Raw genomic sequence first — 42,369 nt, 5'->3', positions numbered from 1 at the left:
AACGGCTACCAGACTGATTATTGTCGGTATTCCTTGAAATGGAAAAGTTATTGGACTCATTCAATACTTTATTTTAGAAGCTGTCGAACTTTCACGTTACAGCCGCATTTTCAGACCGCGCCACCAATTTACTCCAACGTTTTACAACTATGAAAATAGGGCTTTAATACCTTCAACCTTTCGCCCGAAACTAAAAACTGCAAACCGTGATGAACTTGCGGCAAACACGTCACGCCCTATTTTGATAGTTGGTGTTGGCAAACGTTTTTTATTCTTTCAGGTCAGACGCTTTCATGAATTGTCGAGGTGCAATGGAATTGACTTTGTCAGCATTTGCTGCGCTTAAAACAATGAACGCGTAGAAATCCGACCCTGTGTCAAAGAAAAGTAATCCGTGACCTGAATTTCGTACATCCATGTCTACGGCTTTGAACAGTTTGATAATGAAAGTTCCGTCATGTTGGACTGAGTCCTTGTATTCTTCTCGTAATCCATTCGTAATAGACCAATCGATTTTCGTTTGTGGCAGACGCTTTTCAATGAAGTCCTCCACCTCCTTTTCACCTTCTTCTCCTCGCCAGTCAATGGATTTAAGCAATTCTTTGTATTCACCATAGAGGAAAAGAAGATTGAACTCATCTTTCAACTCATTAAATCCATAGTATTCAAGGAGCTTTTTGTTCCGCCTCAGAAAGCGTTTTTGATCGGAACGGAAGTTTTCAAATAATTCTTCTATTTCTTTTTCGTCTTCAGTGTACATCAGTTTCCCAATTTGTAGATAATCTACGTTACCCAATGTAGAAGCGTCATTGAAACTGGGACTGACGAGCAGAGCAAGGCAAGAAACTAAACCAACTACAATCGTTTTCATTCCGATTAAGGTATCGGGGGATTTGTCATTGTGAGCGTAAGGCGGATAAAAGGCGTTTGGCAGTCAGAACAGATTCTTAACCACTGATTTGAACTTAGGCAGTTTAAATAGGTCGTTTGAAAGTTGTTCTTCTTTGATGTCCACAGCAGTGGTTACCATATTCGAGAAGGGTGACTTCACAACAAACTTCAGAGGTAAGGCTCCAGTTTCTTTGAGATAATCTTCCCACAAACCGTATTTATGTCCCTTAAACAACTTCGGGTCCATTTTGTACTTGTCCGAATAGTAGTAGGTAGTCTCGGCAAGTGTCGATTTAACCACAATAGCATTGCATTCCACGCCAAGTATTGTTTCTTTTTCATCGAGTTTCCTGGCTTCAACCAACTCGTCCATGTACTTTGACCCGTCTGACCAAGCTGCGGAATCTTTTGCCGCATTGTAACTGTACAGACGATTGGTTTTTGGGTCATATAACTGAACCAACCCTGTTTCTTTAATTTCCGATTTATAGAGGTTGTCTTTGTAGTTGTATACCTGAGTAAACTTCGAAACACCTCCAATGCTTGCAAAAAAGAGACTATCAGGAATCTTGTCAGGCATTGGGTTCTTGATTTCCATTTCATAGGTTACTGTCCCTTCAAATGATTGACCAAATGCAGTGATGATAAGGGCAGTGAGAAGCGTAGTTAAGATTGTGTGTTTCATGTGTTTGGTTTTTAAAATGTTTGCCAACGTTTTACAACTATGAAAATAGGGCTTTAATCCTGTCGTCCTTTCGCCCGAAAGCGAAAACTGCAAACCGTGATGAACTTGCGGCAAACACGTCACGCCCTATTTTGATGGTTGGTGTTGTGTGTAGTTTTTTATCATTTCAAAATTCAACGACATCAAAAAGGCCGCTTCGTCATACTCCCATTTATAGCAAACACCCCCTTTCGGACATTTAATTACAAAGTCTTCAGAATTAATCTCTTTCGTATTGTCATAAGGAACGCAAACCAATCTTGTCTTCTTTGATAGAAACCTTTTTTTAGCAACGGTCACAAAACCGCTGGAACCGACATATACCAAATGAATTTGACCAAGGCTTATGGTATCAACATCCTGCTTTAGATTATAAATTACATGCTTAGGATAACCTATTGCCCCAACTTCGATTACCGTGCTTTGACCAACATTAAGTGAAAAACTGCCGGTTGTGTTTACCGTACAACCAATGCCTGTTTTTGGAATAAATACATTTCCATAGTTTATTGGTTCCAATGTCTTACTGTCAACCAACGTTCCAGTCACAACCGTCTGGGCAAATATCGTCAGACAAGTGAGTGTCAGAAAAATTGTCAGCGCTGTCCTCATTTAAAATTACACACAACGGTTACTGCTATGAAAAATAGGGCTTTAACTGCTTCGTCCTTTCAGCCGAAACCGAACTGGGTAGGAACCACCAAGGCTTGCGTACCTGTCGTCACGCCCTATTTTGATAGCAGATGTTGGCGGTAGTTGTTTTAATTTTTTTGTCAAACGTTGATATATCAAAATAAACTGAGGGTCATTTTTAGACTTGTCGAGATTGACTTGGAAGAACAGTATTTAAAATCTACTGCATTACCAGAGTCATGAAACACTCAAAACATAAACCAACTACTTATTAATATTATCCTGGTTTGATAGAGTCAAATACTCTTCTTTAGATATAATCTCGTAAATCACAGAGCATTGTTTTTTAGCAATACTTATACCTAAACTCTTATAAGCTTCCTTAAACACAATTAAATCAACGTCACTATGTTGAATTGATATTTTTTTTACGACTTCAACGTATATTACTTTCTCATACCTAGTGCCCTCCATATACGTGACTCTAAGGAAAGTCCCTACTGGTATATTCGAAGAAGCTGCGCTAAAACCTCCAAATTGCGAATATCCAGTATCGGAAGTGTCCGCAGTAATATTAGCTAACGCTCCTTCAAAATTATTATTGATAGCATAATAAGTTATCGAAGTCTCCATTCCATTAGCTTCAAGTCTATCAGATATACTATCTCTGACTCTCTTATTTTCAGCTAGTCTAATTGCAAATTCTTCTGACCTTATTTTACTCTTTTCATCATTCTCTTTTAATGTTGCTATTTCAGTTAAAGCATCAGATTCACTTACTACACCACAGTACAGGTATTCATTGAAAGTACTATTGTTAGCGTCTTTTAATAAAGAGAAATAATCAAGTGTAACGGTTACATTACCAAAAGTTCCTGATTGAATAGAGCCTCTTACTATGAACAATGCGGTCATTCCAGTTTTAGGATTTGATAATCTTAAGTAAGCCCCTTTCTTTGCTAAAGACGTGTAACATTCAGGTAGGTAATTACTTTCCAGAGGTTCTAGGTAGTGCGGATTTGATGTGCTGGTAACTCCAACTGGAATAACTCCTTCTTGCGATAGTGCAATTACAGATAGTAAAAGCATTGAAAGCATTAAATAAAACTGTTTTTTCATGTGTGATTTTGTTTTTAATTGCTACCAACGTTTCGCTGCAATAAAGTAAGGGCTTAAATTTCTTCGTGGTGTTGACTTGCTTGTCGTCCGTAAGTTTCAACGTAGAAACTGCTTAGTTTTCAATTTAGAGCCGCACTTTCAAACGGCTTCAACAATTACCGCCAACTAGGGGATATCAGTTATACCATTCATAGCCGCCTTTCGAGTTGGTGCTGCTAATTTATTGTTTTTCAGCTCTCTATCATCAAAAATACGGTCTAAAGGGCTCACTATTTTGTTTAAGTCTTTTGTACTGACATGTGCGTATATGGCAGTGGTCTTTAAGTTGGTTTGGCACTTGGCGTGCTATGCGTAATTCTTACTTCTAGCCTTGTGATGTTTATACCCGCCAATACTACAAATCCCAATCCAAACTTCCAACACTCTATCACCTCAATCCTGTGTTTTTTCATCCCTTAGCATGCCACATTTACAAAAAAAAAGAACCCCGCCAGGCCAAGGCCCAACGGGGTTCAGAAGGTAGCTGCCTGCGAAGAAGGCCATTGGCTACGCAATAATAATGGTGAAGAAATCAGACCAGGTGCCATTCTTTTCGGCATCAGTGGTGTTCACCCATCGGCCTTGCACCACAAATGCTTTGCCTAGGTAGTTCTCCATTTTTCGGTCGAAGCTACCACGCGTGGTGAAGAAGGTATCCATCACAAACACATCCTTGTTGCTAGCCGCTGTGTTGGGCGTAGGTGTAGGAATCGGAATGGGTGTTGGTGTCGGTGTTGGTTCCTGCGGGCTATCGGTAGATGCTTCTGGTTTGGCCGCTTGCACCTGTGTTGGCACAGCACTGATGTAGAAGCGCAGCTCGGCACCGTTGGCATTTGGGTGAATCTTAGGGCGTTTGCCCATATCGAGCACCAGTAATTTGATCTTGATAACACCTCTGGCCGCATTGGTAAGCACGATGATCGGTTCACTGTCAATGTCGGGCCGTTCGCTACTTCCAACGCGTGGATTGAGGTTCATGGCAATTTTGGTGGCGTAAGGAATCTGTGAATTGCGCACCAGATGCACCTGCACCAAGCTTCGCAGAAAGGTGGTGAACTCAGCCTTATAGCTTTCGTAGGTAAGTACTTGTTCGGTGGTGCGGGTGCGCTTGTTTTCTACAGTGGCAAAAAGCGCTAGGAACTCTGTGAGCATGGAATCAAACTCTGGTACCACTGAAACGGGCAGGTCCCATTCCACAGCATTGTTGCTTACAAATGAGTAGAGCGAGATGACCCATGATCTGAATGCTCCATTACTTCCGGGTACATAATCCTTTTTCATGACGTTTGTTTTTTAATTGGTTAGATGCGTTTAGCGGTCGCCAAACGCGGGCAATTGGGAAATCTGTTGCATATTCCTTGGAAGTTCCGCTTTCTTCTTTTAGTGTTTTGCTTTCTTCTTTTAGAGTTCTGCTTTCTTCTTTTAGAGTTCTGCTTTCTTCTTTTAGAGTTCTGCTTTCTTCTTTTAGAGTTCTGCTTTCTACTTTTAGAGTTCCGCTGTCTTCCTTTAGAGTTCCGCTGTCTTCTTTTAGTGTTCTGCTTTCTACTTTTAGAGTTCCGCTGTCTTCCTTTAGAGTTCCGCTGTCTTCCTTTAGAGTTCCGCTGTCTTCTTTTAGTGTTCCGCTGTCTTCTTTTAAAGTTCGCGGACTTCCGCTGAATACGGTTTTGATGAGGGTACTGTTCCAGATGTCAAAGAACGTTTGCTGCTAGCGGCATTACAAACATATATAGAGTTAATGTATTGATAATCAAAAAGATAGGACTAGGCTAAAAGGTGTAATCCCTTTGGTCTAATCCTTTGGGCGTAGGCCTAAAGGGGGAGAGTTGAGACTGAGGTTTGAGGTTTGAGCAGAGAGGTTCGAGCAGTGAGCTACGCCAACTACTACTGTCATTCCGACCGCAGTGGAGGAATCTTCTTAAGGGCTCAGGTAATTAGCTCGTTAGCGTATTAGAGGTACGTTTTGATCTATTGATGCGGAGGAGAGTTGAGACTGAGGTTTGAGGTTTGAGCAGAGAGGTTCGAGCAGTGAGCTACGCCAACTACTACTGTCATTCCGACCGCAGTGGAGGATTCTTCGATTTTAGGGATCAGGGGAAAGCTTTGATCTATTGAACCAGGGGAGAGTTGAGACTGAAGTGTACGTTTGAGCTAATACCCAACATCTAACACCTAACACCTAACACCTAATACCTATTACCTAATACCTAATACCTGATACCTATTACCTAAATCCCCGCGCCCCAAGGCATATCAGAGGCAGGATGATCTGGGAAGAGATGCAGTCCTGTGTAGTTTCCTTCACGGTCAAAGCCATTGGCAAGCGAATCGGACATCAGTTTGCGGCTGTCGTCCTCGTTCTTTTTGTAGCCCAGCTTGATGCGGATGGTGCAGAGGTGGGTCTTCACCGTTGACTCGGCAATGTTTAGATAGGCGGCTATTTGTCGTTGTTTAAGTCCGAGTGCATTGAGCGAAATGACCTGCATTTCGCGCAGCGTGAACTCCTTTTTGAGAAATATGTAATGTTGCTTGGTCATGGTAGCAGATGGTTTAGGGCTGGTAGCATGTCTCCTAATCCGTGTTCATGACCTTCGGATGGGAGATATTAACAACATGAAGTTGGAAGTTATTTTTCAATTATCCAACAAAATCACGCCAATAATTCCACTTTCAACACCCTATTTGTGAAGGGCTATTAGATATGTGCTTTGAGCTATGAGATATTAGATTTTAGATATTGGAATGTAGCCTGAAGAATTCGTGTTTCCACAGCATCCTTCATCCGCCTTAGGCGAACGAAACGATTCGTTCTGCACTATCCACCACAATCTAATCTCACATCTCACGTCTCACATCTCATATCTAACTTTGTCAACTCCATCAACTTTGTCAACTTTGTGGTTCATGATAAAGACATCGAAAGCATCCGTATCTGTAGAAACGCTGAAGAAAGCCTACCGCTTGATGTGCACGGCCAAGGCCATGACCATACTCTATGAGGCCAATGCGAGGGTAACAAGCAAGTATGTGCATGCCACATCGCGCGGTCACGAAGCCATTCAGATCGCCCTAGGAATGCAGTTGAAGCCACAGGATTTTGTGGCGCCCTACTACCGCGATGATTCCATCCTGCTGTCCATTGGCATGCAGCCGCACGAATTGATGTTGCAGTTATTGGCCAAGCGCGATGATCCATTCTCAGGCGGAAGGACCTATTACAGTCACCCGAGTTTGAAGCGGGATGACATGCCGAAGATCCCGCATCAGAGTTCGGCCACAGGCATGCAGGCCATTCCTACCACGGGTATCGCCATGGGCGTGCAGTACCGCGAATTGATGAAGCTGGATGCGGAGATGGAGGACAGGCCTGTGGTGGTCTGCTCTATTGGCGATGCGGCCATTACGGAAGGCGAAGTGTCGGAAGCGCTGCAAATGGCGGTGCTCAAGCAATTGCCTATTCTTTACTTGGTTCAGGACAACGAATGGGATATTTCGGCCAGTGCGGACGAGATACGTGCCATGGATGCCAGCCAGTATGCTCAAGGATTCAAAGGACTTGAGGTACAATCGATTAACGGAAGTAACTTCATTGAATCATACACTACGGTTCAAAAGGCCATAGCGACCATCCGAAGGGAGCGAAGACCCATGATGGTACATGCAAAAGTGCCCTTGCTGAACCACCATACTTCGGGTGTTCGCATGGATTTTTATCGTTCGGAAGAGAACCTGGCCGAACACGCCAAGCGCGACCCATATCCGATTCTGAGAAAGCAATTGTTGGATGCCGAAGTTTCGGAAGCGGAACTCTTGACCATTGAATCAGAAACTACGGCTTTTGTGCAAGCAGAATACGATAAGGCACTGACCTTCGAAGACCCGCGTCCAGAAGACCTTTTTACCCACGTGTATGCCCCAACGCCCATCACGGAAGAAACAGGAGAACGTGCGCCAGCAGGCAAGGAAGCAACCGTAATGGTGGATAGCGCCCTTTTCGCCATTCGTGAGTTGATGGAAAAGCACCCAGAATGCTTGCTTTACGGACAGGATGTAGGCAGAAGGCTTGGAGGAGTGTTCCGCGAAGCGGCTACGCTTGCCGAGAAATTCGGAGACCATCGCGTATTCAATACGCCTATTCAAGAAGCGTTCATCATCGGTAGCACCGTGGGTATGAGTGCTGCTGGATTGAAACCTATTGTGGAAGTACAGTTTGCGGATTACATCTGGCCGGGATTGAATCAGCTTTTCACGGAAGTAAGTCGTTCGTGTTATCTCAGCAATGGCAAATGGCCTGTAAGCTGCATTCTCCGCGTTCCAATTGGCGCGTATGGTAGCGGAGGACCCTATCACTCATCAAGTGTGGAGAGCGTGCTCTGCAACATCAAAGGCATCAAGGTGGCGTATCCATCCACAGGTGCCGATCTCAAAGGATTGATGAAAGCTGCTTACTACGACCCGAATCCTGTGGTGATGCTCGAACACAAAGGTCTGTATTGGAGCAAGATCAAAGGAACAGAAGAAGCGCGCACCATCGAGCCAAGCGAAGATTACGTTATACCTTTTGGTAAAGGTAGGGTAGTGCAAGAGGCTGACAGTGAATCGATTGAAAAATCTGAAAGCTGCTGCGTTATCACCTATGGAAGGGGTGTTTATTGGAGTAGGAATGCGGCTAAGGAATTCAAAGGCCGTGTAGAGATCATTGATCTTCGAACCCTTCAACCATTGGATACAGAACTCATTTATGCCACAGTGAAGAAGCATGGAAGATGTCTTGTGTTGACGGAAGAACCTGTTTCCAACTCATTCGCTCAAAGCATTGCTGCGCGCATTTCTGAACATTGTTTCGAATACCTCGATGCGCCTGTTAAGGTCATCGGCTCAGAAGACATGCCAGCCATTCCGCTCAATTCCATCTTGGAAGAAACCATGATTCCTTCTAAAGAGAAGGTGCAAAAAGCGCTTGGGGAGTTGTTGGCTTATTGAGAACAGCCAATTCCACTCTTATCCATTCGTTTTCGGCAAGCCCATTGGTTTTCATCAATGAGCCAATACGTGCATGTGATTGGTACAATTCGTAGTTTTAACAATAGAGTTGCGCTTATGAAAGAGCTACGGTCATTTCTTTTTCTGTTGGTTTTAATTTTATCTGAGAATGTTCAATCTCAGGTGAACGCGTACCATCCTTTTCCCTCCTCCAATGCTATATGGAGGGAAAGTTCAGGTGGATTTCAATGCGGTTGCTGTGAAGATTATCAATATTGGATTACCGGAGATACGGTCTTTAATGGTTTAACATATCGCAGCATCGGTAAAAAGGGAAAAGTTTATTCGGAAGACTCTTGGGGCAATTGTACGGGGAATGTCCACCATAATTTCTTCTATGAACTTTGGGGTTATTATAGGGAAGATAGCTTGAATAAGAAGGTATATTTCAAGCAACATTCGAGCGTTTCAGACACCTTGCTGTACGATTTTGATCTTTCTATTGGCGATACGCTGCCTCCAACTCTGATCAATGATCCTTCAAATGAAACCAATGTTGTTAGCAGCATAGACTCCATTTTAATCGGAAATGATTACCACAAAAGATTCGGAATCTCTCTAGGTTATGATTCGAACTATGTGGATCTGATAGAAGGAATAGGGAATTCATTCGGCCTGATGGGACTTTTAGTACCTCCATTTGAGCGCGGAACTTATTTGTATTGCGTTACAATTGATGGAGAGACTGTTTATCCCGATTCTTCATATGACTGCCCGCTCTTGCTCACTGGAATTGAAGAGGATTACCCAAGTCTTAGAATTCAACCGAAAATTTACCCTAATCCATCTACGGGATACGTGAACATCGAAGCTACTGGCTCGGATCAATGGATGACGGTAAAACTGTATAATACTCTAGGGGTTTTGATCAGAATGGATCAATTCCGCACATCTCAATTATTCCAATACGAGCTTCCAGAAGTAAAAGGGATGTATCTGATGCAACTTATTGACGGTGATGGTTTTGAATTCAATCAGAATATTGTCAGAGATTAATAACCGGATCAACAATCATCCATTGTAATTCCTTGGAAAATTTGAGATTGCCTCAGTCAAGATGAACGGAAGAAGCCTGCCATTCCGCTCAATTCCATCTTGGAAGAAACCATGATTCCTTCCAAAGAGAAGGTGCAAAAAGCGCTTGGGGAGTTGTTGGCTTTTAGGGAGCTGAACTTGGCGTCTGATTAAACCTTGGCCCAACGTTCGCCCACTTTCGGCATGTAATAGAGGCCAAAGGCCCCGATCAGCACCATGGCGAGGGATAACATCTCTGCCTGCGTAATTCCACCCAGCACGTTGTATTCGTTATTGATGCGGATCTGTTCAATCAGTAGGCGTTCAATACCCGATAGTATCAGATAGACCGAAAGCATGATTCCGGGAACAGTCCATCGCTTGCGCATGCTCCACATGAATGCAAACATGAAGATGGACATGATGATCTCGTAGATCGGGGTAGGATAGGCGTAGCCAGTCAAGCTCGTATAGCCTTTATCTGCAAAGTATTGGATCATATCCACATGCAGCACATTATTCGGGTAGTTGTAGGCCCACATCCAATCGGGAAGGAAGCTCAACCAATCAGGCATGGGACTGTCGTTCGGAATTCCCCAATCGCCATCGCCAGAAATATGGCAACCCAAGCGACCGAAGCCATAGCCAATGGCCACAGATGGCATCACTGCATCGAGAAAATGAAGGATGCTCAGTTTGTTTCTTTTCGCATACCACGCAAAAAGACCCATAGACACGATAAGTCCTCCTAAAAAGGAAAAACCACCCATGGAAGTGAGCGCAGCCATCGGATCGGCCATCATCTCATCCCAGTTTTCCAGATTGTGAAACAGTTTTCCACCCGCAATGGCTCCGAAACAGCAGATCATGGCAATATTGCCTACGTGGTCGTAGGGATGTATGATGGTTTCCTTGCTTCCAGATTTCTTGGTTAGCGGCTTTAATTGGCCGATGCGCTCTTTCCGTTGCAGTTCGAGTGTGAGTAGTATACTGCCTACAATGAAGCCAAGACCGACCATCATGCCATACATCTGCATCACGTTAAATGCAGGAACAGAAATCCCGAAGAGGTCTAGAACAAGGTCGTAAAAGGTTGGATACATAGGCTAAGCTACTTAGCGAGTAAGCGAATGAGCCAATTGCAAGGTGCCTTCAAACACGCCTCCGTCATTCAATTTGCTAAGTTCGGTGTCAATGATCTTTCCACTCAGGGCTTCGTCATACGGAATCTGAACCCGTAGGTAATTGTCGGTGTATCCGAACATGAAACCATCCTTTTCCTCGTGTTCAAAAAGCACTGGGCGAACAGTTCCTTCAAAAGGTTGATAGAACGCCCGCTTTTTCTTCTCGCTTAGAATGGTAAGCATCTTATTGCGTTTCCTTCTTTCGGAAATAGGCACAATTTCCTCCTTCACCCGAACAGCTGTGGTATTCGGACGTTCCGAATACGTGAACACGTGCAAGTAGGAGATAGGCAGTTCGTTCAAGAACTGATACGTTTTTAGGAATTCTTCTTCTGTTTCGCCTGGGTGGCCAACAATCACATCAACGCCAATACAAGCATGCTGCATTACTTCTCTAATCGTCTCAATGCGGCTTCTGTACAGGGCAGAATCGTAGCGTCTTCTCATTTTGCTCAATAGCTCATTAGATCCACTTTGCAACGGAATGTGGAAATGCGGCACAAAACGTTCGGAACTGGCGCAGAAACGGATGATCTCGTCACTCAAAAGATTCGGCTCAATGCTCGAAATACGGAAGCGTTCCACATCACCTTCCAACATATCCAATTGTTGAATGAGTTGAAAGAAGTTTTCGTCTGTTCCCGAACCGAAATCACCGATGTTCACACCAGTAAGTACAATCTCTTTCACGCCTGTGGCAATGGCTTCTTTGGCAGAAACAAGGCTGTTAGCGATGTTCTCGCTTCGACTTCTTCCTCGCGCCAGCGGAATGGTGCAGAATGAGCAGAAATAATCGCAACCGTCCTGTAGTTTCAGAAACGTGCGCGTACGATCGTTGGATGAGAATCCCGGAACGAATTCCTTCACATCTTTGATCTCGCAGCTGTGTACGCCTGCTTCTGGACCTTTCTCTAGGTTTTCGAGGTAACCAGCAATGTTGAATTTCTCGTTGGCGCCAAGCACAATATCAACGCCTTCAATGTTGGCAATTTCCTGTGGTTTCAGCTGCGCATAGCAACCGATTACGGCCACAAAACCGTTCGGATTCACCTTCAGCGCCTGCCGAACGATGTTTCTGCATGTGGCATCTGCCTGATCAGTAACCGAACAGGTATTGATGATATACACATCGGCCGATTCCTTGAAATCAACACGCTGATAACCAGCTGCTATGAGCTGCCGCGCAATGGTGCTCGTCTCCGAAAAGTTAAGCTTACAGCCAAGTGTATGAAAAGCTACGGTTCGCATTCTGGGCGGCAAAGATATGTCTTCTGTTATCTTCGAAGGAATCCGAATTGTAAAGTGATTGAACGGGAGTTTTACTTTGTGCAAGTCATGGTGCAGACATCAGCATTTCCACCATTCTCATAGATCGTGCATGATAGACTGAGTTCGCTACCTGCAATAGAACCTGTGCCACTTAGATACAGCGAATTTCCTCCGCCAAGATCGAATGTCTGGGAATTGATAACCACATTATTTCCACTTACAACACCCACAACGTTGGCACCAGTGTTGACGAGATTCTCGAAAACCACGTTGAAAGCAAACTCGCCAGCAGACACGACCATGTCATACGAATCGTTACCGTTGTCGCAGCTTTCATTCACTGAGTAGGCACCTAAGAACTCCTGGCGCTGTTCGGTTTGGCAATTTTCACCTTCGTATCCCGGCATGCATACGCATTGGTCATCAACGCATTCTCCGTTCGGGAGGTCACAGTCAGTTGAGCTGCATCCTGAATCGACACTTGTTTCGCAAGAAGCGAAGACAAAACCAAGCACAAAGGCTGGAAAAAGAATTTTTAGAATGGTAGTTTTCATGGCTTGAATGGTTTGATTGAGCCTTCAAATTACAAATATTTTGAAATTCAACGTTTCCGGCAGGTAATTCAGAAAGGCAATCTAAACCTCGAATTCGGAAACTTCTAGCACATTTCCAGGTTCCATGTCTTTTAGTTGAATGGCTCCGATACGCACGCGTACCAATCGTAGCGTTGGAAATCCCACAACTGCCGTCATTTTCCTCACCTGACGGTATTTGCCTTCTGTTAGTGTAATGGATATCCATGAAGTGGGGCCGTGTCGTTCATCACGGATCCTTTTTGTTCGGGGCGGAAGGGAAGGTGCTTCAGGAAGCAACCGAACTGAGCACGGAAGTGTGGTATACATTCCCGTTTCGGTCCTGATCTGTACACCTTTGCGCAGCTTTTCAATGGCCGATTCATCAATGTTTCCGTCCACCTGTGCGTAATATTCTTTTTCAACCTGCTTGCTTCTGATGTACTCGCTCATTTTGCCATCAGTGGTCAGTAGCAACAGCCCTTCGGAAGGTTCATCTAAGCGGCCAATGGCCATGGTGCCTTCAGGGAAATCAGACAGTTGACCAAGCATCTTTTTGTTTTTCCGCTTGGTTTGCTGCGATACGAACTGCGACAGAAAACAGTCAGGTTTGTAGAGGATAAAATGACGATGATCCATGCGTCAGACCTTGCTGAAGAGATACAGCATTTCGGTGGCAATCTCTTGACAGCGCGCGTCATAGCGCTGCGTTTCCTCTTCTGTTCGGTCGGCTACTTTTGGATCTTCATACGTTATTCTGCTGCGGAAATCCGCTCCAGGAACGAGTGGACAGTTCTCATCAGCATCCGAACAGGTCATGATGGCAATAAAACCTTTCTGCGGATTGGCCGGATCATCGAAGGTTTTTGAATAACAATCGATTGCACCCAAATTGTCTGAGAATCGGACAGCATAGCGCGGATTGGTGCCTACCGTTCCTTTTGTCAACAATCCTGCTCGTTCAATGGCTGCCACTGCGCGTTTGTTGAAAGCTGTTGCTTCCGTCCCGCCAGAGTAGTTGTGCACGTTCCGAATGCCGTAATGCGCTGCTGCCACTGCGGCCCAAACCTGCGCAAACTGGCTTCTGCGCGAATTGTGGGTGCAGATGAACATCAGATTTACCTGTTCGCTTGCGTTCAGCTTGCGGCTCAGTTCAGCGGCCACTTCTTCCAACGCCTTTCTTCGGTCTTTCGGTATGTGTTTGAATTCGTTGATGCAGTCTTTTACATACACATCCACCAATGGAAATAATTCTGCTGATTTCATTTTGTAATTGCTTGCTGCTGGCTTTTCACTTGCTGTGCTTCGTGCTTGATTATTTCTGATGAGTTCCAATTGAACGCTTCGCTCGATCATCTGCATCTGATGTTTAGGAACATAGATGAATATCAAATAGGGAATGGCCAACGCCAATGCCATGATCAACCCGAAGAAAACCACGAGGGCAATCATTCCACTACCAACCATGGCACCCAATTCGGTCAACGAACTCAGGTCGCCAAAGCCAAATTCAGACAAGCTAGAAATGGAGATGCCTAATAACAGGAACAGAAAGAAAACCACAGGCGTAAGGGCAAGAATGGCCATGAAACCCCAATTAACTTTCACCATGTATTTCCACATGAACCATTTTTCGGGAAATGCCGGTTGTTCGCCTTTGACTATGTTTTGGGCATAGATGGATTTTCCAAGACCAATGGCTGGAAAAACCAATAGGAAAGCAATTTCCAAGGGCTTCATCTTTCCCTGATACTTGATCAAATACAAAGTGGTGAGCACCATGCCGACCACCAAGTTGTATCCCAGATAAAAAAGTAGGAATTCGCGCATCCTGCAAATGTAATCAGCAGCGGGTTTCAGCTTGTTCTCAGTGAAGTGATTTCCGATTGATTCCCGCAACCTCTAACGAAAGCCAAATTTCTCATCTATGGTTCCGCTTAAGGTCTCTTATATTTATCGCCTCACAAATTGAATACAGAATATGAGTAAATATAAGATTGCGGTGGTGCAGTTGAACCTGAACAATACGGCCGAGAATAATCTAAAAAAGTGCGAAACTTGGGTTCGAAAGGCAGCTGAGCAAGGTGCCGAGGTAATCTGTTTGCCAGAATTGTATAGCAGTCATTACTTCTGTCAATGCGAGGATACTGCCAATTTTGCCTTGGCAGAACCATTGTACGGTACTTCGTTCAACGCTTTTAGCAAGTTGGCAAAAGAGTTAGGCGCGGTCATCATCGTTCCATTTTTCGAAAGAAGAATGGCGGGCATTTATCACAATAGCGCATACATCATCGATACCGATGGAACAGAGGCTGGCCTGTATCGCAAAATGCATATTCCAGACGACCCACATTTCTACGAGAAATTCTATTTCACACCAGGTGATCTGGGATTCAAGAACATTCCGACCAAAAAAGGAAACATCGGCACGCTCATTTGTTGGGATCAATGGTATCCGGAAGCGGCTAGATTGACTGCCTTGCAAGGCTCGGAAGTGTTGTTTTACCCAACGGCTATTGGTTGGCATCCGCAAGAGAAAGAGGAATATGGAGAGAAGCAATACAACGCTTGGATGAATGTGATGAAAGGGCATGCGGTGGCAAATGGCGTTTTCGTGGCGGCAGCAAACAGAATTGGTTTGGAGCAATATGTTCCTGGTACAGCCGGAATTGAGTTTTGGGGCGCATCGTTCATTGCTGGTCCGCAGGGAGAGATTCTAGCTATGGCTTCGCACGATAAGGAAGAGATTCTAATGGCGGATGTTGACTTGGACCTTCAGGAGAATGTGCGCCAGAACTGGCCATTCTTCCGAGACAGAAGGATTGATGCTTTTGGAGACATCACCAAAAGAGCCATCGATAAATGAGACGATTTCCTGCTGAATGGGAAAAGCAACGTGGCATGCTGCTTTGTTTTCCGCACAATGGCAACGATTGGCCAGGGAAATACGCAGCCGTTCAATGGGCTTTCATTGAATTCATCAAGAAGGTTTCTTCCTACGAAGACGTCATTCTGGTGGTCAACGATGAAACGCTCAAAGAAAAAGTGACAGATATGCTCCAACGAGCGCATGTCGATCTGAAGAAGGTATCTTTCATCCTTCATCGCACTAACCGCAGTTGGATGCGCGATTCAGGACCCATTGTTGTCCAAAATGGGAGCAAGCGGGAAGCGCTCAATTTCCATTTCAATGGTTGGGCCAAGTATTCCAATTATCAGTTGGATAAAGGTGTGCCGCAGAAAGTGGCCGATTTCCTGAAGCTTCCACTTACCTCCGCAGTTTACAAAGGAAAACCAGTGATTTTGGAAGGTGGCGCCATCGATGTGAACGGAAAAGGCACCTTGCTTACTTCAGAAGAGTGTCTGTTGCATCCGAGCATTCAGGTCAGGAATCAAGGATTCACCAAAGCAGATTACGAGGCCGTTTTCAAGGAATATCTGGGAGTTACCAATGTGATCTGGTTAGGAGATGGAATTATTGGCGATGATACCCACGGACACATTGACGACCTGTGTCGCTTTGTGAGTGAAGACACAATTATTACTGTAGTGGAAACGGACAAGAACAGCCCGAATTATAAGGCACTTCAAGACAATTATCAACGTTTGCAAAAAGCAATTCTCGAAAATGGGAAAGCCCCAAAGGTGGTCAGCTTGCCGATGCCGAAACAGATCGTGTTTGAAGAGCTAAGCCTACCTGCAAGTTATGCGAACTTCCTGATATTGAACAAGTGTGTGCTGGTTCCAACCTTTAACGATAGCAACGACCGTGTGGCGCTCAATATCATTGCCGATTGCTTTCCAGACCGCGAGATCATTGGCATTGCAGCTACCGACCTGATTTGGGGTTTCGGAACGTTGCATTGTCTCAGTCAGCAGATTCCTGCGTAAGGGGCTGTGAATTCAAGTTGGTAAATTAGCAGTATGTCTCAACCCATCAGCATTCAGGATTTAGCAAAAGGTGTGCTGGCAGGTGACCGTGTTTCGCTTGCCAAAGCCATTACCTTGGTGGAAAGTACACGGGATGAGCAACTGGAAAAAGCCGCAGAACTTGTCACGCTATGTTCCTCGCACGGCTTGGAAAGTCAGCGTATTGGAATAACAGGAGTTCCTGGAGTTGGGAAAAGCACGTTCATCGATGCTTTCGGTTCTGCATTGACCAAAGCAGGAAGGAAAGTGGCAGTTTTGGCTGTTGATCCTAGCAGTGATATTACCAAAGGCAGCATTCTGGGAGATAAGACACGCATGGAACGGCTTTCTGCCGATCCGAATGCATTCATCCGACCAACACCTTCTAGCGGTTCGCTCGGTGGAGTGGCGCGCAAAACACGCGAAACCATCACGCTTTGCGAAGCTGCCGGTTACGATACGATCTTGGTAGAAACCGTTGGAGTAGGACAGAGCGAAACGGCCGTTCATTCGATGGTTGATATGTTCGTGCTGTTGGTATTGGCAACCGCAGGCGATGAACTGCAAGGCATCAAACGCGGCATCATGGAAATGGCCGATCTGGTCATCATCAATAAGGATGATGGCGAAAATGCCAGTTACACGAAATTGGCGAAGGCCACGTATCATCAAGCCTTGCATTTGTTTCCAGCCAAGGAAAGCGGCTGGACCGTTCCGGTGCTTTCTTGTTCATCGCTGAACGGAAACGGATTGGAGGAAATTCTAAAATCCTGCGATAGTTTCTTCAACCACGTTCGCATAGGTGGTTTTTTGACAGAGAATAGAGCGAATCAGAATGGATTTTGGCTCGAACAGGCCATTTCTGAAGAGTTGAACCATCGGTTTTACTCAAATCCCTCGACATTGGAAAGCTTAGAGCAACTCAAATCTGCTGTGAAAGACGGAAAACTCAGTCCCTTTGCAGCTGCAAAAGAACTACTGAAGCATTGGGGTTATAGCAACTGACGGGCTTCTGCTTTCAATGCATCGATGGCCGAAGCAGTTGGCGAAAAGCCTGCTTTACTGAGAATTTCGAATAGCATGGAGCTGAATTGAACTCCCGTGGCATTGTCGCCCACGTTCTTAGCAGCAAGTTCAATCAATTGGTTTACCGCATTTCTGCTCTCAATCACCTTTTTCCACGCTTCGCTCGAAACATAAAGCTGTTGCGTGAGGTTGTGCTCAAATTCTTCGCGTATCGTCTTCTGCAATTCGCGTTTAAAAACCAAGGTTGTCATGGCTGGATGATGAACCCTTGGAATCATGTTATTCGGTTCAATTCGTTCCAGAAACAAAACAAGTCGCTCGTAGGCTTGCATGCGGGTCGGAATCATCTCCGAACGTGCAGGTAAAACATTGGCTTTCGCCTGAAGAATGGCCAACTCGCGTTGTTCTTCCAAAAATTTCTTGAGAAGAAAGTAAGCGGTCGCAAATACAATTCCAGAGGGAATCGTGTACTTCAGTATTTCTAGGATGACAGCGACAGTTTCGTTCATGACTTGAATTTGGCGTGAAATTACTTTTTCAACGCATTTACCTCACCGCTTAGTATGTTGAATTGTATTAATAACCTGATCTCATCAGTCCTTAAAATCCTCATCACATGCATTAGCTTTGCGAAAAATTTCATCAATGGATAAGTATCTATCACAACGGATCAAGAAACTCAGCGAATCACAAACCATTGCCATGGCGCGTAGAAGTCGCGAATTGCAGGCCGAAGGGATCGATGTGATTTCTCTTAGCTTAGGTGAACCCGATCTGAATGCGCCTGACCACGTGAAAGAAGCGGCCAAAAAAGCCATTGATGATAACTGGAGTCATTATCCGCCAGTTGCAGGTTATCCTGACTTGCGTAAGGCGATCTGTGAGAAATTCAAACGCGAAAATGGATTGGAGTATAAACCAGACCAGATCGTTGTTTCTACTGGTGCTAAGCAGTCGCTTGCCAATGTTATTTTGAGTTTGGTTGATCCAGGAGATGAAGTGGTGATTCTTGCTCCATATTGGGTCAGTTATTTGGAATTGGTGAAGTTGGCAGGAGGAAAGGCCAAGTTCGTAACAGCAGGAATTGAAACGGATTTCAAATCGACTGCTGACGAATTGGAAGAGGCGATCAATGACGACACGAAACTTGTCATTTTCAGTTCGCCAAGCAATCCGACAGGTTCGTTCTACACTAAAGAGGAATTGGCAGGGTTCGCTAAGGTTATTTCGCGAAATCCACGTGTATTTGCCATTGCGGATGAGATCTATGAGCACCTCAATTTCATAGGCAAACACGAAAGTTTGGCGCAATTTCCAGAAGTGTATGATCAGGTTATAACGGTAAATGGTGTTTCTAAAGCCTACGCCATGACCGGATATCGTATCGGTTACATCGGAGCTCCATTGTGGATTGCTAAAGCTTGCGATAAGATGCAAGGACAGATTACTTCTGGTGCGTGCTCCATAGCTCAACGTGCTACTATTGCAGCATTAGAAACACCTCAGGATTGGTTGAAAGACATGTGTGATCTCTTTCAAACAAGACGAGATCTGGTTACAGAGTTATTCTCAAATATTGAAGGTTTTAAAACCAATATGCCTGGCGGTGCCTTCTATCTTTTTCCAGAAGTTTCTGCGCTTTTTGGCCATTCTTTCAACGGTCAAGAAGTAAACGATGGTAATGACCTTTGCATGTATTTCTTGAACGAATGTCATGTGGCGATGGTTCCTGGTGAGGCTTTTGGAGCTCCCAATTACATCCGTTTGTCTTACGCAACTTCAGAAACGAATTTGAAAGAAGCTGCTCGAAGGATCAAGATAGGAGTAGAGAAGCTGTTGCATCATTGAAAAGGTGCGTGCTTGGTTGATTGGAGGCAGCCCAATTCGCTTTGATGCGTTTAAGCTGCAAACCGTCCAACCATGAAACACCTTTTGACTTTTTTCCTTTTCCTCGTTTTTTCTTTCTCCGCATCATCGCAGACTGTCTGTGATTCGCTGGATTTCATTTCAATCAAATACAGTCCATTCACGGATTCCGTGATTGTGGTTCATGTTGAGAACAATAATTCGAATGAGATTTTCGATTATCCGGGTTTTGTGATCATTGACGACAATGGTGATACGCTCGCTAAGGAAACCGTCAATTATTTCGGAATCGGATCAGAGTCGGTGCATTTGTTGGAAGTGAGTAATGGAGTTCATGATCCACTCGATAATTTCTCGGGGCAACTGGAACTCTTCACTGGTTTTTACGACACACAAGTGTGTACGTGGCCGCTTGATCAATCACTTTGTGCTGATTCTCCGTGCGATTCGCTCGTTATTGGCTTTCAGAATTGGGGCGGTGCCTTGGTGTTAGGAGATTTTGCTTGGAGCGTGTCTGACACTTCAGGTTCAATCATAGAATCTGGCGTGCTTACAATGACTACCAACGAGCAATACTGGTTTCACGGGCTGTGTCTTGCTCCTGGAACATATTCATATTCATTGTCTGCATTGGGAGAACCTTCTGGAGGAGGACCAACGTTAACCGTTTCTTCTTCAAGTAGTTTTGCTTCACCAACCATTTCTGCACCTTTAGATTGGTTCAATGATCCTGGAGCTGAGATTGAATTTCCATTCTTTTTGCATTGTGCGGCCGAATCGCCAAATGGCGTCCAAGAGCTACAAACGGAAGCAGTCACATTAATTAGAAACGGAGATCAGCTGTCCGTGACCAGCGCTAATGAAATGGAGTTGATTGTGCTTTACGCGGTAGATGGAAAATTGCTCGGAAGCTTTGCTCCGAACACGAATCGATTTGATTTTCCTTCACAGATGAAACACGGGATGTATTTCGCTCGCATCAAAATGAATGGCGTTTGGATGACGGAGAAGTTCACTTTCTGATTCTCACAGTTCAATAACCGATTGCTCCATTAACAGACATTAACAGATGCTAACATTTGCCAATGGCTTGGCAGGGTAATTTTGATTCATCAAACTAACCGGCACTGGAGGGTAAATAGGTTGATTGGACAGTGCGAGGTGGTACGCAAGTAAAAGGCCCGAAGCAATTCTGCTTCGGGCCTTTTCAATTCAATCAAAAAACGAATCTATTGCTTCACAAAAGAATTGGAGAATAAGCCAGTTTCTGTAGCAACCATCATTTGGTAAACGCCTTTTTCAAGGTCGCTTACATCAACTGTTCTGCTAACCGCAGAAAAATTCTTCACCAGTTGACCGGTTGTACTGAACACAGAAATATTCAGGAGTTTTGAATCTGTGTTTTCAATCGTCAACATGCCAGTAGTTGGATTTGGATAAATGCCGATGGTAGCAATTTCCGTTTCTGCAATTCCAGCAGGAACCAGATTGCTTGGAGAAACCCCAATGAAGAATTTCCAGATCTCAGTGGTGTAATCGATGTCGTTAGTTGGTTTGAACAACCATGTGTGATCTGCTCCATGAACCTTGTAATGCACAACGCGCGAATCATCATTACAGCCAGCGTATTCTACATAATCAACGGTGTATCCATCATTACGAGTATTAGGGAACTGACCTTCTAGCGTTACGTTTCCACATCCATTGTTCGTGGTCCAGAAACTGATCCATTCCAATACACTGGTGCCGAAGGTGTTGTCATTTGTGCCTCCACCATCTGTTCCATAACCAACGGTTGCGTCTGCCGTTCCGTGGAAATGGCAAACACGTACTGGTTGACCAGGATTGCAAGTGAGCGTAGATCCAATCGGTCCAGAAACGGAAGCTGTAGCCGCCACTCGGTTGTTCAGTTCGCAAGCTAAGCGATTGGCCATGAATCCACCCATGCTGAATCCTGTTGCAAAAATTCTTGTCTGATCAATATTGTATTGCGCACTTAGCGTATCCATAAGTGCATTCAAAAAACCAACGTCATCCACCGTGCCATTTAGACTGATGCCGAATGCACCAGCACCAGAATTCCAAGCTGTTGAACCTGTAAAAGCCTGATCAACCAGTGCTTCAGGATATACAACGATGAAATTGGCCGTGTCGGCAACTGACTGAAATCCAACTCCTTGAAAGTTAGTTACGTTATCGCCCAAACCATGCAGTGCAAGAACCAATGGAACCGCTTCGCTGCCATCATAAACAGAAGGTACGTACTGAATGTATTTGCGGCTAACGCCATCATAATTCCAATTGTGGGTGGTTTGCTGCGCGAAGGATGCGGTGCCTAATGTGATACAAACAATGGATAGTAAGGTTCTTTTCATGCTTGAATTTTGAATTTGAGCGAAGTTAATAATTGTGAGAATGTCAATTGGCTGAACATTTATACCTTTTGCCAAACAAGTTCCGATGGGTGACCAAGCCGTAAAGTCCATTTCAGATCTGCGCGAACGCGCCAATTTTCTACGACATATTCTGCACGACATTGATGCATTTGATAAGATGATCGCTGAGCGATTGTTTGAAACAGGCATTCAACGAATAGGAGCAGAGCAGGAATTCTGTATTACCAACCGCAATTGGGAACCAGAAGATGCCTGCGCTGAATTGTTGGAAGCGCTGAGCGATCCACATTTCACTACCGAATTGGCCAAATACAACATGGAGTTGAATTTGGATCCGCAGGAATTGAAGGAAGACTCGTTTGAACGCGTAGAGCATCAATTACGGAAGTTGCTAGGAAGAGCAGAATCAGAGGCTGAGAAGCGGAATATGCACATCATTCTCACAGGCATTCTTCCCACCATTACGCCACGTCACATTGAATTTGAGCACATGACGCCAAATCCTCGATTCGAGGAGTTGAATCGCGTGATGAAAGAGCACAAAGGCGGAGATTTCGAACTCAACATTCAAGGTGTCGATCAGCTCATTGCCAAGCACGATTCCATTGTTTTTGAAGCATGTAACACCAGCTTTCAGACACATTTGCAGATAGAACAGGATGAAGCCGTAGCGCAATACAATTGGGCGCAGGCTATTGCTGGCCCCATATTGGCCGTTTGTGCCAATTCGCCATTGCTTTTAGGGAAAGAACTGTGGGCAGAAACGCGGATTGCGCTCTTTCAGCAAAGCATCGATATTCGAAGTGGTTCTACCCTTATTCGCGAACAGCAGCCGCGTGTAACCTTCGGCACGCGTTGGGTTAGAGAATCCATTTCAGAAATTTTTAAAGAAGACATTGCTCGCTTCACGTTCCTGGTTGCTGGCGATATAGAACACGATTCGCTTGAGGAACTCAAGCAAGGAAGAATTCCTGAGCTGAAAGCACTTCGAATGCATAACGGAACGGTTTATCGCTGGAACAGGCCGTGCTATGGTGTAGCAAAAGGCGTAGCGCATCTGCGCATTGAGAACCGTTATATCCCATCAGGACCAACCATACTGGATGAGATGGCAAACTTTGCTTTTTGGGTCGGGTTGATGAAGGGAATGCCGGAAGAATATTCTCGCATGTGGGAGAAAATGGACTTCAAGCGTGTGAAGGCAAATTTCCTCCGTGCAGCTTTAAGCGGCATGGAAACCAAGATGCAGTGGATGGGAAAAGTGGTGGACACCAAGGAACTTATTCATGATGAACTGCTACCTATTGCCGAAGCAGGACTTAGGAAAGCAGGTATTGATGATGCATCTATCCGGAATTATCTGGGTGTAATTCGTCAGCGTTTGAGTTCGCGCAATGGCGCACAATGGATGAAAGGCGCTTATCGTTCTCTGAAAGATGGACACTTGAAAGATGTTTCGTTGCGAAGAATGACCGCACTGATGCACCGCAATCAGACCAGCGGAAAACCTGTGGGAGAATGGCCATTGGCTTCAAAAGATCAACTTACCGGCAAAGAATTGAAGCTCGAAAAGGTGTACCAAGTGATGAGTACGGATCCGCAGACGGTACACGAACATGATCTAGTTGAATTGGTGGAAAAGATCATGAAATGGCGAGGTTTCCATCATGTTCCTGTAGAAAATGAAGCAGGAAAATGCATTGGTGTTATCACAACCAGAGATCTTGAAAAAGGCCGCGAGAAGTATGGAACTTTCGGAAACATGTTCGCTTCAGAGATCATGCAACGGAACGTGATCACCATCGACCCAAATGCACCCATTCTGGAAGCAAAATCGATCATGATAGAAAAAGGAATCGGTTCACTACCTGTCATTTATCAGGGAAAATTGGTCGGGGTTATCACTAAGTTTGACCTGGTTGAATTGGAAGACGAGTAGGAGTTGAGGAAAGTAAAATTTTACAGCCGTGCCTTGAATGAGCATTTCGAGGTTGAGCGGATCATTGGCGAGTTTCATGGAGATGAGAACGGTCCCGTTCTCGTTTTTTTCGGAGGGATTCACGGGAATGAATCGTCTGGTGTGGTGGCGCTCGTTCAGGTCATGAATGAGATCAAGCGTCTGAAACCGAAGATCAAAGGCAGCATTTACGCGATTGCAGGAAACATGCATTCCCTCGAAAAAGAGCAGCGTTTTGACAAAGAAGATCTCAACCGAATTTGGACGAAAGATCGGATTCGAAAACTGGATAAAGGAACCTACAACGAATCGGAACTGAATGCTGATGAATTGGAGCAACTCGAGTTATTCAAGATCGGGAAAGACATTTTCGCTAAACATGAACATCAGGTCTATTGCATCGATCTTCATACTACATCAGCTCCAACTGTTCCGTTCATAACGTTGAATGACACCTTGATCAATCGTGATTTCTCCACTAAGTTCCCTGTTCCGGTCATTATAGGAATTGAGGAATTCCTCATCGGTCCATTGCTGAGCTGGGTGATGGAGATCGGTTATCCTTCTTTGGCTTTTGAAGCTGGCGAACATTATTCTTTGGATAGCATCAAATACCATGAGGCATTTGTTTGGCATTCAATGGTTTATGGCGGATTGCTTTCTGAATCAGAAGTTCCTGATTTTGGAAAACAACACCTTCTGCTTGCTGCATCCAATTCCGACCACGGGAAGGTCTTTGAGGTGTATTTCAGGCAAGCTGTAAAATCAGAGGATAAGTTCACAATGAAACCAGGCTATTCCAACATGCAGCCTGTGAATAAAGGCGAACGCTTGGCGGAAACTACTAATGGCCCTGTTTTGGCGCCAGATGATGGACGTGTTTTCATGCCATTATACCAAGCGCAAGGTGATGATGGTTTTTTTCTGGTAAGATCTGTTTCGCCTTTTTGGCTGCATCTTTCTTCAAGACTTAGGAAAATACGATTTGACAGAGTCCTGACTTGGCTTCCGGGCGTAACGCGCGATCCGAGAGAGCGCCAAACACTTGTTGTAAATAAACGGATAGCTCGGTTTTTGGCCACTGAGATCTTCCATCTTTTGGGATATAGAAGTAAGCAACGTCTTGATACAGTAATCCGGTTTAGCAAACGGGAATATGACGTTCGAGGAGTTGCGAAAAACCAATAGCTTATCGTCAAGCTGGTGTTAACAAATCTCGACAAGTGCCGCAACCTTGTCAGTAACATTCAACGTAATTTGTAGTGTGAAAAAGTGGTTGCTAGATATTCCGTTCATCAACAAAATGCGGAAAATGGCCGGAGAGTATTTCCTGAAAAAGGAAATGCGTATCCGTACGCGGAAAGTGCAGAGTATGGGCTTGGACTCCGCTCGCAACATCGGCATCATTTTCAATGCGCGTGATGAGCGAACGTTCAAACTGATCCGCGAGTTTGCAGATAAATTGCGAGGTGGCGGCCTGCGAAATGTGAAAGCGTTGGGCTACGTTCCGAAGGCAGAAGTGGCCAGCTTTCTCCAGTCAAGTCAGGATTTTGATTTTTTCACCCGAGACGATTTCAATTGGTACTATAAACCGCAAGGCCGAAAAGTGGTCGGTTTTATGAGTGAACCATTTGATATTCTGATTGACCTGAGACTCAATAAATTCATTCCACTACTCTTCATTGTCGGGCTATCGCGCGCGCAATTCAAAGTAGGTCGCTTTGGCGATGGTTTCAAAGAATACTTTGATCTGATGATCAACGTGGATGACAACGCTGAACTTCCTTATCTGATCTCGCAGATACAGCACTATCTCGAAATATTCGATAATTCCAAAAAGAAGTAATCGTTGATCACTTCAGTTTTTCCTTACAATCGCAACCTTCATTTTCGAAAAAAGTGAGGGCTGCTTGATATTGATCTTTGGAATCATAATCCTCCATGCAAAAGTCGTGGTCGTTGATTATTGGACACGTACATTCAGCACATTTCTTACAAGAAGTGGCGCCAATTGCAATTGCGGAAATCATAAGTGGAAAGAGTAATTTTTTCATAATTGTGTTTGTTTTGGTCAAAAATATTCTTGAGTAGTGGCAACAAGACTGACCATCATCAATTCTTAAATTGATTCAAATTCTTCTGATCTGGAATAGTGTTGACCTCGTAAATTTGTAGCATGAAAGAATTGAAAGGAACAGGCGTTGCGATGGTAACGCCATTCAATGGTGATGGCAGCATCAATTACGGGCATTTGGAAAAACTGACCAATCACTTGGTGAATGGAGGTGTGGAATACTTGGTCGTTTTAGGAACAACAGGCGAGAGTGTGACCCTCAATAAACAGGAAAAAGAAGATGTTCTTGATTGTGTTGTAGGTGCAAATGCTGGCAGATTACCGGTTATTCTTGGGGTTGGCGGAAACAATACAGCCGCTGTTTGTGCACAATTGAAGAACCTTGATAAGACCGGCCTGACGGCCATTCTTTCGGTTTCTCCGGCCTACAATAAACCAACGCAGGATGGAATTTATGCTCACTACCAAGCAATTTCCGATTGCTCTCCGTTGCCGATCATTCTGTACAACGTTCCAGGCAGAACGGGTTCAAATATGGCCGCAGAAACCACGCTGCGACTGGCACATGATTTCGAAAACATCGTTGCCATCAAAGAAGCTTCTGGAAGTTTGGATCAATGTATGCGTATCATCAAAGACCGACCTGATGGATTCTTGGTCATTTCGGGCGATGACAACTTCAGCTTGCCGTTGATTGCGAGCGGAGGAGATGGCGTCATATCTGTGGTAGCAAATGCACTTCCACGCCATTATTCAGATCTTATCCGCGCAAGCCTTTCGGGCGATTTTGCCACTGCGCGTAGCCTTCAATACCGATTGTTCGATATCGTAAATCTGTTGTTTGTAGAAGGCAATCCGGCTGGTGTTAAATGTGCGCTTCGCGAATTGGACGTTTGCGAAGAACATCTTCGTCTGCCGCTAGTTCAAGTTTCAGACAAACTTCGCAACCAACTTTCCGAACTCGTTAGAGGATTGTAGCTTTAAAAGATTGGCGGAAATAGTGGTTGAAGAGCTCAATTACTTGGTTCGAGGGTCTTTGAAGTATCGGTATCGAACTGATTTTTCTGAATCTCCTGCAAACTTTACAATCACTTCTTCGGAGGCTGAATATCTCAGCGGTTTCAGGTCGAATTGGAACGTGTCTTTCACCAAACTTCGGCAAGGATCATTGTCAGGGTTCAGATGTTCCAACTCTACGATGGCCTGCGGAGGAAGACTTTTGGCATAAGCACCCGAAAAGTAAGCGTTGAAATCGTGCTCTTTGCAGCCGCCACTGTATCTGACAACAACAGATAGAATGTCTCCTTTCGTGCTCGCATCAAGTAACTGAAAATCGAATTCTGAACGTGGTTTTCGTGTGTTGTCGACAATAATTGGTTTGATGGAAGGAAGCTCAGCTACAACTTTCGCTGGCTCGGATGCCACTGTATTCTGACCATTGTTCTTACAGGCCATCAAACTGGCAGCTATCAACAGTAGAATCAAATATTGCTTCAAATTCATGATGCCTAGACGATCGTTTAAGCGTAAATCGCGTTACAATCAATCGTTCAAAACGATTACTTTCTTGGTCACTACGCCATTTTCTGAATAAAGCGAAACGTGGTAGACGCCATTTTTAAATGGACTCAGATCCAGTGTTGTTCTATTGCTTTTTTGACCGTTCACTTGGAGTACATTCCTTCCCAATAGGTCGGTTACGGTTATTCCAGTTAACATTTCTGCGTGTTCAACATCAATGTAAACTGTTCCATTGGTCGGATTTGGGTAAAGGTCCAATCTACCAAGATCTGTTTCTGAAACAGATAGTCCAGCAACCATTCCGAATTCAGTTTCCTCCGAATCTCCGAATTCACCGCCTTCAGCCATCACTACACCGTTACCATCTTTGAGCGAGTAACTTCCATTTCCACTGAAAAATCCGCAGCAGATTCCGTCACCAAAATCATCTACAATAAGAAACGTGTAGCAGCCATCTCCAACCAGTTGTATGGTTTCGGTGATGGTGGCATTGGCAGCATAAGCTCCAGGATCACCCTGTGCAGCGGTTTGATTTCCACCTCCGTTTGCACCAACATCTGTGTTGCCGCCCGATGCAACCAATTGATTGCTTGGGCCACGAACTTCCCAATAGGTTTCGTAACCGTAATTGTCTGTTTCTATGGTCAATTCCAATACTTGCTCGCCAACATTCAGATCGAATGTCTGGGTAGAACTGTTGTTGTTCGGATTTTCATCCGTTTGCCCATTGGCAGAAGAAATCTCCACATCAATGGTGTTTGTTCCGATCAAAGCAGTGAAACTTCCAAGTTGTACATTTTCTGTTGCTCCTTGAATCAGATCACCGGTCCAATTGGTGGTTTGAGCGCCTCCACCGTTGTAGCTGTAAGTAATGGTGCAACTGGTAAGGTTGCTGGTGCCATTGTTCTTCAATACAAATGTTGGAGAAATGAAAGCTGGTTCGCACAACACTTCTGGAACGTTCAATAATCCATACGAAGAGGCATCGAGCGTGTAAGAAACCGCTCCTGTTGGGTAGCCATCAAGCGTTGTGGCTCCAGTGCTCAACGGATCCAACCAATCGATCAATCGAGTAGAGGAAGTAGTGCCTGTATTCCACGATACACCAAAACGACCGTACCAGTCGGCCTGACCATTGTTTGAGCTTCCGCTGCATGCCGCTGCACCTCCATAAAGTTGTCCGATAATGCGATGATCCTGATTGAACAGTGGACTTCCAGAAGAACCGCCTTCGGTAACGCCATCTTCCCATTGATCGATGTACCAAACTTCTGCACCATCTTGGAAATTGTGAGTCGGACCATCTTCATCATGACAGATTTTCTTCAGATCTCCAGACGGATGGTGAATTCCAGTGGCTGCCGTTACCGCACTTTCTTGATCCGAATTGTCCCAACCTGCGAATTCCACGTTGAAATTGGCAGGAATGGCATTTCCGTTGTTGATTTCTAAAAGCCCGAAATCGGAACCTGAATTGTTGGCAAGAATGGTGGCACCAGAAACACTTTGGTTGGTCGGTCCTGTATTACCGCTACAATTTGCCGCTTCGTGGTTGAAGTAGAAAACCCAGTTTCCAACGCCACCTCCCAAGCAGTGATTGGCAGTTAGAAAGTATGGATAACCATCGTTGGCCGTATTGTTTATCAATGCTCCTGAGCACGTAGCGAAACCGCCATCAGCTATAAGAGCCACCGTTTTCTTTTCTACTTGCCAATCGTCTCCAAGTGGGCAGTTGATATTGATATTGCAAGCACCGCTGTTGCCAAAAGGACCACGGGCAAGTGCCTTCAATTCTTCAAACTGTGAATCCAGTCCGCGATAGGCGTGCACAATTTTAGAAATGGAAAGCGCTACATCAGAAGTGTTCGCATCAGCTGGAAGCTGCAATTCAATGATCACATTTTCACCATACACCAAACTGGTTGAAAGCATGCCATTGGCCTGCAGATTGGTGTAGTTGAACGAACCGATGAAGTGCGTTCTTTCCTCATCATACACAAAGAGGCTTGCTTTTTTAGGGATGTTGAATTGACTGAAAAGTACGCTGACACCTTTGGCGTTTGGAGCGTGTATTCCTAAACGCCACACGTTCAGATTGCCTTCAGTGGTCCAAGTTCCGCTGGTGGATGCATTCAGTTCCACATTGCGCTCAATCCCAAATCGGAATCCGAATTCCTTGTATCTGTCATTTTCCCTGTCTTCTTCAGAAATGGTAGTCATGTCCAATTCTGGTAGACGTATGAACTCAATTTGAGCAGAAGTAGAAGTTTGAGACCAAGCCAGTGGTTGACCTCCGTGACTTACTTGAGCCCATAATGAAGGAATTGCACAAAGTAGTAGTGCAGCAAGTGAAAGCGATTTTCTCATTTGGAGTAATTGATATGCTGCGAATATAAACGTACAAAAGGAGTTCTTTTGTCTTTAAATAGCCGTTTTAGAAGTGGGAGATCGGGCGCTTCTAATTCGGCTAAGCGCGCATCAATTATCTCCGTAAGTAATAACTACCGATCGCGATGATTTGATGTCGGCTCCTAATTGATCAGTAGCAGCTTTCCATTTTGGCATGGAGCGAACCACGCGAAGCGCATCTTCGTTCAGTATACCATTCTCTCCAGATTTTATTCTGGCATTAGCAACACGACCATCAGGTTCAATGTCAAAGATCACAGTAACAGAACCTCTTAGATTCTGAGCACGCATGGCTTCTGTATAGTTCTTCTTTTTCTCAATGAATTTGTACATCGCAATATCTCCTCCGGAATATTTTGCCACGCTGGATTTAGTATATGCGGTTTCGTCTTCGGATTTGCTCACACTCGCCTTTCGTTCAATTTCCATCGAACGCGCTTGTTGCTCGCGCTCTTGCATAGCGCGCTCAGCTTCCAAACGACCTTGCTCCATGGCCATTTCCAATTCCTGTTGAAGGGAAAGTTTGCTGTCAGCCTTTTCTGCAGTTCCTGTTGCAGCAACCGCTCCTTGCTGTGGCGCCTTTTGCAGGTCTTTAGCCTTGTCTGAGTTACTTCGTGGTTCGTTGACTGCAGCCAGCTCAGAATCACTTTCGGCAATCGGCTTCACTTCTTTCGATTTTGGTGATGGAGCAGACGCTTGAGCTACTTGATCAAGCTTTTTCTCTTCCTTTTTGGGATTCTCTGTTTCCTTTGGCTTTCGGTCTTCTTGCTTTGCTTTTTCAGGAACGGCTTGTTCTTGAACCGCATTAGCTGATCTTGTAGAACCTCCTTGATCTTCGCTATCAGAAAGGCTTGTTTCAACTACTACAGCGTCTTCAGTCGTTTCCGAAATTCTTTCAGCGTTTTCAGCTTCTTCCGCAACGGTTTCAATCACGGTTTCTGTAACTTCTTCATCATTAGATGCCAATTCGTCTTTACCCAAATAGCGCGATAAGTAGAATGTTCCGCCACCTACCACAATGAGAAGGGCAATGGCAGCAGCCAATTTACGATAGTCGAATTGCGATTCATTTTTAGGATAGCTGACGCTTACGGCTTCTGCACCTGAAATTTTTTGAATCTCCTCATTCAAGGTTCCTAAATGATGCCGCGTTTTGGAAGCATTTGAACTGACGGCATAGCCATCCAAGGCATCACGCGACATTTCGTCTGTGGCAGCAAAATCGTCCACAGCTTTTCTGTCTGCCTCGGCCAGTTTATCTTCCGTGTAGAGCATGACCACGTGCATCGACAGGTTCCCGTGATTGTCGAGGAGCGGGATCTGATTTCCGAAATCGTCCTTTATGTAGATCATCTCACTCATTGGTCCTCGATAGTTGTATTTTCAGGTTGCGCTTTCCATTTTGGAGAAAGCTTTTCACCTCTTTGTACGAATAGCCCGTTTGCGCTTCAATTTCCTCGTATGATTTCTTCTCAAAATAGAACAACTCAATACATTCCCGTTGTTCTTTTTTCAATGATTCGATGGCGGCACTCAATTTTTTATCTGTGTCTTCTTGACTTTCTCCGTTCAGATGCTGCGGAATGTCAAATTCCATGATCTCCTTGCTTAAGAAAGCAAACTCATTCTGATGTGCGTCCACTCGTTTGTCTTTGCGGAGAGCCATCAGACATTGATTTTTGGTGACGCTGTAGATCCACGTTCTGAAATTCTCTACTTCGTGGCGTTTCAGGTCTTTTAAAACCTTTTCGAACACCTCCATCACCATGTCTTTGGCTTTTTCTTCGTCCTGCAAGTATTTCATACACACACCATATAGCATGTGAGAATAGCGCTGAAAGAGGTCTCCGATGTAGCTATTATCGTACGAATAACGATAGCGTTCCATCAGATCGCTGTCGGTCAGATTCTGCCTATTATTTGAATTCAGCGAGAACATACATGCACTAGACGAAATTTATCGCAAATGGTTCTGATTAGTCGATTGAAAGGCCTTAACGTTGATAAATTTAATCTTGAAGAAACCTGTATACAAAGTTAAACTTTGTGTATAAATCAAATGGTTGATTTTCAATACATTTCGGAATAGAAGCAATAAGCATTAGGTTACGATGGCCAATTTTAGCAAACCTTCGTAAGTATCAAAACGTAAATCTTCCTCTTCATGACCGTGAATGCTTTTCAGCGTTGAGCAGATTTGCAGACACACTTTTTGTGCGTAAGGTTCAAACAATAGCTTTGTCCGATGCAAAGGTCATTACTCATTTTTCTCGCTCTCAGTCTCAGTAGTTGCGCCTATTATTTTGGTAATGGATGGCAGCGAAGCTTCAAGAAGATTCCGAAAACGGAATATCCAAGGTTCAGTGATAGACCAGCACGAATAACTGACGAGCTATTGCAAACGCATCCTTTGGTGCTGGAAATGGCAGAAACGGAATTGGTGCAACCGAGCCAAAAGGCAAAAACCACTTCGCCTCGCATTCTGCTAGCCAAACTGGTGGCGCACAAAGATGTGAAGGCCGTGAATGAGTTTCTATTGAACTCAACTCCGTGGGGAAATAGTGGAACAAGTGGTTTCCTGAATCCGAAAGGAGATTACGATTTCACCACCATTCTTCTATCGGCCATATTGTTTCGTTTTGAGAACGATACCGCGCTGCTGTGGCCTCAAACGGCCGATCATATTGCTCAAAACCTATTGATTGAGGAAGGAGGGAAGCCGCACACCAAAACGCCCCGAACCTTGCGTATTATGAAGGACACGGAGAATCATATTCTGATGACCAATATTTCGCAATACCTTAAGAATCAGTGGTTTCAGGAGCACGGGAATACGGATGAGAGATTCAACAATCGCGTCAATGGAATGGAGCAATTTCTGCTCGATAATCTGGAGGAATTGCAACAAACAGGGCAGTACGAATTCAATTCAAAACCCTACGAGGGCTACACCATCTCTGCGCTTTTGGTGCTGCATGCCTATGCGCATTCGGCCGAGATGAAGGAAAAAGTAGCACAGACCTTGGATAACATGGTTTGGGAATATCTGCAAACGAGTGACGGCTTCAGGAAGAATTCTCCGTTCAGAAGACGGATGGAGCGCGCCAACGGAACTTCCCTTGCGGATAATGCTTCCACCAGTATGTTCCAGACGTGGTACTTAGAGCAGGAGCAAGGCGTATTCGATCCGAAAGTGATAGCCGAAAATCATCACCAAGCTTTTTCGGCATTGGTATTCGACTATCGTCCGCCAACTGAAATTTGGAGAAGCGATGACACGGAGCGAATGGTGCTCATTGGTCATGGAAAAGGAAGCAGTCCGGAAATTTACAGCCGAGGAAAAGGCTGGATGCTCAGTGCCGGTGGGTTTCAGCGCGGTGAAACTTCGCAGATCGTAGCGCGGCCCATTGTGCTGATGTTGAACGATGAAGCTGCTGAGCTTTCCGAATGCTTCCATATTGATGGAAAAGGAAAATGGACCAAGTGGAACAACACAGGAGTACATCATCGCTTTGCGGTTGGTCGAAGTGCGGGGCACGTTCCAAGCACCTTTCAAGTGGTAGATACTTTGGGAAATTGGAAACTGTATGAAGCAGGTTCGGATCTGCGTATCGTTACCTATTCAAGCAACAACTTCGGACTGATCTTTCTGCCCGAATCGCCCATCTCCTTAGCGGAAATAGCGAAACTAAATCCTGATCCCACCAAGGGGATTTTCAACAGTTCGGTAGAAAGTCAAGTTCATTTTGAGCTCAATAGCCCAAAAGGGAAATGGGTTATCACCGTTGTGAATGGCGAAAAGACCAATCGTAAGACAGATACTTGGCCACGTGTTGTGGTCAATCGATTATCGAACTAGGAAATCGCTTAGCGCGTTCGAATCAGAATGGTCTGCGAGGACGTTTTCCTCCCGAACCACCGCTTTTACCTCCTGAAGAAGATCGGCTGCTACCCCCACGGTCCTTATTGAAACGGTCGCGGAATTTATCTTTTCGTGCTGGTCCATCCGAATCGCGCGAGCCTGCATCACGTGCACCCGTGCTTTTGGCAATGGTCAGGTCTACTTTCTTGCCAGCGTAATCGCTTCCTTTCAGTGAGCTCGTCAGTTTGTCTGCGTAGTCGCTGTCCAATTCAAAGAATGCGAAGGTGTTCATCAGTTCGATCTTACCGATCTCCACATCTCTTCGGCTCAGACTTTCGTTGATCAATCCCATCAAATTCGCAGGATTCATGTTGTCTTTCGTACCTAGATTGATATGAAAACGGGTGAATTTTCCTTTTTCCAAGAATCGGTCACTGCTGCTTCTTCTTGGTCTGTCGTCACCACCGAAATCACGGTCGCGGCTTGCACCACGGTCTCCACGGCTATCTCTGCTGTCTCTATCTCTACCTCGGTCTCTATCGCCTCTTTCTGGTCGGTCATCGCGGTCGCGTCTGCTCGAACGGTCATCACGTCCACCTACAACGTTCAGATCGCGCGAATTCTTGTAATAATCCAAGAACTTGTTGAACTCAAAGCTTACCAAGTGCTTCACCAGGTCTTCTTTGGTAAGATGACCCAATTGCTCCAAAATAGCAGGCAAGAATGGCTCAATCTGCTTCTCGTTGATGTCCAATTTGCTCAAACGCTCCACAATGGTGTAAAGCTGCGTTTCGCAGATCTCCTGTCCTGTTGGAACTGGGCGTTGCTCAAACTGTTTCTTCAGTTTATGCTCAATCGATTTCAGTTTACCACGCTCACGGGAGTGAATGATGGCAATGGAAATTCCACGTTTTCCCGCACGTCCGGTACGCCCACTTCGGTGAATGTAAACTTCCTCTTCGTCTGGTAGATTGTAGTTGATAACGTGTGTGATATCGTCCACATCAATTCCTCGCGCAGCCACATCTGTTGCTACCAACAATTGGATCTTTCGCTTACGGAAACGCGCCATGATATTGTCGCGCTGTGCTTGCGAAAGATCGCCATGAAGCGAATCGGCATTGTAGCCATCCGTCATCAACTTGTCGGCAATTTCCTGTGTTTCTCTTCGGGTACGGCAAAAAACAATGCCATACACGTTCGGATTCACGTCAGCCAAACGCTTCAAACACTCGTATTTGTTGCGTGCATCCACCATATAGTAGTGATGCTCAATATTGGCAGCGCCTTCGTTGCGTTGTCCAGAACTGACCTCAATAGGGTCGTTCATGTATTTTTTGGTGATGTCCTTGATACCGCTTGGCATGGTAGCCGAAAACAGCAAGGTTTGCTTAGTGGCAGGCGTTTCGCCCAAGATCAGGTCAAGGTCATCCTTGAAACCCATCGTAAGCATTTCGTCTGCCTCATCAAGCACCACAAACCGAACGTCTTGCAAGCGCAACACTCTTCGGTTGATAAGGTCAACGGTACGTCCAGGTGTTCCAATGATCACTTGGCAACCGCGCTTTATTTCACGGATCTGTGTTTCAATGCTTGCACCGCCATACACAGCAACCGTTTTCGGGTTGATGTATTTCGCGAAATCCTTCATGTCGTTAGCGATCTGAAGACAGAGCTCACGGGTAGGACAGAGCACAATGCACTGGATCTCGTTGTGGTTTTCGTCTAGTTGCTGAAGAACAGGAAGGCTGAAGGCCGCTGTTTTTCCCGTTCCGGTCTGCGCTAGGGCAATCAGATCCCTTTTGGAATCCAGTACCTGCGGAATGGCTTTTTCTTGAATAGGTGTAGGATTTTCAAATCCCAGATCGTCCAGCGCCTGAACGATTTCGGCCCGTAGGCCTAACTCTCTAAATGTTGGCATTGTATGCGTTTGAATGTTTCAACCATCCAATAAATGCACCATGCAAACTATTCGAGGAGGGAAGAAATCGGCCGCAAAGGTAGTATAATGAATGGAGTATTTACCGAGGACCGTGGTTGATGGACGAAAATCGTATTATGGGATCTGAAAGTTGATGTTCACCGTGGCATTTCCAGTGCTTTCGGGAGCAATGGTTATGGGTGTGTCGAAACTCAGGTTGGTGTAATCGCCCGAAGAGAAAGTGCGGTCGCCATTGCTATCGTACAAGGCATTGATGTAATACGTGCCAGGATGCATATAATTGAAGCTATAACCCGTTGGGTTGGCAGCACCCACCAGCACATAGCGCGAACGGTATTTGAGGTTCTGTGCCTGAAAGGAAAAACCACTGAAAAGCGGCTGCGTGGTCAGCACGATCAGTACCTTTTTAGCTGGGTCTACCGTGGCAGGAGCACTCACCGTCACATTTACATGGGCCATGCCCAAATAAGGCTGTTCGCTTTCGGGATAAGGGTCTTGCGCTGCCGAATAGAATACGGCTTCCTGCACATTATCGAAGGTGGTGCTGAAATCGCGGACCACGGCTTTCTGCGGATAATTGAAATGCGTGATGGCCGCTTGTGCAGAGCTTGCATCGCGCAGACTGGCACGCCAATGCATGTGTATGCTTGGGTCGCTGAGGGTGTTGTATTTGTTGGTGTAGGTCACCATCAGCAGGCTGTCTTGCTTGAAGGTGACTTCGGTGTACACCCGTTGGCCACCCGAAACAGGATCCACAAAACGATAGTACGAACGCGTGGAAGTTTCGTCTAAGCTATCGATCATCATGTACGAGTTGCGGGTCAATCCGGCAAAGCCGCCTCCGTTTCTGAAGGCGAGTTTGTATTCGCAATCGTGCTTCACAATAAAGAAGCTCATGAAAATATCGTTCAACGAATCCAATTCATTCTTGGCCGAAACCTGTGCCGCAGAAATGGGTCTGAAATCCACGATCCATTCGGGGAAACTACCCAAAGGAGTAGGAGAGGAGACAGGTCCATTCCAAATGCCGGGCACTTTATCCAGCATGCCGTAGCCCATTACCTGCGATGTTGCTGAAATGGCTTCTAACTGACAGCTACCATCCGGTGGGTTGTTGTCGTCTGGGTCATTGTTGCAGGCCTCAAATACCAAGGCCGAAGCAAGAAGTAGGAACACGAACAAACGATTCATCGTACAGATTTGAAGTCAAAAGTATTGCATCGGAAGGGGAATGGTACTGATGGAGGTCAGCTTATTGGTAGTCGAGGAAAATTGATGTGGCTAAGTTTTTGCTGAAAAAGTTGCTTGTGATTTGCTTTCAATCATTGATCTTTGACTTCTTGAACCACTATGCCACGCTTGCCGATTACAGCGAATACTGTTGTGATTTGCTTTCAATCATTGATCTTTGACTTCTTGAACCACTTGGTGGGACGAATCACCGAACTCAACGTTGGTTGTGATTTGCTTTCAATCATTGATCTTTGACTTCTTGAACCACTACGTAGGTGTTCACGTCCTCGTTCATTCTAGTTGTGATTTGCTTTCAATCATTGATCTTTGACTTCTTGAACCACTGCACCACTTACATCGGCCCGCGAGATTACTGTTGTGATTTGCTTTCAATCATTGATCTTTGACTTCTTGAACCACTATGTGACCATGGCCGACTTTACTGAGCACTGTTGTGATTTGCTTTCAATCATTGATCTTTGACTTCTTGAACCACTTCCCATCAATAATTTGCAGTGCAAGGTCAAGTTGTGATTTGCTTTCAATCATTGATCTTTGACTTCTTGAACCACTGGGAGGACATTCTGACCTTCGAGGATGCCTGTTGTGATTTGCTTTCAATCATTGATCTTTGACTTCTTGAACCACTACCCTCACGTTATTTGACCCATCCTCTCCTGTTGTGATTTGCTTTCAATCATTGATCTTTGACTTCTTGAACCACTGGTAATGTCACGATGGCACCGGCTACAGTCGTTGTGATTTGCTTTCAATCATTGATCTTTGACTTCTTGAACCACTAACGCAAGAAGCCGAATAAATAACTGATCGTTGTGATTTGCTTTCAATCATTGATCTTTGACTTCTTGAACCACTACAAGCAACCGAAATGAGATTAAGAATGTCGTTGTGATTTGCTTTCAATCATTGATCTTTGACTTCTTGAACCACTAATAAAGGATTCATCTATCCACACCAACCAGTTGTGATTTGCTTTCAATCATTGATCTTTGACTTCTTGAACCACTTGCGTTGATTGCTAAATCAGTGTCAGATGCGTTGTGATTTGCTTTCAATCATTGATCTTTGACTTCTTGAACCACTAAAGCGCTGAGCCAGGTGCGTACGAGGATAGTTGTGATTTGCTTTCAATCATTGATCTTTGACTTCTTGAACCACAAGAACATACCTGAGGAATGTTGGAATCCGGGTTGTGATTTGCTTTCAATCATTGATCTTTGACTTCTTGAACCACTCTGTGGAGTTGACCAATCCTCCTGGAGCCTGTTGTGATTTGCTTTCAATCATTGATCTTTGACTTCTTGAACCACTGCGACCGCATTGAACACAACTCTTGCACCTGTTGTGATTTGCTTTCAATCATTGATCTTTGACTTCTTGAACCACTTGCGTGTTCCATAGCCAGATGCAAAGCCACGTTGTGATTTGCTTTCAATCATTGATCTTTGACTTCTTGAACCACTTGAGGGTTGGAAGCGTGAACGATACTCTGCGTTGTGATTTGCTTTCAATCATTGATCTTTGACTTCTTGAACCACTTTCAATTCCTGAAATGCACCAGCACCACCCGTTGTGATTTGCTTTCAATCATTGATCTTTGACTTCTTGAACCACTGCATGCTGTGCAGAAGGATAAACGGTGGCTGTTGTGATTTGCTTTCAATCATTGATCTTTGACTTCTTGAACCACTGGGAGGACATTCTGACCTTCGAGGATGCCTGTTGTGATTTGCTTTCAATCATTGATCTTTGACTTCTTGAACCACTGCGAAGCCATGGGAGTGACCACATCCAACAGTTGTGATTTGCTTTCAATCATTGATCTTTGACTTCTTGAACCACTGACCTTGGCAGCGAAAAGAAGGATGCGGACGTTGTGATTTGCTTTCAATCATTGATCTTTGACTTCTTGAACCACTAAAGACTTCAGAAAGAAGACGCTGCAAAGTGTTGTGATTTGCTTTCAATCATTGATCTTTGACTTCTTGAACCACTGCCTGTCACCATGCGGCTTTTTACCAAAGGGTTGTGATTTGCTTTCAATCATTGATCTTTGACTTCTTGAACCACTCAAACAAAGACAAATATCATTGGCAGACGCGTTGTGATTTGCTTTCAATCATTGATCTTTGACTTCTTGAACCACTCTGGTCGCGTTCCAAGCCTGTCGAGGCGATGTTGTGATTTGCTTTCAATCATTGATCTTTGACTTCTTGAACCACTTATGGCGTGTGTTTATATGCCAATATGGTGGTTGTGATTTGCTTTCAATCATTGATCTTTGACTTCTTGAACCACTTTTTGATTGCGTATCTGAAGTTGATACGAGTTGTGATTTGCTTTCAATCATTGATCTTTGACTTCTTGAACCACTCAGACGCTTTTGAGTGATGTGACAGCACCGGTTGTGATTTGCTTTCAATCATTGATCTTTGACTTCTTGAACCACTTCTTCGCTTGCGATTGCAAACTGTACTTCAGTTGTGATTTGCTTTCAATCATTGATCTTTGACTTCTTGAACCACTGCGACATCAAAAAGGCCGCTGAAAAGGCCGGTTGTGATTTGCTTTCAATCATTGATCTTTGACTTCTTGAACCACTTTAACTGGTCTCGCCTTGGCGCTTCATGGTGTTGTGATTTGCTTTCAATCATTGATCTTTGACTTCTTGAACCACTATGGTTCACCAGCAAATTGAAGAAGGAACTGTTGTGATTTGCTTTCAATCATTGATCTTTGACTTCTTGAACCACTATAAGGACGGGAACAACCTCGAATGGTTCAGTTGTGATTTGCTTTCAATCATTGATCTTTGACTTCTTGAACCACTTGGGCTAAATTCAACACACTTCCAACAGGGGTTGTGATTTGCTTTCAATCATTGATCTTTGACTTCTTGAACCACTCCAAACATAATATTTCCAAACATTTCCAAGTTGTGATTTGCTTTCAATCATTGATCTTTGACTTCTTGAACCACTCGTGGCTTCATCATTGCAAGCGTTTGCTTGGTTGTGATTTGCTTTCAATCATTGATCTTTGACTTCTTGAACCACTGAAACGAACGGACACGTTGAGCCATGACTTGTTGTGATTTGCTTTCAATCATTGATCTTTGACTTCTTGAACCACTCCATTAAAGGAATCTTCAATCGAAGCTTTCGTTGTGATTTGCTTTCAATCATTGATCTTTGACTTCTTGAACCACTTCTTTTGCCCGTTCAAGTTGCTTTCCTATGTTGTGATTTGCTTTCAATCATTGATCTTTGACTTCTTGAACCACTACAGCTCCACGGTTTGCCGTGTCCGTTTCGGTTGTGATTTGCTTTCAATCATTGATCTTTGACTTCTTGAACCACTCTTTGCTGTGAATTCCCTTCTTCAATAGTGTTGTGATTTGCTTTCAATCATTGATCTTTGACTTCTTGAACCACTCTGACGACATGGTTGTTGGCCAAACAATGGTTGTGATTTGCTTTCAATCATTGATCTTTGACTTCTTGAACCACTATGCCAACAGCCGAACGGTCGAAACTTCCTGTTGTGATTTGCTTTCAATCATTGATCTTTGACTTCTTGAACCACTAAAACTGTGTCTTAATCTTTGGTCACCATTGTTGTGATTTGCTTTCAATCATTGATCTTTGACTTCTTGAACCACTGGGAGAGAGGAGAAGAGAGGAGAGAGAAAAGTTGTGATTTGCTTTCAATCATTGATCTTTGACTTCTTGAACCACTCAGTATTTGCCTGATAGGTACCATAGGCAGTTGTGATTTGCTTTCAATCATTGATCTTTGACTTCTTGAACCACTTGAACACAATTAAAACACTTGATGATGCCTGTTGTGATTTGCTTTCAATCATTGATCTTTGACTTCTTGAACCACTAAGCGGTGTCGTTTACATCGAGGTGCTTCCGTTGTGATTTGCTTTCAATCATTGATCTTTGACTTCTTGAACCACTTTGGAAGCACCAAGAACCAATGTTCCAGCCGTTGTGATTTGCTTTCAATCATTGATCTTTGACTTCTTGAACCACTATAAAAATCTGACGCATGTTGACGCCTTAGGTTGTGATTTGCTTTCAATCATTGATCTTTGACTTCTTGAACCACTTCATCTCCCCTCTCCCTTTCCTCCTCTCTCGTTGTGATTTGCTTTCAATCATTGATCTTTGACTTCTTGAACCACTGATTACCAACCGAACACATTCTCAACTACAGTTGTGATTTGCTTTCAATCATTGATCTTTGACTTCTTGAACCACTTTTCGCTCTTCGCTTGCCGCCCAATCATGAGTTGTGATTTGCTTTCAATCATTGATCTTTGACTTCTTGAACCACTAGAGAAGACCGTCTCGCGGACTTTATGACAGTTGTGATTTGCTTTCAATCATTGATCTTTGACTTCTTGAACCACTATACGAATGGAAGTTCAACCACCGAAACTGTTGTGATTTGCTTTCAATCATTGATCTTTGACTTCTTGAACCACTGTGAACGCATTTCGTGTGGACATCGTGCGGTTGTGATTTGCTTTCAATCATTGATCTTTGACTTCTTGAACCACTGCGAGCAGGAACGACACGCTCGCAAATTGGGTTGTGATTTGCTTTCAATCATTGATCTTTGACTTCTTGAACCACTTATTTCCATTTCAGTTACATATCGGGTGTTGTTGTGATTTGCTTTCAATCATTGATCTTTGACTTCTTGAACCACTGTACTTGGCTGTAAGCCTTGTGCAGCAAGGGATACAGCTGTTTGTCGTTGCGAAAAAATGGTTCATTTATAAAAGCCTTCCCAAGTAATTGGGAGGGCTTTTTTGTTTCTGATAGTTCTCGATACACCGCGTTTCACGCGGCACTCGAACTGACCCTCACTAAAACTTCAGCGGCATTAAAATAGCTCCAACTGCTGCGGAAGGTTCTTTTCTTCCTGCGGATTGGTGTTGAAGAAGATCTCCATCCTACCGAATTGTTTGTCGGTTACGATCAGAATATTCACGCTGCCCATAGGAGGTAAATTCATCAATACTCTTTTTCGATGCACTTCCGTATTTTCTGAACTGCTGCAATGCCGTACATAGACGCTGAACTGCATCATGGTGAAACCATCTTGGATCAGGTCTTTGCGGAATCTTGCCGCATTGCGTCTGTCCTTTTTGGTGTCGGTAGGCAGATCGAAGAATACCATCATCCACATGATCCTGTAGGCATTGAAACGGTCGGTCATTTCGTTTCGATTAGCAACTTGACTACGTCAAAGGTCAGTTATACGATTAGGTCATGCTGAACTTGTTTCAGCATCCGATTGAATCTCAGTACCAAAAGATTCTGAAATAAATTCAGAATGACGCGCTTATTCTTTTTAGACATGGTCATTCCATTATTGGCAATACCAATTTGCGTTGTTCCCCTGCAAAGCAGCGTACCAGCGAAGCCGAAGTTTCGGAGGCGGCTATCATCAGCGGCCGTTGCTTTCCGTTCATGCTCACGGTGATGGTGGGAATGGTCAACAGCTTCTCACGATGTTCCTTGCTTAGAAAATCGGGTGCTTCGTTCTCTCTTTCCACCACTTCGGCCACCATAAGGTCGATGTAGGGACGGTAGGGTTCCATCATATCGTCTGCCAAGCAGTACTGGTTGTAACGGTTGTGGTGGAAGAT

At 44.5% G+C, this 42,369-nt stretch carries 34 protein-coding genes and 1 CRISPR repeat array; of the genes, 12 read left to right on the top strand and 22 right to left on the bottom strand.

Going from position 1 to position 42,369, the window contains the following annotated elements:
• Positions 1-268: 268 nt before the first annotated feature.
• From K9J17_16400 to K9J17_16375, 6 genes are all read right to left on the bottom strand, one after another.
• Positions 269-871, bottom strand: coding sequence for a hypothetical protein (locus K9J17_16400; protein ID MCF8278310.1), 603 nt, complete (start codon positions 869-871; stop codon positions 269-271).
• A gap of 63 nt (positions 872-934) precedes the next feature.
• Positions 935-1,576, bottom strand: coding sequence for a hypothetical protein (locus tag K9J17_16395; protein ID MCF8278309.1), 642 nt, complete (start codon positions 1,574-1,576; stop codon positions 935-937).
• A gap of 126 nt (positions 1,577-1,702) precedes the next feature.
• Positions 1,703-2,227 (bottom strand): carboxypeptidase-like regulatory domain-containing protein, encoded by a 525-nt coding sequence (locus K9J17_16390; protein ID MCF8278308.1) that lies wholly within the window; start codon positions 2,225-2,227, stop codon positions 1,703-1,705.
• A 285-nt stretch (positions 2,228-2,512) separates the two neighbouring features.
• Positions 2,513-3,367: a hypothetical protein gene (locus K9J17_16385; GenBank protein ID MCF8278307.1), complete on the bottom strand. Its 855-nt coding sequence runs from the start codon at positions 3,365-3,367 to the stop codon at positions 2,513-2,515.
• 546 nt (positions 3,368-3,913) lie between these two features.
• The gene (locus K9J17_16380) at positions 3,914-4,687 is read right to left on the bottom strand and encodes a hypothetical protein (protein MCF8278306.1); all 774 of its coding nucleotides are present in this window, start codon (positions 4,685-4,687) and stop codon (positions 3,914-3,916) included.
• A gap of 944 nt (positions 4,688-5,631) precedes the next feature.
• On the bottom strand, positions 5,632-5,940 hold the full coding sequence (locus K9J17_16375; GenBank protein MCF8278305.1) for a helix-turn-helix transcriptional regulator: 309 nt from the start codon (positions 5,938-5,940) through the stop codon (positions 5,632-5,634).
• A gap of 367 nt (positions 5,941-6,307) precedes the next feature.
• Between K9J17_16375 and K9J17_16370 the strand changes: the two genes are divergently transcribed.
• Entirely contained in the window at positions 6,308-8,386 is a 2,079-nt protein-coding gene (locus K9J17_16370) for a tungsten formylmethanofuran dehydrogenase (GenBank protein MCF8278304.1), read from the top strand.
• Positions 8,387-8,815: 429 nt separating this feature from the next.
• A complete protein-coding gene (locus K9J17_16365) occupies positions 8,816-9,442 on the top strand; it encodes a T9SS type A sorting domain-containing protein (GenBank protein MCF8278303.1) in 627 nt (208 codons plus the stop codon).
• A 188-nt stretch (positions 9,443-9,630) separates the two neighbouring features.
• On the opposite strand, the gene K9J17_16360 is transcribed toward K9J17_16365, so the two are convergent.
• From K9J17_16360 to K9J17_16340, 5 genes are all read right to left on the bottom strand, one after another.
• Complete coding sequence (locus K9J17_16360) at positions 9,631-10,563, bottom strand: prolipoprotein diacylglyceryl transferase (protein ID MCF8278302.1); 933 nt, start codon at positions 10,561-10,563, stop codon at positions 9,631-9,633.
• Between the two features lie 12 nt (positions 10,564-10,575).
• Positions 10,576-11,892 carry a tRNA (N(6)-L-threonylcarbamoyladenosine(37)-C(2))-methylthiotransferase MtaB gene (gene mtaB, locus K9J17_16355; protein ID MCF8278301.1) on the bottom strand — a complete coding sequence of 439 codons (1,317 nt, stop codon included), beginning with the start codon at positions 11,890-11,892 and terminating at the stop codon, positions 10,576-10,578.
• Between the two features lie 71 nt (positions 11,893-11,963).
• Positions 11,964-12,467: a hypothetical protein gene (locus tag K9J17_16350; GenBank protein ID MCF8278300.1), complete on the bottom strand. Its 504-nt coding sequence runs from the start codon at positions 12,465-12,467 to the stop codon at positions 11,964-11,966.
• An 81-nt stretch (positions 12,468-12,548) separates the two neighbouring features.
• Positions 12,549-13,124 (bottom strand): pseudouridine synthase, encoded by a 576-nt coding sequence (locus tag K9J17_16345; GenBank protein MCF8278299.1) that lies wholly within the window; start codon positions 13,122-13,124, stop codon positions 12,549-12,551.
• Positions 13,125-13,127: 3 nt separating this feature from the next.
• The gene (locus tag K9J17_16340) at positions 13,128-14,315 is read right to left on the bottom strand and encodes a hypothetical protein (GenBank protein MCF8278298.1); all 1,188 of its coding nucleotides are present in this window, start codon (positions 14,313-14,315) and stop codon (positions 13,128-13,130) included.
• Positions 14,316-14,466: 151 nt separating this feature from the next.
• Here K9J17_16340 and K9J17_16335 point away from each other — a divergent pair, with 151 nt between their 5' ends.
• The 3 genes from K9J17_16335 to meaB are packed head-to-tail and all read left to right on the top strand — an operon-like array spanning position 14,467 to position 17,399.
• Positions 14,467-15,351 carry a carbon-nitrogen hydrolase gene (locus K9J17_16335; GenBank protein ID MCF8278297.1) on the top strand — a complete coding sequence of 295 codons (885 nt, stop codon included), beginning with the start codon at positions 14,467-14,469 and terminating at the stop codon, positions 15,349-15,351.
• Positions 15,348-16,376 carry an agmatine deiminase family protein gene (locus tag K9J17_16330; GenBank protein MCF8278296.1) on the top strand — a complete coding sequence of 343 codons (1,029 nt, stop codon included), beginning with the start codon at positions 15,348-15,350 and terminating at the stop codon, positions 16,374-16,376. The genes K9J17_16335 and K9J17_16330 overlap by 4 nt, the downstream gene beginning before the upstream one ends.
• A gap of 33 nt (positions 16,377-16,409) precedes the next feature.
• The gene (gene meaB / locus K9J17_16325; protein MCF8278295.1) at positions 16,410-17,399 is read left to right on the top strand and encodes a methylmalonyl Co-A mutase-associated GTPase MeaB; all 990 of its coding nucleotides are present in this window, start codon (positions 16,410-16,412) and stop codon (positions 17,397-17,399) included.
• Here the strand turns inward: meaB and K9J17_16320 are convergent.
• Positions 17,387-17,929, bottom strand: a complete 543-nt coding sequence (locus tag K9J17_16320) for a hypothetical protein (protein ID MCF8278294.1) — start codon at positions 17,927-17,929, stop codon at positions 17,387-17,389. The genes meaB and K9J17_16320 overlap by 13 nt on opposite strands.
• A 136-nt stretch (positions 17,930-18,065) precedes the next feature.
• Here K9J17_16320 and K9J17_16315 point away from each other — a divergent pair, with 136 nt between their 5' ends.
• Both K9J17_16315 and K9J17_16310 read left to right on the top strand, forming a co-directional pair.
• The gene (locus K9J17_16315; GenBank protein ID MCF8278293.1) at positions 18,066-19,268 is read left to right on the top strand and encodes a pyridoxal phosphate-dependent aminotransferase; all 1,203 of its coding nucleotides are present in this window, start codon (positions 18,066-18,068) and stop codon (positions 19,266-19,268) included.
• Between the two features lie 72 nt (positions 19,269-19,340).
• On the top strand, positions 19,341-20,309 hold the full coding sequence (locus K9J17_16310; GenBank protein MCF8278292.1) for a T9SS type A sorting domain-containing protein: 969 nt from the start codon (positions 19,341-19,343) through the stop codon (positions 20,307-20,309).
• A 206-nt stretch (positions 20,310-20,515) separates the two neighbouring features.
• Here K9J17_16310 and K9J17_16305 read toward each other — a convergent pair whose 3' ends face one another.
• The gene (locus tag K9J17_16305; protein MCF8278291.1) at positions 20,516-21,661 is read right to left on the bottom strand and encodes a T9SS type A sorting domain-containing protein; all 1,146 of its coding nucleotides are present in this window, start codon (positions 21,659-21,661) and stop codon (positions 20,516-20,518) included.
• Between the two features lie 85 nt (positions 21,662-21,746).
• Between K9J17_16305 and K9J17_16300 the strand changes: the two genes are divergently transcribed.
• The 3 genes from K9J17_16300 to K9J17_16290 all read left to right on the top strand — a co-directional run bounded on the left by K9J17_16300 (position 21,747) and on the right by K9J17_16290 (position 25,485).
• On the top strand, positions 21,747-23,621 hold the full coding sequence (locus K9J17_16300) for a CBS domain-containing protein (protein ID MCF8278290.1): 1,875 nt from the start codon (positions 21,747-21,749) through the stop codon (positions 23,619-23,621).
• A gap of 3 nt (positions 23,622-23,624) precedes the next feature.
• Positions 23,625-24,827, top strand: coding sequence for a succinylglutamate desuccinylase/aspartoacylase family protein (locus tag K9J17_16295; GenBank protein ID MCF8278289.1), 1,203 nt, complete (start codon positions 23,625-23,627; stop codon positions 24,825-24,827).
• Positions 24,828-24,903: 76 nt separating this feature from the next.
• A complete protein-coding gene (locus K9J17_16290; protein MCF8278288.1) occupies positions 24,904-25,485 on the top strand; it encodes a hypothetical protein in 582 nt (193 codons plus the stop codon).
• 7 nt (positions 25,486-25,492) lie between these two features.
• Here the strand turns inward: K9J17_16290 and K9J17_16285 are convergent, their stop codons facing one another.
• Positions 25,493-25,693 (bottom strand): hypothetical protein, encoded by a 201-nt coding sequence (locus tag K9J17_16285; protein ID MCF8278287.1) that lies wholly within the window; start codon positions 25,691-25,693, stop codon positions 25,493-25,495.
• Positions 25,694-25,815: 122 nt separating this feature from the next.
• Here K9J17_16285 and dapA point away from each other — a divergent pair, with 122 nt between their 5' ends.
• The gene (dapA, locus tag K9J17_16280; GenBank protein ID MCF8278286.1) at positions 25,816-26,691 is read left to right on the top strand and encodes a 4-hydroxy-tetrahydrodipicolinate synthase; all 876 of its coding nucleotides are present in this window, start codon (positions 25,816-25,818) and stop codon (positions 26,689-26,691) included.
• Between the two features lie 39 nt (positions 26,692-26,730).
• Here the strand turns inward: dapA and K9J17_16275 are convergent, their stop codons facing one another.
• From K9J17_16275 to K9J17_16260, 4 genes are all read right to left on the bottom strand, one after another.
• Entirely contained in the window at positions 26,731-27,216 is a 486-nt protein-coding gene (locus K9J17_16275) for a hypothetical protein (protein MCF8278285.1), read from the bottom strand.
• A gap of 39 nt (positions 27,217-27,255) precedes the next feature.
• Complete coding sequence (locus K9J17_16270; protein MCF8278284.1) at positions 27,256-29,601, bottom strand: T9SS type A sorting domain-containing protein; 2,346 nt, start codon at positions 29,599-29,601, stop codon at positions 27,256-27,258.
• A gap of 111 nt (positions 29,602-29,712) precedes the next feature.
• Positions 29,713-31,005 (bottom strand): TonB family protein, encoded by a 1,293-nt coding sequence (locus K9J17_16265; protein MCF8278283.1) that lies wholly within the window; start codon positions 31,003-31,005, stop codon positions 29,713-29,715.
• Complete coding sequence (locus K9J17_16260) at positions 30,998-31,582, bottom strand: sigma-70 family RNA polymerase sigma factor (protein ID MCF8278282.1); 585 nt, start codon at positions 31,580-31,582, stop codon at positions 30,998-31,000. Before K9J17_16260 ends, K9J17_16265 begins: the two co-directional genes overlap by 8 nt.
• A gap of 306 nt (positions 31,583-31,888) precedes the next feature.
• Here K9J17_16260 and K9J17_16255 point away from each other — a divergent pair, with 306 nt between their 5' ends.
• Positions 31,889-33,502, top strand: a complete 1,614-nt coding sequence (locus tag K9J17_16255; GenBank protein ID MCF8278281.1) for a hypothetical protein — start codon at positions 31,889-31,891, stop codon at positions 33,500-33,502.
• Between the two features lie 22 nt (positions 33,503-33,524).
• Here the strand turns inward: K9J17_16255 and K9J17_16250 are convergent, their stop codons facing one another.
• From K9J17_16250 to K9J17_16235, 4 genes are all read right to left on the bottom strand, one after another.
• Entirely contained in the window at positions 33,525-35,426 is a 1,902-nt protein-coding gene (locus tag K9J17_16250; GenBank protein MCF8278280.1) for a DEAD/DEAH box helicase, read from the bottom strand.
• Between the two features lie 135 nt (positions 35,427-35,561).
• Positions 35,562-36,638, bottom strand: a complete 1,077-nt coding sequence (locus tag K9J17_16245; protein ID MCF8278279.1) for a hypothetical protein — start codon at positions 36,636-36,638, stop codon at positions 35,562-35,564.
• A gap of 113 nt (positions 36,639-36,751) precedes the next feature.
• Positions 36,752-39,910: direct repeats of the CRISPR family, unit length 46 nt; unit sequence GTTGTGATTTGCTTTCAATCATTGATCTTTGACTTCTTGAACCACT.
• Between the two features lie 1,690 nt (positions 39,911-41,600).
• The gene (cas2, locus tag K9J17_16240; protein MCF8278278.1) at positions 41,601-41,936 is read right to left on the bottom strand and encodes a CRISPR-associated endonuclease Cas2; all 336 of its coding nucleotides are present in this window, start codon (positions 41,934-41,936) and stop codon (positions 41,601-41,603) included.
• A gap of 145 nt (positions 41,937-42,081) precedes the next feature.
• A partial coding sequence (locus K9J17_16235) for a CRISPR-associated endonuclease Cas1 (GenBank protein ID MCF8278277.1) occupies positions 42,082-42,369 on the bottom strand: 288 nt, incomplete at its 5' end.

The sequence above is a fragment of the Flavobacteriales bacterium genome, assembly GCA_021739695.1.
Classification (GTDB): domain Bacteria; phylum Bacteroidota; class Bacteroidia; order UBA10329; family UBA10329; genus UBA10329.
This window is presented reverse-complemented; position numbering and strand designations above follow the sequence as displayed.

What these genes read in the sequence shown, in the direction of transcription:
- K9J17_16400 (MCF8278310.1), bottom strand. Translation starts at nt 871, where the DNA reads ATGAAAACGATTGTAGTTGGTTTAGTTTCTTGCCTTGCTCTGCTCGTC.
- K9J17_16395 (MCF8278309.1), bottom strand. Translation starts at nt 1,576, where the DNA reads ATGAAACACACAATCTTAACTACGCTTCTCACTGCCCTTATCATCACT.
- K9J17_16390 (MCF8278308.1), bottom strand. Translation starts at nt 2,227, where the DNA reads ATGAGGACAGCGCTGACAATTTTTCTGACACTCACTTGTCTGACGATA.
- K9J17_16385 (MCF8278307.1), bottom strand. Translation starts at nt 3,367, where the DNA reads ATGAAAAAACAGTTTTATTTAATGCTTTCAATGCTTTTACTATCTGTA.
- K9J17_16380 (MCF8278306.1), bottom strand. Translation starts at nt 4,687, where the DNA reads ATGAAAAAGGATTATGTACCCGGAAGTAATGGAGCATTCAGATCATGG.
- K9J17_16375 (MCF8278305.1), bottom strand. Translation starts at nt 5,940, where the DNA reads ATGACCAAGCAACATTACATATTTCTCAAAAAGGAGTTCACGCTGCGC.
- K9J17_16370 (MCF8278304.1), top strand. Translation starts at nt 6,308, where the DNA reads ATGATAAAGACATCGAAAGCATCCGTATCTGTAGAAACGCTGAAGAAA.
- K9J17_16360 (MCF8278302.1), bottom strand. Translation starts at nt 10,563, where the DNA reads ATGTATCCAACCTTTTACGACCTTGTTCTAGACCTCTTCGGGATTTCT.
- mtaB (MCF8278301.1), bottom strand. Translation starts at nt 11,892, where the DNA reads ATGCGAACCGTAGCTTTTCATACACTTGGCTGTAAGCTTAACTTTTCG.
- K9J17_16350 (MCF8278300.1), bottom strand. Translation starts at nt 12,467, where the DNA reads ATGAAAACTACCATTCTAAAAATTCTTTTTCCAGCCTTTGTGCTTGGT.
- K9J17_16345 (MCF8278299.1), bottom strand. Translation starts at nt 13,124, where the DNA reads ATGGATCATCGTCATTTTATCCTCTACAAACCTGACTGTTTTCTGTCG.
- K9J17_16340 (MCF8278298.1), bottom strand. Translation starts at nt 14,315, where the DNA reads ATGCGCGAATTCCTACTTTTTTATCTGGGATACAACTTGGTGGTCGGC.
- K9J17_16335 (MCF8278297.1), top strand. Translation starts at nt 14,467, where the DNA reads ATGAGTAAATATAAGATTGCGGTGGTGCAGTTGAACCTGAACAATACG.
- K9J17_16330 (MCF8278296.1), top strand. Translation starts at nt 15,348, where the DNA reads ATGAGACGATTTCCTGCTGAATGGGAAAAGCAACGTGGCATGCTGCTT.
- meaB (MCF8278295.1), top strand. Translation starts at nt 16,410, where the DNA reads ATGTCTCAACCCATCAGCATTCAGGATTTAGCAAAAGGTGTGCTGGCA.
- K9J17_16320 (MCF8278294.1), bottom strand. Translation starts at nt 17,929, where the DNA reads ATGAACGAAACTGTCGCTGTCATCCTAGAAATACTGAAGTACACGATT.
- K9J17_16315 (MCF8278293.1), top strand. Translation starts at nt 18,066, where the DNA reads ATGGATAAGTATCTATCACAACGGATCAAGAAACTCAGCGAATCACAA.
- K9J17_16310 (MCF8278292.1), top strand. Translation starts at nt 19,341, where the DNA reads ATGAAACACCTTTTGACTTTTTTCCTTTTCCTCGTTTTTTCTTTCTCC.
- K9J17_16305 (MCF8278291.1), bottom strand. Translation starts at nt 21,661, where the DNA reads ATGAAAAGAACCTTACTATCCATTGTTTGTATCACATTAGGCACCGCA.
- K9J17_16300 (MCF8278290.1), top strand. Translation starts at nt 21,747, where the DNA reads ATGGGTGACCAAGCCGTAAAGTCCATTTCAGATCTGCGCGAACGCGCC.
- K9J17_16285 (MCF8278287.1), bottom strand. Translation starts at nt 25,693, where the DNA reads ATGAAAAAATTACTCTTTCCACTTATGATTTCCGCAATTGCAATTGGC.
- dapA (MCF8278286.1), top strand. Translation starts at nt 25,816, where the DNA reads ATGAAAGAATTGAAAGGAACAGGCGTTGCGATGGTAACGCCATTCAAT.
- K9J17_16275 (MCF8278285.1), bottom strand. Translation starts at nt 27,216, where the DNA reads ATGAATTTGAAGCAATATTTGATTCTACTGTTGATAGCTGCCAGTTTG.
- K9J17_16270 (MCF8278284.1), bottom strand. Translation starts at nt 29,601, where the DNA reads ATGAGAAAATCGCTTTCACTTGCTGCACTACTACTTTGTGCAATTCCT.
- K9J17_16265 (MCF8278283.1), bottom strand. Translation starts at nt 31,005, where the DNA reads ATGAGTGAGATGATCTACATAAAGGACGATTTCGGAAATCAGATCCCG.
- K9J17_16260 (MCF8278282.1), bottom strand. Translation starts at nt 31,582, where the DNA reads ATGTTCTCGCTGAATTCAAATAATAGGCAGAATCTGACCGACAGCGAT.
- K9J17_16255 (MCF8278281.1), top strand. Translation starts at nt 31,889, where the DNA reads ATGCAAAGGTCATTACTCATTTTTCTCGCTCTCAGTCTCAGTAGTTGC.
- K9J17_16250 (MCF8278280.1), bottom strand. Translation starts at nt 35,426, where the DNA reads ATGCCAACATTTAGAGAGTTAGGCCTACGGGCCGAAATCGTTCAGGCG.
- K9J17_16245 (MCF8278279.1), bottom strand. Translation starts at nt 36,638, where the DNA reads ATGAATCGTTTGTTCGTGTTCCTACTTCTTGCTTCGGCCTTGGTATTT.
- cas2 (MCF8278278.1), bottom strand. Translation starts at nt 41,936, where the DNA reads ATGACCGACCGTTTCAATGCCTACAGGATCATGTGGATGATGGTATTC.